The organism is Alphaproteobacteria bacterium (genome assembly GCA_041396705.1).
In the GTDB taxonomy this organism is placed as follows: Bacteria; Pseudomonadota; Alphaproteobacteria; order CALKHQ01; family CALKHQ01; genus CALKHQ01.
Map to the genome: position 1 here is coordinate 1 of JAWKYB010000003.1, position 57,671 is coordinate 57,671.

51 protein-coding genes and 2 pseudogenes (1 of these 53 running past the window's edge) are annotated in these 57,671 nt (G+C 69.8%); 23 read left to right on the forward strand and 30 right to left on the reverse strand.

All coding sequences use genetic code 11. The annotated features are described in order from the left end of the window. The coding region (locus R3F55_03335) for an SDR family oxidoreductase (GenBank protein ID MEZ5666466.1) at positions 1-273 on the forward strand (273 nt) is incomplete at its 5' end. Between the two features lie 6 nt (positions 274-279). Here R3F55_03335 and R3F55_03340 read toward each other — a convergent pair. Then, a complete protein-coding gene (locus R3F55_03340) occupies positions 280-1,803 on the reverse strand; it encodes an ABC transporter substrate-binding protein (GenBank protein ID MEZ5666467.1) in 1,524 nt (507 codons plus the stop codon). Positions 1,804-2,058: 255 nt separating this feature from the next. Between R3F55_03340 and R3F55_03345 the strand changes: the two genes are divergently transcribed. Continuing rightward, on the forward strand, positions 2,059-4,353 hold the full coding sequence (locus R3F55_03345) for a xanthine dehydrogenase family protein molybdopterin-binding subunit (GenBank protein ID MEZ5666468.1): 2,295 nt from the start codon (positions 2,059-2,061) through the stop codon (positions 4,351-4,353). Positions 4,354-4,421: 68 nt separating this feature from the next. On the opposite strand, the gene R3F55_03350 is transcribed toward R3F55_03345, so the two are convergent. Then, positions 4,422-4,955: a hypothetical protein gene (locus tag R3F55_03350; GenBank protein MEZ5666469.1), complete on the reverse strand. Its 534-nt coding sequence runs from the start codon at positions 4,953-4,955 to the stop codon at positions 4,422-4,424. Between the two features lie 83 nt (positions 4,956-5,038). Continuing rightward, a complete protein-coding gene (locus R3F55_03355; protein MEZ5666470.1) occupies positions 5,039-5,635 on the reverse strand; it encodes a TetR/AcrR family transcriptional regulator in 597 nt (198 codons plus the stop codon). Between the two features lie 62 nt (positions 5,636-5,697). Between R3F55_03355 and R3F55_03360 the strand changes: the two genes are divergently transcribed. Together R3F55_03360 and R3F55_03365 are read left to right on the forward strand one after the other, a co-directional pair. Further along, positions 5,698-6,321, forward strand: coding sequence for an NAD(P)H-binding protein (locus R3F55_03360; GenBank protein MEZ5666471.1), 624 nt, complete (start codon positions 5,698-5,700; stop codon positions 6,319-6,321). Positions 6,322-6,454: 133 nt separating this feature from the next. Next, complete coding sequence (locus tag R3F55_03365) at positions 6,455-7,753, forward strand: LCCL domain-containing protein (protein MEZ5666472.1); 1,299 nt, start codon at positions 6,455-6,457, stop codon at positions 7,751-7,753. Between the two features lie 10 nt (positions 7,754-7,763). Here R3F55_03365 and R3F55_03370 read toward each other — a convergent pair whose 3' ends face one another. From R3F55_03370 to R3F55_03400, 7 genes and pseudogenes are all read right to left on the reverse strand, one after another. Next, positions 7,764-8,651 (reverse strand): carbohydrate ABC transporter permease, encoded by an 888-nt coding sequence (locus R3F55_03370; GenBank protein ID MEZ5666473.1) that lies wholly within the window; start codon positions 8,649-8,651, stop codon positions 7,764-7,766. A gap of 111 nt (positions 8,652-8,762) precedes the next feature. Beyond that, entirely contained in the window at positions 8,763-9,674 is a 912-nt protein-coding gene (locus R3F55_03375; protein ID MEZ5666474.1) for a sugar ABC transporter permease, read from the reverse strand. A 174-nt stretch (positions 9,675-9,848) separates the two neighbouring features. After that, on the reverse strand, positions 9,849-11,225 hold the full coding sequence (locus R3F55_03380; GenBank protein ID MEZ5666475.1) for an extracellular solute-binding protein: 1,377 nt from the start codon (positions 11,223-11,225) through the stop codon (positions 9,849-9,851). A gap of 248 nt (positions 11,226-11,473) precedes the next feature. Continuing rightward, the gene (locus R3F55_03385) at positions 11,474-11,902 is read right to left on the reverse strand and encodes a GFA family protein (GenBank protein MEZ5666476.1); all 429 of its coding nucleotides are present in this window, start codon (positions 11,900-11,902) and stop codon (positions 11,474-11,476) included. A 216-nt stretch (positions 11,903-12,118) separates the two neighbouring features. After that, a pseudogene (locus R3F55_03390) lies at positions 12,119-12,731 on the reverse strand (LysE family translocator). 100 nt (positions 12,732-12,831) lie between these two features. Beyond that, positions 12,832-13,317, reverse strand: a complete 486-nt coding sequence (locus R3F55_03395) for a hypothetical protein (protein MEZ5666477.1) — start codon at positions 13,315-13,317, stop codon at positions 12,832-12,834. A gap of 611 nt (positions 13,318-13,928) precedes the next feature. After that, positions 13,929-14,981, reverse strand: a pseudogene (locus R3F55_03400) (NADH:flavin oxidoreductase/NADH oxidase). Positions 14,982-15,216: 235 nt separating this feature from the next. Between R3F55_03400 and R3F55_03405 the strand changes: the two are divergent. After that, positions 15,217-15,825, forward strand: coding sequence for a hypothetical protein (locus tag R3F55_03405; protein ID MEZ5666478.1), 609 nt, complete (start codon positions 15,217-15,219; stop codon positions 15,823-15,825). Positions 15,826-15,855: 30 nt separating this feature from the next. Here R3F55_03405 and R3F55_03410 read toward each other — a convergent pair whose 3' ends face one another. Together R3F55_03410 and R3F55_03415 are read right to left on the reverse strand one after the other, a co-directional pair. After that, positions 15,856-17,052: a mandelate racemase/muconate lactonizing enzyme family protein gene (locus R3F55_03410; GenBank protein ID MEZ5666479.1), complete on the reverse strand. Its 1,197-nt coding sequence runs from the start codon at positions 17,050-17,052 to the stop codon at positions 15,856-15,858. A 97-nt stretch (positions 17,053-17,149) separates the two neighbouring features. After that, positions 17,150-17,728 (reverse strand): phosphatase PAP2 family protein, encoded by a 579-nt coding sequence (locus tag R3F55_03415; GenBank protein ID MEZ5666480.1) that lies wholly within the window; start codon positions 17,726-17,728, stop codon positions 17,150-17,152. A 112-nt stretch (positions 17,729-17,840) separates the two neighbouring features. Here R3F55_03415 and R3F55_03420 point away from each other — a divergent pair, with 112 nt between their 5' ends. From R3F55_03420 to R3F55_03430, 3 genes are all read left to right on the forward strand, one after another. Continuing rightward, on the forward strand, positions 17,841-19,073 hold the full coding sequence (locus tag R3F55_03420) for a hypothetical protein (protein MEZ5666481.1): 1,233 nt from the start codon (positions 17,841-17,843) through the stop codon (positions 19,071-19,073). A 395-nt stretch (positions 19,074-19,468) separates the two neighbouring features. Further along, complete coding sequence (locus R3F55_03425) at positions 19,469-20,065, forward strand: filamentous hemagglutinin N-terminal domain-containing protein (GenBank protein MEZ5666482.1); 597 nt, start codon at positions 19,469-19,471, stop codon at positions 20,063-20,065. A 608-nt stretch (positions 20,066-20,673) separates the two neighbouring features. After that, a complete protein-coding gene (locus R3F55_03430) occupies positions 20,674-20,811 on the forward strand; it encodes a hypothetical protein (protein MEZ5666483.1) in 138 nt (45 codons plus the stop codon). A 196-nt stretch (positions 20,812-21,007) separates the two neighbouring features. On the opposite strand, the gene R3F55_03435 is transcribed toward R3F55_03430, so the two are convergent. Next, complete coding sequence (locus R3F55_03435; protein MEZ5666484.1) at positions 21,008-21,805, reverse strand: hypothetical protein; 798 nt, start codon at positions 21,803-21,805, stop codon at positions 21,008-21,010. 171 nt (positions 21,806-21,976) lie between these two features. Here R3F55_03435 and R3F55_03440 point away from each other — a divergent pair, with 171 nt between their 5' ends. From R3F55_03440 to R3F55_03465, 6 genes are all read left to right on the forward strand, one after another. Beyond that, positions 21,977-23,410 (forward strand): hypothetical protein, encoded by a 1,434-nt coding sequence (locus R3F55_03440; GenBank protein ID MEZ5666485.1) that lies wholly within the window; start codon positions 21,977-21,979, stop codon positions 23,408-23,410. Positions 23,411-23,451: 41 nt separating this feature from the next. After that, complete coding sequence (locus R3F55_03445; GenBank protein MEZ5666486.1) at positions 23,452-24,000, forward strand: hypothetical protein; 549 nt, start codon at positions 23,452-23,454, stop codon at positions 23,998-24,000. A 75-nt stretch (positions 24,001-24,075) separates the two neighbouring features. Next, a complete protein-coding gene (locus R3F55_03450; protein ID MEZ5666487.1) occupies positions 24,076-24,951 on the forward strand; it encodes a hypothetical protein in 876 nt (291 codons plus the stop codon). A gap of 312 nt (positions 24,952-25,263) precedes the next feature. Next, entirely contained in the window at positions 25,264-26,805 is a 1,542-nt protein-coding gene (locus tag R3F55_03455) for a hypothetical protein (protein ID MEZ5666488.1), read from the forward strand. A gap of 675 nt (positions 26,806-27,480) precedes the next feature. After that, complete coding sequence (locus R3F55_03460; protein MEZ5666489.1) at positions 27,481-27,750, forward strand: filamentous hemagglutinin N-terminal domain-containing protein; 270 nt, start codon at positions 27,481-27,483, stop codon at positions 27,748-27,750. Positions 27,751-28,130: 380 nt separating this feature from the next. Then, the gene (locus R3F55_03465; GenBank protein MEZ5666490.1) at positions 28,131-33,926 is read left to right on the forward strand and encodes a hypothetical protein; all 5,796 of its coding nucleotides are present in this window, start codon (positions 28,131-28,133) and stop codon (positions 33,924-33,926) included. Here R3F55_03465 and R3F55_03470 read toward each other — a convergent pair. From R3F55_03470 to R3F55_03505, 8 genes are all read right to left on the reverse strand, one after another. Next, on the reverse strand, positions 33,923-34,462 hold the full coding sequence (locus tag R3F55_03470) for an SRPBCC family protein (GenBank protein MEZ5666491.1): 540 nt from the start codon (positions 34,460-34,462) through the stop codon (positions 33,923-33,925). The two genes, R3F55_03465 and R3F55_03470, sit on opposite strands and share 4 nt — an antisense overlap. Further along, complete coding sequence (locus R3F55_03475; protein MEZ5666492.1) at positions 34,459-35,535, reverse strand: NAD-dependent epimerase/dehydratase family protein; 1,077 nt, start codon at positions 35,533-35,535, stop codon at positions 34,459-34,461. Before R3F55_03475 ends, R3F55_03470 begins: the two co-directional genes overlap by 4 nt. Then, complete coding sequence (locus R3F55_03480; protein ID MEZ5666493.1) at positions 35,532-37,706, reverse strand: DUF362 domain-containing protein; 2,175 nt, start codon at positions 37,704-37,706, stop codon at positions 35,532-35,534. Before R3F55_03480 ends, R3F55_03475 begins: the two co-directional genes overlap by 4 nt. Before the next feature lie 3 nt (positions 37,707-37,709). Then, positions 37,710-37,994 (reverse strand): hypothetical protein, encoded by a 285-nt coding sequence (locus tag R3F55_03485; protein ID MEZ5666494.1) that lies wholly within the window; start codon positions 37,992-37,994, stop codon positions 37,710-37,712. A gap of 76 nt (positions 37,995-38,070) precedes the next feature. Beyond that, positions 38,071-38,418 carry a RidA family protein gene (locus R3F55_03490; GenBank protein MEZ5666495.1) on the reverse strand — a complete coding sequence of 116 codons (348 nt, stop codon included), beginning with the start codon at positions 38,416-38,418 and terminating at the stop codon, positions 38,071-38,073. After that, the gene (locus R3F55_03495) at positions 38,415-39,509 is read right to left on the reverse strand and encodes an FAD-binding oxidoreductase (protein ID MEZ5666496.1); all 1,095 of its coding nucleotides are present in this window, start codon (positions 39,507-39,509) and stop codon (positions 38,415-38,417) included. The genes R3F55_03490 and R3F55_03495 overlap by 4 nt, the downstream gene beginning before the upstream one ends. Positions 39,510-39,579: 70 nt before the next feature. Beyond that, on the reverse strand, positions 39,580-40,218 hold the full coding sequence (gene dhaL / locus R3F55_03500) for a dihydroxyacetone kinase subunit DhaL (protein ID MEZ5666497.1): 639 nt from the start codon (positions 40,216-40,218) through the stop codon (positions 39,580-39,582). Positions 40,219-40,232: 14 nt separating this feature from the next. Beyond that, positions 40,233-41,222, reverse strand: a complete 990-nt coding sequence (locus R3F55_03505; GenBank protein MEZ5666498.1) for a dihydroxyacetone kinase subunit DhaK — start codon at positions 41,220-41,222, stop codon at positions 40,233-40,235. Positions 41,223-41,406: 184 nt separating this feature from the next. Between R3F55_03505 and R3F55_03510 the strand changes: the two genes are divergently transcribed. The 3 genes from R3F55_03510 to R3F55_03520 all read left to right on the forward strand — a co-directional run bounded on the left by R3F55_03510 (position 41,407) and on the right by R3F55_03520 (position 45,509). After that, positions 41,407-42,918 (forward strand): FGGY-family carbohydrate kinase, encoded by a 1,512-nt coding sequence (locus R3F55_03510; protein ID MEZ5666499.1) that lies wholly within the window; start codon positions 41,407-41,409, stop codon positions 42,916-42,918. A gap of 9 nt (positions 42,919-42,927) precedes the next feature. Further along, positions 42,928-44,658, forward strand: coding sequence for a glycerol-3-phosphate dehydrogenase/oxidase (locus tag R3F55_03515; GenBank protein MEZ5666500.1), 1,731 nt, complete (start codon positions 42,928-42,930; stop codon positions 44,656-44,658). 89 nt (positions 44,659-44,747) lie between these two features. Further along, a complete protein-coding gene (locus R3F55_03520) occupies positions 44,748-45,509 on the forward strand; it encodes a triose-phosphate isomerase (protein ID MEZ5666501.1) in 762 nt (253 codons plus the stop codon). Positions 45,510-45,544: 35 nt separating this feature from the next. Here the strand turns inward: R3F55_03520 and R3F55_03525 are convergent, their stop codons facing one another. Genes R3F55_03525 through R3F55_03545 form a run of 5 tightly spaced genes read right to left on the reverse strand, consistent with a single transcriptional unit; the run spans position 45,545 to position 49,692 of the window. Then, complete coding sequence (locus R3F55_03525; GenBank protein ID MEZ5666502.1) at positions 45,545-46,540, reverse strand: D-cysteine desulfhydrase; 996 nt, start codon at positions 46,538-46,540, stop codon at positions 45,545-45,547. A 23-nt stretch (positions 46,541-46,563) separates the two neighbouring features. Beyond that, positions 46,564-47,343, reverse strand: coding sequence for an amino acid ABC transporter ATP-binding protein (locus R3F55_03530; GenBank protein ID MEZ5666503.1), 780 nt, complete (start codon positions 47,341-47,343; stop codon positions 46,564-46,566). Positions 47,344-47,385: 42 nt separating this feature from the next. Beyond that, entirely contained in the window at positions 47,386-48,003 is a 618-nt protein-coding gene (locus tag R3F55_03535; protein ID MEZ5666504.1) for an amino acid ABC transporter permease, read from the reverse strand. A gap of 60 nt (positions 48,004-48,063) precedes the next feature. Beyond that, positions 48,064-48,729, reverse strand: coding sequence for an amino acid ABC transporter permease (locus tag R3F55_03540; GenBank protein MEZ5666505.1), 666 nt, complete (start codon positions 48,727-48,729; stop codon positions 48,064-48,066). Between the two features lie 51 nt (positions 48,730-48,780). Continuing rightward, positions 48,781-49,692, reverse strand: coding sequence for a transporter substrate-binding domain-containing protein (locus tag R3F55_03545; protein MEZ5666506.1), 912 nt, complete (start codon positions 49,690-49,692; stop codon positions 48,781-48,783). 636 nt (positions 49,693-50,328) lie between these two features. Between R3F55_03545 and R3F55_03550 the strand changes: the two genes are divergently transcribed. Next, positions 50,329-51,180, forward strand: a complete 852-nt coding sequence (locus R3F55_03550) for a response regulator transcription factor (GenBank protein MEZ5666507.1) — start codon at positions 50,329-50,331, stop codon at positions 51,178-51,180. 149 nt (positions 51,181-51,329) lie between these two features. On the opposite strand, the gene R3F55_03555 is transcribed toward R3F55_03550, so the two are convergent. Then, positions 51,330-51,839 carry a hypothetical protein gene (locus tag R3F55_03555; protein MEZ5666508.1) on the reverse strand — a complete coding sequence of 170 codons (510 nt, stop codon included), beginning with the start codon at positions 51,837-51,839 and terminating at the stop codon, positions 51,330-51,332. A 597-nt stretch (positions 51,840-52,436) separates the two neighbouring features. On the opposite strand from R3F55_03555, the gene R3F55_03560 reads away from it, so the two are divergent. The 5 genes from R3F55_03560 to R3F55_03580 all read left to right on the forward strand — a co-directional run bounded on the left by R3F55_03560 (position 52,437) and on the right by R3F55_03580 (position 55,570). Beyond that, positions 52,437-53,264 (forward strand): CsgG/HfaB family protein, encoded by an 828-nt coding sequence (locus R3F55_03560; GenBank protein ID MEZ5666509.1) that lies wholly within the window; start codon positions 52,437-52,439, stop codon positions 53,262-53,264. A gap of 4 nt (positions 53,265-53,268) precedes the next feature. Beyond that, positions 53,269-54,018 carry a hypothetical protein gene (locus R3F55_03565; protein MEZ5666510.1) on the forward strand — a complete coding sequence of 250 codons (750 nt, stop codon included), beginning with the start codon at positions 53,269-53,271 and terminating at the stop codon, positions 54,016-54,018. A gap of 125 nt (positions 54,019-54,143) precedes the next feature. Then, complete coding sequence (locus R3F55_03570) at positions 54,144-54,566, forward strand: hypothetical protein (protein MEZ5666511.1); 423 nt, start codon at positions 54,144-54,146, stop codon at positions 54,564-54,566. Positions 54,567-54,761: 195 nt separating this feature from the next. Beyond that, positions 54,762-55,157 (forward strand): hypothetical protein, encoded by a 396-nt coding sequence (locus tag R3F55_03575; protein MEZ5666512.1) that lies wholly within the window; start codon positions 54,762-54,764, stop codon positions 55,155-55,157. A 116-nt stretch (positions 55,158-55,273) separates the two neighbouring features. Beyond that, on the forward strand, positions 55,274-55,570 hold the full coding sequence (locus tag R3F55_03580; GenBank protein MEZ5666513.1) for a transposase: 297 nt from the start codon (positions 55,274-55,276) through the stop codon (positions 55,568-55,570). 28 nt (positions 55,571-55,598) lie between these two features. Here R3F55_03580 and R3F55_03585 read toward each other — a convergent pair whose 3' ends face one another. From R3F55_03585 to R3F55_03595, 3 genes are all read right to left on the reverse strand, one after another. Beyond that, positions 55,599-56,441, reverse strand: a complete 843-nt coding sequence (locus R3F55_03585; GenBank protein MEZ5666514.1) for an OmpA family protein — start codon at positions 56,439-56,441, stop codon at positions 55,599-55,601. Between the two features lie 82 nt (positions 56,442-56,523). Next, the gene (phnE, locus tag R3F55_03590) at positions 56,524-57,336 is read right to left on the reverse strand and encodes a phosphonate ABC transporter, permease protein PhnE (protein ID MEZ5666515.1); all 813 of its coding nucleotides are present in this window, start codon (positions 57,334-57,336) and stop codon (positions 56,524-56,526) included. Further along, on the reverse strand, positions 57,329-57,671 hold the end of the coding sequence (locus R3F55_03595) for an ATP-binding cassette domain-containing protein (protein ID MEZ5666516.1). Its footprint extends 470 nt past the window's final position; only the last 343 of its 813 coding nucleotides appear in the window; its start codon lies off the right edge, out of view — the gene reads right to left on this strand; the stop codon is at positions 57,329-57,331. Before R3F55_03595 ends, phnE begins: the two co-directional genes overlap by 8 nt.

Here is a 57,671-nt window from a genome sequence, read left to right on the forward strand (position 1 = left end):
GTCATCCATTTCACCCGCGCCATCGCGGCGGACTGGGCGCCGCGCGGGGTCAACGTCAACGCGATCTGCCCCGGCATCTTCATGACCGCGCCGAACCGCGCCTGGGCGGAGAAGAACCCGGCGATGATCCAGGCGATGGTCGACACCGTCCCGATGGGCCGGGCCGGCGAGCCGCCGGAGATCGGGCCGCTGGCCCTGTTCCTGGCTTCGCCGGCGTCCAGCTACGTCACCGGCGCCGCCTTCGTCATCGACGGCGGCTATACACTCTGGTAGCGGCGCTCAGTCCTTGCCGACCCGCGCCAGCAGCAGGAAGAACGACGGCTCCAGCCGCAGGCCCTGCACCCGCGCCGAGGCGACCGCGTTCTGCTGCCAGTTGGCGACGAACACCCAGGGCGCATCCTCGTGCACGATCCGCTGCACCTCGCGATACAGCGCGGCGCGGGTGTCCTGGTCGGCGGTGGTGCGGGCGCGGGCGAGCAGGCGGTCGACCTCGGGATTGGTGTAGTAGCCCGAGTTGAAGCCGCCGGCCGCGGGAAACGCCTCGGTGCGCAGGGCCAGGAACGGCAGCGTGTCCGGGTCGTTCACCATCCAGGCCATCTCGGCCATGTTGCCCTTGCCCGCCAGGCCCGGGTTGACCAGCCCCAGATAGCTGTTCCAGTCGTAGGTCTCGGTCACCACGGTGATGCCGACCGCGGCGAGGTCGCGGCCGATCGCGTCGGCCATCGCCACAGGGTCGAGCATGCCGGAGCCGCCGTCGGTGACCAGGAACCGCACCTCGACGCCGTCGCCGTGGCCGGCCTCGGCGATCAGCGCGCGCGCCTTCGCCGGGTCGTAGGCATAGGGGCCGACGGCGGGATCGTGGGCCCAGGCGAAGGCCGGCGGGATCGGGCCGTCGGCCACGGTGGCGGTGCCGCGCAGCACGTCGCTGACGATCGCCTGCTTGTCGATGGCGTAGTTGACCGCGCGGCGCATGCGCACGTCGTCGAACGGCGGCTCGCGCAGGTTCAGGATCAGGAACCACAGGTGCGGGCCGGTCTGGCGATAGACGGCGAAGGACGGATCGGCGTCGAAGGCGTCGATGCGGTCCGGCGGCACCTCGACCATCAGGTCGATGGTGCCGGCGGCCAGCGCGTCGGCGCGCGCCTGTGCATCGGCGATCGGCCGGAACAGCAGGCCGGCGAGGGCAGGCGGACCGTCCCAGTAGCCGGGGTTGGCGACCAGGGCGATCTCGCCGGTCTCGGTGCGGCGGTCGAAGCGGAACGGCCCGGTGCCGGACGGATGGCTGGCGAAATCCGCGCCATAGGCCTTCACGGCGGCCGGCGAGACGATCAGGCCGGTCGGATAGGCCAGGTTCGACAGCAGCGGCGCATAGGGCGTGCGCAGGTGGAAGGCGACCGTCAGCGGGTCGACCGCGTCCACGTCCTGCACCACGCTGAAGAAGAACGACAGCGGGAACGGGCCGGTGTCGTGATAGGGGTGGCCGGGGTCCAGCATGCGCTCGAAGGTGAAGGCGACCGCGTCGGCATCGAACGGCGTGCCGTCATGGAACGTCACGTCGGGGCGCAGGTGGAAAAGGTAGGTCATGCCGTCGTCGGCGATCTCCCAGCTCTCGGCCAGCGCCGGCTCGACCTCCAGCGTGCCGGGGCGATAGCGGACCAGGCCGTCATACATGTTGACCAGGATGCGGAAGTCGTTCAGCGACGTCACCGCGCTGGGGTCGAGCGAGCGCGGCTCGGCGATCTGGCCGACCACCAGCACGTCGTCCGGCGTGACCGCCCGCGCGGCGGTCGCCGCCGCAAGCACTGCGCCGAGGATGGCGCCGGCAATACGCAGGGCCGGAAAGGTCTTTGCCACGTCGCTGCTCCTGGCCGGTCCGGCTGCTGCCGGCCGCGGCCGGCATTCGGCCGAACCGGGCGGTGCAAGTCAACGCAATATCGCGGCGCGCCGCCGGCCGGCGCTTGGCCGGCGGGGGCGCGGCGGCGGGATTTTTCGGTCGACCCGCGGCGCGAATTGTCCTGTGCTGGACCGACCCCGCCCAACCGCCGCGAGTCCATGCCCGTGCCAGACGTGACGCCCGGAAACGCCGAGCTGCCCGCCGACCGCCAGGGCGACGACGTCCGCTTCCTCACCGGCCGCGGGCGCTATCTCGGCGACCTGACCATGCCGGGCCTGGGCCATGCCGTCGTCCTGCGCAGCCCGGTCGCGCACGGCCGCATCGTCCGGCTCGATGCCGGTGCGGCCCGCGCGATGCCCGGCGTGCGCGACGTGATCGCCGGGGCCGAGATCCGGGCCGCCGGGCTCGGCGCGATGCCGTGCCTGGGCGAGCCGGCCGGCTTCCTGCCCTACCGCCTGCAGGTACCGGCCAAGACCGTGCTGGCCGTCGACCGGGTGCGCCATGTCGGCGAGGCGGTGGCGATGGTGGTGGCGGACACGGTCGAGCAGGCGCGCGACGGCGCGGCGGCGATCGCGCTGGACATCGAGCCGCTCGGCGTGGCGGCGACGCCGGCCGACGCCGTCGCCCCCGGCGCGCCGCTGCTGTGGCCGGACATCGCGGACAACGTTGCGCTCGACTGGCGGGCGGGCGACGCCGAGGCAGTCGCCGCCGCCTTTGCCGGCGCGGCGCACGTCACCCGGCTGCGGCTGGTCAACAACCGCGTCGCAATGGTGCCGATGGAGGCGCGCGGCGCCCTCGGCGCCTATGACAGCGGCAGCGGCCGCTATGCGCTGCACGCGCCGACCCAGGGCGTGCACCGCATCCGCCGCATCGCCGCGGGCATCCTCGGCGTGCCGGCGGAGGCGGTCCGCGTGATCACCGACGATGTCGGCGGCGCCTTCGGGCTGAAGGGCATGGGCTTCCCGGAACACGCGCTGGTGCTGCTGGCCGCCGCCCGCACCGGGCGCCCGGTGCGCTGGCTGGCCGAGCGCACCGAGGGATTCGTCTGCGACACCGCCGGCCGCGACCATGTCACCGAGGTCGCGCTGGCCTTGGACGAGGCCGGGCGCATGCTGGCCCTGTCGGTCGATTCGCTGGCCAACATGGGCGCCTATCTGTCGACGATGGCACCGAATATCGCCACCAAGGTCTTCGGCCGGGTGATGGGCGGCGTCTATCGCATCCCGGCGCTGCACCTGCGGGTGCGCTGCGTGCTGACCAACACGCCGCCGGTGGACGCCTACCGCGGCGCCGGGGTGCCGGAGGCGATCTACGCCGTCGAGCGCGCGGTCGATGTCGCCGCGCAAGAGACCGGCGTCGATCCGCTCGACCTGCGGCGCCGCAACATGCTGGCGCCGGCCGATTTTCCTTGGCGGCTACCGACCGGCTACGCCATCGATTCCGGCGATTTCCGCGGCGCGCTCGACCGCGCGCTGGAGGTGGCCGACTGGGCGGGCTTCGACGGCCGCCGGCGTGAGTCGGCGGCGCGGGGCCTGCGTCGCGGGCGCGGGCTCGCAGTCTACATCCACGGCACAGGCGGCGGCACCAACGAGCTCTCGCGCGTCACCGTGCGGGCCGACGGCCGCATCACGGTCGCCACCGGCGTGCAGTCGGGCGGGCAGGGCCACGCCGCCATGCTGGCCGAGATCGTGGCGGAGGCGCTGGATGTGGATGCGGCGCGCATCGCCGTGCTGCAGGGCGATTCCGACCTGCTGCCGCAGGGCGGCGGCACCGGCGGTTCCGGCAGCCTGATCGTCGCCGGGCGTGCCGCCGCGGCCGCCGCCGGCGTGCTGATCGAGACGGCGCGGGCACTGGCGGCCGACCGGCTCGAGGTCGCGGCCGCCGACGTCGCCTATGCCGCCGGCCGTTTCCGCGTCGCCGGCACCGATCTGTCTTTGCGGCTGGAGGAGGTTGCGGCCGGTGCGCCGGAGGAAAGCTGCAGCGGCGAAGCCGGTTTTGCCGGCGACCACCGCACCTTCCCCAACGGCGTCTATGTCTGCGAGGTCGAGGTCGACCCGGACACCGGCCATGTCGCCATTGACCGTTTCACCTGCGTCGACGACATCGGCCGCATCCTCGACCCGGCCCGCGCCGACGGCCAGGTGCACGGCGCCGTCGCCCAGGGCATCGGTCAGGCGCTGATGGAGCACGAGCGCTACGATCCCGTCTCAGGCCAGCCGCAGACCGGCAGCCTGCTCGACTATGCGCTGCCGCGCGCCGCAGACCTGCCGTCGTTCGCGCTGGCCAAACGGCCCACGCCCGCCCCGTCCAACCCGCAGGGCTTCAAGGGCGTCGGCGAGACCGGCACCGCCGGCGCGCCGCCGGCCGTCGTCGCCGCTGTCTGCGACGCCATCGGCGTTGCCCATATCGACATGCCGGTGACGGCGGAGAAGGTGTGGCGGGCGCTGAACGGCGGGTAACTGACTTATACTAGCTAAGCAATATCAATGCACTAAACGGAAATTCTCTTTTGAATTCGCAAGAACAGTCAGTAGGGCCTTTCGACATTTGCCACGATCGTGCCGGTGGCGGGATCGAACGTCAGCATCCGGCTCTCGATGGTCTGCACCACCAGCAGGCCGGCCGGGTCGAAGCCGCGGATGTAGCCCCAGAGATAGTGCGAGACCGTGCCCTGCAGGTTGTCGAGATCGGCGACGATCTCCGACAACGTGACGTCGCGGACCGGCGCGCCCTGGTGCCAGAACGACAGCATCACCGTCTCGGGCCGCTTGTCGGTGTCGACCAGCAGGTCCAGCCCGTCGTAGCCGATCACCAGATCGGCGCCGTCGGCGGACAGGTGGATGTCGCGGTGCCAGCCGGGGACCGTCCACAGCACCGTGTCGCCGGCCATCACCCGCGTCTCCTCGGCGATCACGTCGGCGACCGCGCAATAGGCGCCGCCGGCGGCGCAGACGCTGTGGGTTTCCGGCATCGGCAGCGGTTCGTCGGCGGCAGCCGGCAGGGCCGCGGCGCAGGACAGCGCGGCGGCGGTCAGCAGTTCGGCCATGCGCAAGCCACGCATCGGTTTGTCTCGCACTCGTTGATCCCGGCGCGCAGCGTCGCACGGCGTCGTGGCGAAAACATGGGCGCTGCGGTCGCGCCCCGTCATCGCGCGCCGGCCTCGGCCACCAGCACGCGGCGCGCGATCGCGGTGACGTTGCGGATGTAGGCCTGCTGCGGCCAGCCGCACACCGCCGTCCACTGCCGCCAGTTCTGTACCGACAGCAGCGTCCACAGGATGTCGGTGGCCTGGGTCGGCGTGAAGCCGGGGGCCAGGGTGCCGTCGCGGGCCAGCGCGTCGACCGCCGCCTTGCAGCCCTGGCGCACGGCCTGCAGCCGGTCGTGCCACGCCGCCGCCGCCGCGCCGTCGCTGTCCTGCATTGCGATCAGCGCCCTGGCGACGCCGAAAATCACCGGGATGTAGTTGCCCCACGCCTCGATGAAGGCGTCGAGCCGCTCGCTGCCGGTGCGGGCGCTGCGGCTGGCCGCCAGCCGCGCATCCACGTCGTTGATCGCGTCGATGTGACGGGTGGTGGCGACCAGCAGGTCGGCCCGGCTGGGGAAGTGCAGGTAGACCGCCTGCCGGCTGACCCCGGCACGCCGGGCGATGTCGGCCATGCGCACACCGTTGTCGCCGGACTCCAGCAGCGCCCGGCAGGCTTCGAGGATGCGGGTGCGGGTGTCGGACTCGCCACTTGACATCGTGTAAACGCGCTCCTACTTGTCATGATGTAAATTTACACGGTGACAAGCAGGAGGTCATCATGAAACTGATCGTGTTCGGCGCAACCGGAACCATCGGCAGGCTGATCGTCGCCAAGGCGCTGGAACAGGGACACAGCGTCACCGCCTACGCCCGCCGGCCCGAGGCGCTGGCGCAGCGCCATCCGGCGCTCAGCCTCGTCGCCGGCGACGCGCGCGACGCGGCAGCGGTCGATGCCGCCGTCCGCGGCCACGACGCCGTGCTGGTCACGCTCGGGGCCGGCCGCAAGGGTGGCGTGCGCGCCGCCGGCACCCGCAACATCGTCGCGGCGATGGAGCGGCAGGGCGTGCGCCGGCTGATCTGCCAGTCGACCCTGGGCGCGGGCGACAGCCGCGGCAACCTGAACTTCCTGTGGCGCACGCTGATGTTCGGGCTGCTGCTGCGCAAGGCGCTGGCCGATCACGAGGCGCAGGAGGCGCATGTGCGCGCCAGCCGGCTGGACTGGACCATCGTGCGGCCCAGCGCCTTTACCGACGCGCCGGCCGACGGCCGCTACCGCCACGGTTTCGCGCCCGACGTGCAGGGACTGAGCTTGAAGATCCCGCGTGCCGACGTGGCCGGATTCATGCTGCGCCAGCTGGCCGACCGGACCTATCTGCATCGCGCGGCTGCCCTGTCCTGCTGACCGCTCCGCCGGGTTGTGCCCCTGGCGCCACCGTGCCACGGTGCGCGCCGGACATCAGGGCGAGAGCGATAAGGGGAGGCGGCCGATGCGGTTGCGGATGCGGTCCGCGTGGGCGGGCATGGCATGGCTGGCGTTGGCGCTGCTAGCTGCACCGGCCACGGCGCAACAGCCGGTGCAGCTCGCCCAGGTGCAGGCCTGCCCGGACACGTTCAGCGGCCTCGGCGCCGGCGACAGCCTCCGCTGCACCTGCCCGACGACACCGGCGGCGGGCGACGTGTGGGGTACCGCGACCTACACCGACGATTCCGCGATCTGCGCCGCGGCCGCCCATGCCGGCGCGATCGGCCCCGACAGCGACATGCTGCTGTTCGGCCAGGCGGCGGTTACGGTTTCCGGCACGGCCGGATGCGAGTCCTATGCGGGCAGCAGCCGCAACGGTGTGACGACGCGGGACTACGGCCCGTGGAGCGGCAGCTTCTACTTCCCCGACATCTCCGGGCCCGGCTGTGCACAGAGCTTCGCGGCGGCGTTGCGGGACTGCCCGGCAAGTCTCAGCGGCATGAGCGCGGGAACGGTGCTCGACTGCCAGTGTCCGGCCGATGCCGCCGGCTCGGTGTGGGGGACGTGGACCTATACCGACGATTCCGCGCTGTGCGCCGCCGCGCGCCACGCCGGCGCGGTCGGGGCCGGCGGCGGGCCGGTGCGGGTGGCCACGTTCGACGGCTGCGACGGCTATGTCGGCAGCGACAACAACGGGATGGTCAGCGCCGACTATGGCGCCTGGAGCGGCAGCATCTACTTCCCCGCCGTGTCGGGGCCGGGCTGCGTGGCGCCGGCCGCACCCGAGTTGCGCAACTACGCGATCCACTTCGTCGGCATGCAGTGCGTGCAGCGGGCGCAGCCGTTCTTCCTGGAACAGGAGGATGCGGTACTCGCGGTCGCCTTCGTGGTCGAGGCCGACGGCACCATTCGTGAGCCGCACACGCTGCCGCGCGACGACGACTACTACCAGGGCATGGTCGCCGGTGCGTACAGGCAGGCCGACGTTGTCGTCTGGCAGGGGCTGACCCAGGACGTCGACCTGCATGCGCTGCTCTACAAGTACGACCCGGTGCTGCCCGAGATCGTCGGCGGCCTGATCCGGGCGACGTCGGCGGTCGGCGGCGCGCTGATCGCGATCGGCACCGGCGGCGCCGGCGCGGTTGCCGGCGCCGGTGCGGCGCTGGCCGGCGACGCCGCGGCCAGCGCGGTACAGGAGCGGATGCGCGAGGTGGCGACTCCGCTGGGGCACAGCGCGACCGATGTCGACCTGACCCGGGTCGGGGATCCGGCCGCCCAGCCGATGCAGCGTTCGGGCCCGATCAGCTATCACTTCAAGACCACGCACACCGACCGCGGCGGCGTGTACGAGCTCTACTGGGTGGTGCGGTAACGGCGGCGGCTCAGCCCTTGACCACGCCTTCGGCCAGGCCCTTGAAGAACAGCTTCTGGGCGAAGATGAAGGCGATGATGCCCGGCAGAACCACGATGACATAGACCGCGGCCAGCCGCGGCCACGCCCACTGGCCCAGCCCGCCGGCGGCCTGGGCGATGACCACCGGCATGGTGCGGGCCGCCTGGTCGTTGGTCAGCGTCAGGCAGAGCAGGAACTCGCCCCAGGCGGTGACGAAGTTGACGATGAACACCACCACCAGGCCGTTGCGCACCATCGGCAGGCCGACCATCCACAGGCTCTTCCACGGGCCGGCGCCGTCGATCTTGGCCGCCTCGAACATCTCGTGCGGGATCAGCTGGAACACCGAGCGCATGATCAGAACGCTGATTGCCAGGTTCAGCGTGATGTAGGGCAGGATCAGGCCGGCGGTGCTGTTGATCAGGTCGAGGAAGTTCTGGATCTCGTAGACCGAGATGATCGAGACGACGCGGGTCGGGAAGTACAGCGACATCAGCAGCGTCATCACGATGATGGTCTTGCCGCGCGACCTGAGGTGGACCAGCGCATAGCCGGCCATCACCGCGAACAGCGTGGTGAACACCACCGTGCCGGCGGTGACGTAGATCGAGTTCCACATGTTGTGCGGCAGCGTGTCGATCTTCTCGAACACGTAGGCGTAGTGGCCGAAGTCGAAGCTGTCGGGCCAGATCTGCGGCCGCATCGACGCCGGCAGCGACTTCACCGACATCAGCAGCACCCAGGCCAGCGGCAGCAGGATGATCAGGCAGAAGAAGATGATCACGCCATGGCGCAGCAGCGCGCCCTTGTTGCGGTTCAGCCAGGAATCGCGCGGGACGACGATGGTCCGGGGCTGGGAGAGTGCCTGCGTGCTCATGCGCGTGCCGCCCCGACCGGCGCCGGCCGTACGCACGCGCACGGTTTGCCGCGCCGCCGGCCGGCGGCGCGCGATGACGGCGAGGAAGAGGCAGTCCGCATGATCATCGCCCTATCCCTTCGGCCTGAACACCCAGAGCAGGCCGGAGACGACGATCATCATCCCGACCGCGCCGATCATGCCGATGGCCGCGGCGAAGCCCTGGCGCCATTCGCCGAGCTGGAACGCCTGGTGGTACATGAACATGGTCCAGGTATAGGTCGGGTGCGCGGTGTTGAAGCCGCCGAAGATCAGATACTCGTCGATCACCGCCATCGCTGTGCCGAAGCGGAGCACGACCAGGATCATCATGATCGGCTGCAGCCGGGGCAGGGTGACGTGCCAGAAGATCTTCCACTCGTTGGCGCCGTCCAGCCGGGCCGCCTCCGGCAGCTCCTTCGGGATCGCCGCCAGCCCGGCCAGGAAGAAGATGGTGTGATAGCCGAGCCCCCACCAGACCTCCATGATCGCGATCGCCGGCAGCGTCAGCGGCGTGCCGCCCATCCACATCTGCGGCGTGCCGCCGAAGGTCTCGACGATCAGGTTGATGGGCCCGACCTGGTAGTTGTACATCCACTTCCACAGCACGAAGATCAGCGTGGACGGGATCACCGCCGGGATCAGCAGGATCACGCGATAGAGCGTGGCCAGCCGGTTCTGCCGCACGCGGTCGACCAGGATCGCCAGCAGCAGCGGGAAGATGATCGTGCCCGGCAGGAACATGATGGTGAACCAGGCGGCGCGCCACAGGCTCTCCCACATCAAGGGATCGCCCAGCGCCTCGCCGTAGTTGTCGACGCCGACCCAGTCGCCGGGCTCGCCGGACAGGAACTCGAAGTCGGTGAAGCTGATCCAGACCACCCGGATGATCGGATAGACCTGGTACCAGACGAAGAAGATCAGCGCCGGCGCCAGGAACACCCAGGTGTTGCCGGTGAGGCCGAACAGACCGCGCGGTCGCGCGACGCCTTGCCCATGCGTCATCGCCACCATCAGTCCACCTCGGAGCCGCGCGGGCCGTCAGGCCTGGTTTTGTGGGAAGGCGTCATGTCCCGTGCAGTGCAAGACAGGGGCCAGACACGCGCCGGTCGGCGTGCCGCGGAAAGTTCTGGTAGGCCGGGGCGGGCCGTGGCCGGCCCGCCCCGCTGAGCGAACGGATCAGCCGCGGTTGACCTCGGCCATGACCGCGTCCTGCGCGGCCTGCAGCGCGACCTTGGGATCGTCGACCTCGCCGGTCAGGTAGGTCTCCCAATGCGGCTGGCCGATGACGAACTGCTGCAGCCCGAACTTGTGGTTGACGATCGCCTTGGCGACGTCGAGCTGGCCGCGGACCAGGCCGACGAACGGCAGCATCCACTCCGGCGGGTTCGCGTCCCACTCGGCGTAGATCGACTTGTACGGCGGCAGCTGGCCGGGGTGGCCGGTCTCGGTGCCGGCGATCGAGTCCTGCCAGATCTGCCGGTCGTAGGTCAGCGCCTTGATGTACTCGGCGACCTTTTCCTTGTTCTTGCCGTGCTTGAACAGTGCGCAGCCGGTGGTCCAGAACACCGTCGAGCCCTCGCCGTTGGCGAACTTGGGCAGCGCGCCCATGTGCAGGGCGGTCGGATCGTCCCAGTACTGGGCCATGCGCAGCGGCGCGTTGAAGTACTTGGTGTAGTAGCCGACGCGCTGGGCCGCGAAGGCGACCTCGTCCGGCGTGCCGTTGACGCCGCCGTCGGAGGCGCCGGCCAGCAGGATGTCCGGGTGCGACAGCGCCATCATCTCCTTCATCAGCTTCAGCGCCTCGACGGCGGCGTCGCTGGTGAACTCGAACAGGCCGGCCTCGTTGTAGACCGCGGTGCTCATGCTGTGCGTGTAGGGCGCCAGCGAACGCCAGCCATGGGCGTCGAAGGTGCAGCCGAACGGCGCGGCGCCGGACTCGACCACAGCCTTGGAATTGGCGAGATACTCGTCCCAGGTCGCCGGCGGGGCGTCGGCCAGGCCGGCCTCGGTGGTCAGGCCGGAATGCCAGCCCATGCCGATGACGTCGAGCAGGAACGGCCAGCCATAGAGCTTGCCGTCGATGGTGCACTCCTCACGGATCGACGGGATGATGTCGTCAAGCACGTCCTGCGGGATGTAGTCGTCCCACGGCTCGATCACGCCGGCGTCCTTCATCGCCGTCATCTCGACGAACGGGGTCTGGCCGACATAGACGTCCCAGGTGCTCTCGCCGGCCTGCGCCTCGGCGACAAAGCGCTCGATGCCGAAACCCTCGACCGGGGCGATCTGGTAGTTGATGCCCGGGAACTGGGCGTTGACCTGCGGAATCGACGGATGCAGGTCCTCGATCCACTGGTAGAACGTCGGGGTCAGCGGGCGATCCTGCGCGCGGGCGGCATTGATGCCGAATTTGGAGGCGACGCCGATGCCGGCCATGCCAAGACCGGTGGTGAGCGTGCGGCTCAGGAACTGGCGCCGGTCGATCTGTCCCAGCAGCAATTGCTTGCGTGCTACCTGCTGCAGCAGGAGTTCCTGCTCCTTGCGTAAGGTCATCGGTGTGCCCTCCTCCAGGCTCGTTCGTTTCGTTCCGCCGGAAGCCGCCGCGGACCCGCGTCCTCACGGTTCATGCGGCCCTCCCCGATCGGCATGCATTTGCGTGCTGGCGTCCGCGCTGTTCTCGGGTCCGCGTCACGCAATGGTCGAAATCTTCTCAGCAACTTCGCTGCGCCGCAACCAGAAAGCTGGACGTGCAGCTACGGCGCCGCGGCCAAGGCCGATCCCCGACCGCGGTGCCGCGCGGGTCAGTCGGGCAGGGTTTCGCCCGAACCGCCGAATTCGGCCGGGAAGTCCTTGAACTTCGGCAGGCCGTCCTTCACCGACACCATCTTGCTGGCGTAGTTGACGTGCACAGCAGGGCGGTGCTCGAAGCCCTGCAGGATATTGGCATAGACGTCGACCAGCCCCATGCCCGGATGATCGGTCAGCAGGTGACCGCCGCAGGTCGTGCAGAACTTGCGATAGGACCTGTCGGTCTTGTTGTAGGTACCGACGCTGCCCTTGCCGCGCGTGATACGCACGTCCGTCGGCGACCACAGGCTGAACGCGTTGATCGGCGCCGCCGACCACGCCTGGCAGTCGGCGCAGTGGCAGTATCCGGTCGCCTTCGGCGCGCCGCGCACCTCGACCTCGACCGCCCCACAGAAGCAGGTGCCCTTGTAGACGTCGCTCATTTTCTCGGATTCCCTGGCGCGCGAACGCTCGGTCCTGCCGCGCCGCAAAAGCTCGCCAGGCTCCAGAGCCCCCCAATGAGCCGGTCGCCCGGGCGAGGCGCCGAGACTTCGTCCGCCCGGCCTCGACTGTCCAATCACGAAGCCTGGATCGACCGCGCGCGCTGTGACGGCCGACACGCGCCGTGACGGCCGTCGGTCCGGCGCTGGGCGCGGCGGCTAGCGGTCGGTCAGCGCCAGCTTGGCGCCGAGCCCGACGAAGGCGGCGGCAAAGGCGCGGCGCATCCAGGCCATCACCGCGGGGCGCGAGATCACGTGGCTGCGGATCGCCGCGGCACACAGGCCGTAGCCGACGAACACCACGAAGGTCAGCGCCATGAACACCGCGCTCATCGCCAGCATCAGCGACAGCGGCGCCGCCCTCGTCGGCGCGGATGAACTGCGGCAGGAAGGCGAGGAAGAAGATCGACAGCTTCGGGTTCAGGCTGTTCAGCAGGATCGCCTGGCCGATCACCCGCAGCGGCGGGCGGCGCGGCATGTTCTCCTCCACCCGCAGCGCGCCGTGCTGCCGGATCGTCATCCAGGCCATGTAGAGCAGATAGGCGACGCCGAGGTACTTCAGCGTCTCGAAGGCGAGGGCGGAGGCGTGGAGCACGGCGGCGAGGCCGGTGATCGCCGCGGCCATGTGCGGCACGATGCCCAGCGTGCAGCCGAAAGCGGCGACGACGCTGGCCCTGGCGCCCTGCGACAGTCCGGCCGCGAGCGTGTAGAGCACGCCGACGCCGGGCGAGACCACGACGATCAGCGAGGGGATGAAAAAATCGAGGCTCATGGCCGCCGGCGCTCCGTGCAGGGCTGGTACCCCGCCACGCTAGCGCATCGGCCCGCGCGCGGCATGCAGCATTTCGCGCGGGGCCGGCCGCGGCCTGCGTTCAGCGCGACAGTGCGATGTCGTGGGTCCACTGGCATTCGAACCCCTCGGGGTGGACATAGCCCGAGGCGACGCGGCCGGCGCCGGCCGTCGGCGACGTGAAGAACAGCTGCATGGCGTTGCTGGCCGAACCGCCTTCGTCGTCGACAACCGCCGTGTTGGAGACGACGACGGCCCCCTGCTCGATCCGGCCTTCATAGACGCACATCGAGGCCGGGCTGCAGGTGGCGCCGGAGTCCACCACCACGGTGATTGCGCCGTCGACCACGGCGATCGACAGCGTGCCGGCCATCGGCGTGCCGAGCGGGCACATGCCGCTGACGGCATGGTTGGAGGTGGCGTAGGTCCACTGGCCGGCGATGTCGATCGTCGCCGGGTCGACCGGGATCGCGACCGGCGCCACGTCATCGGCCCAAGCGGGCAGGGCGAGACCGGCGGGCAGGACCAGACAGGCGGCGAGCAGGGCAGGGGCGGTCCGCATCGGCATGGTCGGCCTCCTCGTAGCGCGGGCGGCGCCCGGCGGCGCCATGGGCCGGCGATCATCGCCGTCCCGCCGCGGTGCGCCTTGACCCGGGTCAAGGCGGGTGCCGTGCGCGACCGGTCGCCGCGCCCGCGCTGCGCCGTTGCGGCTTGACCGGCATCAATGCGCGACTTCCGCCGGCGCGAACGCTGGCCCGGCAGAGATCGACATCCGGGAGGAACGCGATGCGGACGAAGGTGACGGGGTTGGTGGCGGCAGGCCTGGTGCTGGCCGCGACGACGGCGGCGGCGCAGGAAGGCGACCCGGCGGCGGGATTCGAGCTGTCGCAGCAGCTGTGCGCGGTCGTGCCACACCATCGGGCCGGAGCTGGTGTTCAAGCAGGAGCCGCCGAGCTTCGCCGCCATCGCGCTCTACCGCACCGACCGCGGCATCCGCAACCGCATCATGCGCCGCACATGAGCATGCCGACTTTGGGCCCGGTGCTGCACAGCGACAGGGTCGAGGACATCATCGCCTATATCCGTTCGCTGGACACCGAGGAGCGATAGAGCGGCGCGCCGCCGCCGCGGCCAGCGCCGCGGCGGCGCCTTGCCGACAACGGCGGGGTGGGCGCGGGCGTATTGCGGCGGCAGCGCCGGCTCCTCGCCCAGGGCGACCGCGGCCTTCCACGGCCAGCGCGGGTCCCACAGCATGCCGCGCGCCAGGGCGACGAGGTCGGCCTGGCCGGATGCGAGGACGGTCTCGGCCTGGGCCGGCTCGGTGATCAGGCCGACCGCCACGGTCGGCAGGCCGACCCGGCGCCGCAGCTCGGCGGCGAGGCCGGTCTGGTAGCCGGGGCCGACGGGGATCTTCTGGTCCTGCGACAGGCCGCCCGACGAGACGTGGATCAAGTCGCAGCCAAGCGCGCGCAGATGGGTGCAGAACGCGACCGTCTGCTCCAGGTCCCAGCCGCCTTCGACCCAGTCGGTCGCCGACACCCGCACCGCGACCGGGCGGTCGTCCGGCACGGCCGCGCGCACCGCCTCGAACACCTCCAGCGGGAAGCGCATGCGGCCGTCGAGGCCGCCGCCGTAGCCGTCGTCGCGACGGTTGGACAGCGGCGACAGGAACTGGTGCAGCAGATAGCCGTGGGCGGCATGGACCTCGACCAGGTCGAGGCCCAGCCGTACCGCCCGGCGCGCGGCATCGGCAAAGGCTTCGCGCACGCGCGCGAGGCCGGCGGCATCGAGGGCGGCCGGGGTCTCCCATGTCGGCGCGAACGGGATCGGCGACGGCGCGGACGGGGTCCAGCCGCCGCGGTCGCGCGGCACCGGCTGTGCGCCCAGCCACGGCGCATCGGTCGACCCCTTGCGGCCGGCATGGCCAAGCTGGATGCCGATCTTCGCCGGCGACACCGAGCGGCAGAACCCGATAACGCGGGCGAAGGCCGCCTCGCAGGCGTCGCTGTAGAGGCCGGTGCAGAACGGCGAGATCCGGCCCGCGGGCTCGACGCCGGTCGCCTCGACGATCAGCAGGCCGGGGGCGGAGAGCGCGAGGTGGCCGAGGTGCATCAGGTGCCAGTCGCCGACCACGCCGTCGGTGGCCGAGTACTGGCACATCGGCGCGATCACGATGCGGTTGTCGAGCGTGGTTCCGCGCAGCGTGAGCGGGGAGAACAGGCGGCTGGTCATGATGGCTCCGGGGTGGATCGGCGGCGGCGGCACTGTCGGCCAAGCCGGCGGGCGCCGCAAGCCCGGCCGGGGCCGGCGCCCACGTTGACGGCCCGCTCACGCGGACCGCACGGCCGCTCAAGCCCGATCACCTGTACGTTGCGTAATGTTTTCCGCTTGCCTTCGTGGCGCGTCGAGTGGAAGCATCCGCGCCGTCTTTGGCAATCGCCGCATACAAACAGACAAGTGGGGATACATGTCGATTCCGCGCGGGGCGATCGAGATCGGATCGCATTTCTACCTGTTCAAATCGAGCACCAACAAGGAAGACTGCCTGATCTCGGCCCACGGCGGCTATGACCGCAACGTGACGATGTTCGAGCCGAAGGGCTGCACGCTGTTCTTCTATGGCGAGCACGGCAACGTGCTGTCGGACCCCGGCCTGGCGCTGATGGCGCTGAAAGGCCTGAAGGTGGTCGAGCAGATCCCCGACGCCAAGAACAAGAAGGCGCTCAACTACATTCTCAGCAAGTACCAGGGGCGCCACAGCAAGGCGAACGAGACCTACGAGAAGATCATCGGCCGGATCGAGAGCGAGGACACGCAGATCGCCAAGCTGCTCGACCGCATCGCCAACGCCGCCAGCGAATTCCAGCGCAGCAACGCGCAGACCCAGCTCGCCTACTACAAGTCGATGAACGTGCTGACCATCCGCAATCGCTGGTGGCGGTCCGACCTGAGCCTGGAATCGGCGGTGACCGCGGCGAAGAAGGCGCTGCCGTCGCTGACCCGGTTCCACTGCTCGTTCTGCCGCAGCTTCGTCGAGGACGACAATCCCGCCGTCTCCCACGTCCAGTTCGCCTGACCGGCGGCCCGGATCCGGCGCGCGGCGCGATCAGTCGAAGAACGCCTTGTCGTCTTCCGACAGGTAGCGCCGCGCCTTTTCCGGCACCAGGCTGACGCCCAGTCCCGGGCGGTCCCACACCTCGATCATGCCGTCGCGGACCAGCGGGTCGGGCAGGCCCTCGACGATGTCGGCCCACCAGGCCGGGTTGGCGTTGGGCAGCTCGAACGCGATCAGGTTGTGCGGCAGGGTCGCCGCCACGTTGACCAGCGCGCCGAGCCCGAGCAGGCCGTTGGCGGTGCCGTGCGGCGCGATCAGGATGCCGTGCAGGTCGGCATATTCGGCGATCCACTTCAGCTCGGCGAGCCCGCCGACGTCGCAGGGATCGGGCCCGACGATGTTGACCGCGTGGCGCTCGATCAGCTCCTTGAAGTTCTGGCGCAGGTAGATCTGCTCGCCGGTGTGGATTGGCGTCGCCGTGGCGCGGGTGACCTCGCGATAGACGTCGGCGTTGACGAACGGCACGTAGTCGCCGGTGATCAGGTCCTCCAGCCACATCAGGTTGAGCGGCTCGACCGCGCGGGCGAAGCGGATGGCGTCCGGTACGGTCCAGCCCGGCCCGCAGTCGAGCGCGAGGCCGACGGCGTCGCCGAGCACGTCCTTCATCGCCTCGACGCAGGCGACGACGTGCTTCAGCCCGCGCTCGGTCAACAGGCCGCGGTCGAGGCTGCCGTGCACCGGCGTGGTCTGGGTGTCGCCATAGTGGAACCAGGGCAGGGCGCGCTTCATCGGACTGTGGAAGCCGATCGGCTGCTTGATGATGGTGAAGCCCTCGGGCAGCGCCATCATCTTCGCGCAGTCGGCGGCGAAGTCCTCCGGCGCATAGCCGGCGAAGGGGAAGCGGATGCCGCCGTTGTAGACGCGGACCCTGTCGCGGACCTTGCCGCCGAGCAGCTTGTAGACCGGCAGGCCGTGGGCGCGCCCGGCGGTGTCCCACAGCGCCATCTCGATGGTGCCGACCGCGGCGCCCCACGGCTTGAAGCCGCCGCGCTGGCGGATCTTCAACATCACGCGCTCGACGTCGGTCGGATCCTCGCCGATCAGCGCATCGCGGAAGCTGAGGATGTGCGGCTTCAGGTAGGGCTTCCAGAATTCGGCCTGGGCATAGCCGTCGATGCCTTCGTCGGTGACGATGCGCACCACCGGGTGCTCGCCCAGCAGCGCGCATTTGACGTCGACGATCTTCATGGCTGGCGGCCTCGCGGGAAGGCGGCCCGGTCGGGCCGGCAGACGTGCTTGATAGGGCCGGCACCGCCCCGGCGCAACGGCGATCGCCGAGGCGCGCTCAGGCCAGCAGCATGCCCATCGGCAGGCCGACGGCGGCGCCGAGCGCAAAGCCGGCGACGAGGTCGCTCGGATAGTGGTGGGCGGCGACCAGGCGCGCCCAGGCGATGGCGGCGCCGAGCAGTGCCGCCGGCAGCGCCAGCCCGGGATAGGCGGCGCACAGCGGGATCAGCACGGCAACCACGGTCATGCAGTGGCCGCTGGGAAAGGCGAAGGCGTCCAGCGTCGGCAGCAGCGGGGTCAGCGCGGGGTCGGCCTCGAACGGCCGCGGCCGCTGCACCTGGCGCTTGATCCAGGGATAGACCGCGTGCGCCAGCAGCGCCGCCGCGGTGGCGGCGCCGGCGACGGCGGGGAAGCGGCCCGGGTCGGCGAGCAGCAGGCCGGCCGCCAGCGCGACATAGAGCCAGCCGTTGCCGAGGCGGTTCAGCAGCAGGGCGAGCGGGCGCAACGGCGCCGTGCGGCCCCAGCGGGCGGCGATCCGCACCACCGCCAGTTCGCCGCGGCCCAGCCCCGCGGCCAGCGCCGGCGCGCCGCCCTGCCGCCGTGCGTCCGCCGCGATGTTGGCTCTGCGAGATCGCACGTGCACTCCTTCCGGCCTGGGCCGCCCTGGGACGTTGCCGTATCGTCGCGCCGCCGAGTATAGCGGTATGTGGCCGTTGGCACAAAGCGTCCGACCGGGCCAGGAGCGCAGGATGACGACCGGGGTCAAGGGCTATCCCCTTGCCTTTCACATCGCCCTCGACGGCAACGGCATCAACGGCCTGGAGGGCCTGGCCGGGGTGTGCCTGTTCCTCTACGACCCGGCGACCGGCAACCACGCCTACAAGGTGCGCTATTACGACGGCATCGCCGCCGGCCACGCGGTGGCGGTGAACCCGGCGGCGACGGTCGGCTTCCTCGGCAACGCCGGCCAGCACCTGCTGTTCTACGACGCGGGCACGCTCGACGAGATCGCCCGCATCTCGACGCTGCGGTTCGAGCCGACGCCGACCTCGCTGCAGGGCAGCACCCATGTCGTCTGGCTGTCGGACACCGCGTTCGTCACCGCCATCGGCGCCCATCTCTACCGCTTCGAACTCGACCGGCTGGAGAGTCCCGAGCGACTGGGCCCGCACGGGGTCAAGCTGCCGCACGCGATGAAGCGCAGCGCGTCCGGCCGCTACCTCTGCTACGGCTCGATGGACAGCCCGGCCGAGGGCGCGGCCGGCGAGGCCCGCCATGTCGGCATCTTCGACCTGGAAACCGGTGCGGTGCGGGTGGTGCCGCTGCCGGCGACCTGCTGGCACCTGGCCGTGCACGAGAGCGCGGACCTGTTCTATTGCATCTCGTTCCGGGTCGCGCCGCAGGACGGCGTCGACTGGCACGAATGGGGCATGGCTTTCCTGAAGGAATATGCCTTCGAGATTGACGCGGCGACCGGCCAGGTGCTGCGCCACTGGGCGGCCGGCCGCGAGGTTCCGGCGCACATCAACTCCGACGTCGCGTTGTCGTCCGGCGAGCTGATCTTCTGCAACGGCGCCAGCCAGTCGGTGGTGCTGCTGGACCGGGCGAGTTTCGCCCGCTTCCGCATCATCGACGAGCGGCCGGACTTCGCCGGCCAGCTCGCCCACCCGCGCGAGGTGGCGACCCAGCTCTACGACGTGTTCGCCCGCGGCAACTTCTTCACCAACAGCCGCCATTTCCTCGGCGCGCTCAGGGTCAGCCGCTTCACGCTGCTCGATTCGATCTATGCCTGTCAGCTCAACCGTGCGCAGGACCTGCTGTTCACCGCCAACCGCGGGCTGAACCACATCACGCTGTACGACTATCCCTCGACCGAGCGCCGGCTGCGGGTGCCGATGCCGCCGATCCAGGAGTTCGTGCCCTGGATCGGCCCGCAGGCCGACCCGCGGCTGGGCTTCCACCACAGCGTCGTCGTCGGCTGACGCAAGGTTTCACGTATCTGTGATGGGGCTCACTGTCGCCCCGGCACTGCGGTTCTATGCAACCGTCCGCAAGGGCAAAGCGGACGGGCAAGGCTCTCTGGCGCGCGATCCGACCGGCCAGTTTCACAGGCGAGGCAGTGCCCGTTTACAAAAAAGTCCGCAGAGAAATTGGTAAAATTTGGTATAAAACCCGACCATTCCTTAACCGCTCGGCAATGAATCGCCGTACCGGACAGCAAGATTCCGGACGGCCCAGCCTGGAGGCTGCCATGTCTGTTACGCGTCCCTTCCGGACCTTTGCGGCGACCGACCGACAAGGTCGCGATCTTGCGGCCCGCGTCAGCGGCCGCTCTCGCCGTCGCCACGGCTACTGGTCAACCTCTGCGTTGACCGCCGTGTCGATCGCCGGAGCGGTGCTGGCGAGCCCGGCGCTGGCCGGTCCCGAGGGCGGGGTGGTGGTCGAGGGCGAGGCCACGATCACCTACGGCGAGAACTCGATCGTTATCCAGCAGAACTCCGACCGGGTGATCATCGAGTGGCAGTCGTTCGACGTCGGTGCGAACGAGAGCGTGAACTTCATCCAGCCGTCGGAGCTGGCGGCGGCGCTGAACCGGGTGCTGTCGGGCGAGGCCTCGGTGATCCTGGGTTCGCTGACGGCGAACGGCCAGATCACGCTGGTCAACCCGGCCGGCACGTTCGGGGCTTTCATGAACATCGACGTGGCGGCGATCACGGCGACGACGCTGGACATCATCAACACCAACTTCATGGCCGGCGACCTGGTGTTCGACCAGTATGACGACCGGTTTGCCGATGCCAGCGTGACCAACGACGGCACGATCACGGTGGGCGACCGGGGTCTGGCGCCTTGGTGGCGCCGGGGGTGGCGAACAACGGCATCATCCAGGCGCGTACCGTGCGGTGGTGCTGGCGTCGGGCACGGCGGCGACGATCGACTTCTACGGCGACGGTCTGGTCAACTCTCGCGGTGACGGCGCCGACGCAGGCCGCGCCAGTGGACGCGAACGGCAAACCGCTGGACGCGCTGGTCAAAGGTTCGGGGCCAGATCTATGCCGACGGCGGCACGGTGATCCTGACCGCGGAGGCGGTGGCGGACTGGTCGACGAACGCGATCACCATGGACGGCGTGATCCAGGCGCGCTGATCCAGGCTGCAGATCGCGCCGGTCGGCGGCGACGGCGCCGGCGGCAGGTGTGGCGGGCACGCTCGACGCCTCCGGTGCGCAGGCCGGCACCGCCGGCGGCACGGTGCACGTGCTGGGCGACGCGGTGGCGCTGAACGCCGGCGCCGACATCGACGTCTCCTGGCCTGGCTGGCGGCGGCACCGCGCTGGTCGGCGGGGCGGCGCGCGGCGCCGCCCTCGACCCGCTCGACGCGATCGCCGGGCTGGACGCGGGACGCTACGACCGAGCAGCGAACCACTCACGATGCAGATGCATCGGCCGACAGCTCTCCGATCCGCGGCGAGGGCGACCGGTCATCGTCTTCCAGGCGCACTGACGCGTCCGGCCCATGGCGTTATCGACGACGACCTGGCGGCGGCTTTGAAGGCTCGCTGAGGTTCCCACCGACGCACCGGTGGTCATGGATACCGGCGCCGCGACTGGCTATATGCTCGCCGATCCCGGCGACGGTTCGCGTGTCCACACCGCAAGCACCGCCGCTGCACCGCGGGTGCGTCTGGAGATCGACGATGCCGTGATCGAGGCGTGCTGAACGGCGGCGGCACCTTCGAGCTGAATACGGACGCCTATGCGGAACCACCGCACCGGCCGCGTGGAATTCGGCGGCGGCGGCAATGTCACCATCACCAACAAATACCGGCACCATGGGGACGTTCATCATCCATGCTGCCGACACGATCGATACCATACAGGTCGGCTTCCTGACCAACGGCAGCACCGGCACTCAATTATGAAATTCGGCTTGCCGGCAGTATGTCGATTGCCAGCCCCGCCTCGGCAATCGTCAGATCACCGGCCAGGTCTTCAACACCGGCGGCGGCCACGTCATCTTCGATGCCGCCGACGACATCCGCATCGGCGATCCACTGGCATCGAAGCGGCGGCGATGTGACCGATCGCCCGCGGCGGCGACGGCGGCGGGCGGGTGATCTTCCGCACCGCCGACGGCTGGATCGATCTCCGCCGGCGGCACCGTCACCATCCAGACCGACACCCTGTGCAGATCGACCGCCAGCGCCACCTTCGATCCGCTGATCGATGCCGGCACCGGCACGGTGGCGTTGCTGCCGTTCACCACCGGCCGGGCGATCGACCTGGGGACGTTGGACGCGAACAGCCTGAGCCTGATCGAGTCCGACATCGACCGCATCGCCGCCGACGTGCTGCGCTTCGGCGACACAAACAGCGGCGACGATCAACATCAGCGCCGCCCTCAGCTCCGGCGCAGGCGGACCAACTGTCGCTGGCCAGCGGCGGCGCCGCCGTGGATGGCAACCCTCCGGCGCCGACGTGACCGCCACCGGCCTGGTCGGTGCAGGCGGCGACCAGCGACGGGCTTGAGACGGGCGGTCGGCAATCTGGCGTTCGATATCGGCGGCGTGGTCGCTCGCTGTCGACAACACGGGGTTGACCATTGCAACGGTGGACGGCATCTCGTTCTCGACCGCCAGCGGTGCCGTCACGTTGACCACCGCCAGCCCGACTCCTGCCAGCTCCGTGGTCGCCGGCGGCAGCATTTCTGCCACCGCGGGTTTAATCCGGGGCCATCGATACCGACAACCTCACGGTGAACGGGTTCGTGATTGTGCAGTCGACCGGCGGCGACGTGACGCTGCAGGCCGGCGACGACGTGGTTCTGGGCACCGCCGCCACCGTCAGCGCGAACGGCGCGCTGACCCTGACCGCCGGCCACGCCGATGGACGGCGACGGCGGGCTGTCCATCGCGTCATCGGCCCTGCTGGTCGGCAACCCGGTCAACCTGAACGCCGTCAACGACATCGCGCTGAGCCGGTTCCTTGCAGCCGGCAGCACCGTCAACGTCACCTCGACCGGCGGCGGCGTCTCGCTGGTCGATGCGTCGGGGACCTATTCGTTCGGCGCCCTGTCGGTGACCGCCGCTAATGGCATCAGCCTGGGTGCGATGGTCTCCACCACCGGCGCGCAGACATATGACAGCCCGGTGACCTTGACCGCCGACACGGTGCTGACCAGCACCGGCGCAGGCGACATCTCGTTCAACTCCACGATCAACGGCCTGTTCGGGCTGACGGTCAACACCGGCGGCACCACCGCGTTCAACGACGTGATCGGCGGCTCCGCCGGCGGCGACCGCCTCGGCAGTCTGACGACGGATGCCGGCGGCACCTCCGTGTTCAGCATCAACGGGACGACGCAGGTCAGCATTCAGAACGACGCGTTGTTCGGCGACGACGTCTCCATTTCCGGGAACAGCCAGATCTGGGAGTTCTTCGGCGACACCACCTTCGACGGCACCGTCGGCGGCAACGTGCAGATGCTCATGCGGGCGCACAATCCGCTGACCCTCGACGCCGCCGTGGAATTCCTGGCCTATCAGGTCGTCAGCGGCGGTCTGGTCACCGTCAACGGCGGCTCGGTCACGACCACCGGCAACGCTTTCCCGCTGGACATCCAGAACAATCTCGTCCTCGGGGCCGACACGGTGTTTTCCTCCCAGGGCCCCCTCATTTTCCGCGGTACGGTGGACGGCGCGTTTGCGATGACGCTGAACTCGCCGCGACGGACTGTGTTCCGAGGTGTCGTGGGCGGAACCACGCCGCTGACCAGCATCACCACGGATGCGCCCGGTACGACGGAGTTGGAGGGCGGGTCGATCACCTCGTCGGGCAACTCGCTGACCATCAACGATGCCACCATCCTGGGCGCAGACACGGTGATCACCGACGCCGGCGCCGTCACGTTCAACAACACGGTCGACGGCGCCTTCGCCCTGACGATCGATGCCGGGGGCGACGTGACGTTCGGCGGCGCAGTCGGCGGGACCGATCCGCTCACCAGCCTCACCGTCGGGACCGATGCCGCGATCAACGTCAATGGCACAATCACGACGGACAACGGCAATGTGACCTTCGATGCCGACGTCATGGCGATCGCGGCCACACTGAATGCCGGCGCCGGAATCGTCGCTCTGCGGCCGCGCACGGCGGGCGAGACCATCAGCCTGGGGACGGAGACGGCCGGCAGCCTGGCTCGACCGACGCCGAACTGGACCTTATCGCGGCGAGCATCCTGCGCATCGGCAGCGCGAGTGCCGGCAGCATCGATTTCACCGCCGCAATCAGCCCGGCGGGCACCGACACCCTGTCGCTGATCACCGGCGACGAAATCCTGAACACCAATGCCGGCATCGACGTGCAGGTCGCCAACCTGGCCCTGCAGGCGGTCAACGGCATCGGCAACGACTCGCAGATCGACATGGACGTCGACACGGTCGCCGCCCTGGAACACGACCGAGGGCGGCATTGCCCTGATCGAGAGCTTCACCGGCGGCGACCTGATGTCGGCACCGTCGACGGCGTCGTCGGCATCCGCAACACGGCGTCGGCCGGCTTCAGCCCGATCCTCGCCATCCAGTTGGAGACCAACAACGGCGACCCGACCGTCAACAGCGACATCTTCACGTCGCGCCGCAACATCTTCCTCGTCGCGCAGTTCGGCAACGGGCGGACGGCGTGCAGACCTTCACCAACAACGCCAACATCACCAGCGCGGACAGCGGCGCCAACGCCACAACGGCAAGATCGACATCCGCGCCGGCAACATGACGCTGTCGGCCGGCAGCACCATCACGGCCGTGAACCGCGTGATCCTGGAGGACGACCCGGCCTCGAACACCTACACGGTCGCGATCGATCTCGGCGGCAGCGACGGCGTCGCCACGCTGGGCCTGACCCAGGATGAGCTCGACACCGTCACCACCGCCGGCGTGCTGCAGATCGGCAACAGCGGCTCGGGCAACATCACCGTCGAGCCCGATTGCGCTCGATCCCGCCAAGGTCACCACCCTGGATTCTGGAGACGGGCGGATCGCTGTCGGCCTCAACCGGCAGCAGTCCGCACATCACGGTCGAGAGCCTGGCGCTGCGCACCGGCGCCGGCATCGGGATCGCCACCGCCGTCGACAACCTGGCCTCAAACACCGGCGGCACCTTCGTCGTGCTCAACAATCAGGGCGACCTGACAATCACCGCGGTAGACGGGCTGACGGCGTCGACGAATGGCAGCAGCTTAGGCAGCGGAATCAGCGCTCTGGGCGTGCTGACATTCGCCGCCGACACCAGCAGCACCGCAAGCGGCAGCTACCTGGCCACAACCAGCATCGACGTTGCCAACGGCGTCACGGTCAGCTCTGGCATCCTGCTCGCCTTCGAGGCACCGACAGTAAACCTGGACGGCGACCTGATTGGCACCAACGGGATCTCCGGCTCGGCAACGACCGTCAACGTTCTGAGCGACACCGGCGGCGCCGAGGTCCAGGACGCGATCTACGTGGCGCGGGCGGGCGCCCTGGCCGGCGACAACGTGACCATCGACATCGCCGCCGGCACCTATGCCAGCTTCGTGGTGCCGTTCTCGCACCCCAACCCGACCATCATCGGCGCCGGCAACGACGCCGGTTCGATCACCACGATCGAGACCGGCTCACCCGCGATCACCATCGCCGCCAACGGCACGACGATCCAGGACATGTTGCTGACCTCCGGCGCCGGCATCGACATCGGCATCCTGCTGGACGGCGCCACGACGCCGTTCCTGACCGGCATCAATATCGTCAACGTCGATTTCACAGCCTCAGCTTCGGGGTCCTCAGCACGGGCAATATCGGCAACGGCGGCGGCGGCATCGACGTGACCATCCATGGCAACGCCAACGACGACCGCGCCGTTTTCGAGGATATGACGCAGGCCGCCATCGCCGCGGGCGACGTGGACAATGACGCGGTCTATCTGATCAAGGATCTGATCATCCAGGACGGCAGCGACGCCGACGACCTGTCGGCCGGCATCGACGGCATCGCGCTGGGCAGTCTCGGGGCGGCGACGATCCAGGGCGTGAACATGACCCACAACGCCGGCTTCGACGGCATCTTCGTCGGGCCGACGCTGACCGACGCGACCATCCTGATCGCGTCCCGATGCCGACGACGCCAACACGCTCCGGGGCTTGAGCGACGGCATCGATATCAGCACACTCAGCGGCGGCAGTTTCACCGTGCAGGGCAACGACCTGATTCGGCGACGACGACGGCTTCGACGTCAACGGCTCGATCACCAGCGGTGCAAATGTCAGCGTGATCGACAACACCAGCATCGCTGGCAACGAGGATGGCCTGGACTTCGGATCGATCCTGGTGGTGTCGTCACCGTTTCGGGCAATCAGTCGATCACGGGCGCCGCCAGCGACGCCATCGAGTTCGAAGGCGTGATCGGCCTGGGTTCGACCGTCAGCGTCACCAACAACGTCAACCTCATCGGCTACGAAGACGGCATCGATGTCTTCGATCTGACCAGCGGCACTTTCGCGGTCGCCAACAACGCCAAGATCCAGGGCCAGACCCTGAACGGTATCGGGTTCAACGGGTTCATCTTCGGCACGGCGCAGGTCTCGGTGCACGACAATACCGACATCCTGGGCGACATCTTCGGGATCGCGTTCAGCGAGGAGATTCTTGGGGACACATCCGTCAGCATCGATCGCAACGGCACGGCAACGCAGGGCGGCACGGCCTACGATGGAACCGCCCAGGTCAGCCTGGCGACGTTCTTACCGACGGGGCGGATCGAGGGCGGCATCGCATTCTCCGCCATCTCCGGGAATGCGGCGCTGACCGTCAGCCGCAACATCATCAGCGGCGGCAACGACGATGGCATCGGGTTCGCCGGTGCGATCAATTCGACGAATGCGACGGCCGTGCACAACAACTTCGTCCTCGACAACGGCGGCAACGGCGTCTCGTTCACCAGCACCGTCGGCAGCGCGGTCGAAGTGTTTCAAAACTTCATCGCCGGCAACGGCGGCAACGGGGTCAACGTCGGGCGGGGCGATATCGGCACCGGTCTGCTGCTGGTGCAGCAGAACTTCCTGCCCGGCTCCGGCTTCGCGCAAGGCAACGGCGGCTTCGGCTACAGCCAGCTTCGGCACCGGCACGCCGGATATCGAGGGCAACTGGTGGGGCACCGCGCTGGCGGCGCTGGTGCCGGGCACGATCAACGGCGCGGCGACACCGGCGCAGGTTCTGTCCACCGGGCTCGATTCCAATGTCGAGGGTCCGCTCGGCGTGACCGCATTCGACCCGCTGTCTGCCTTCCAGAACGACGGCCTGGTCGCGCCGATCGTGCCGCCGGCCGGCAACGATGTGGTCTTCCTCGCCGATGCGTTGCTGGTCGATATCCTGCGCCAGACCAACGACGAGGCGGCGCTGGCGACCCGCTGGCCGGGCGCGCGGGTGCGGATTCCGGCAACGTGTTCGACAACGTCTTCGCCGATCCGTACAGCTTCCTGGCCGAGGGCAGCCTGAACGACCTTGCCCCGGCGGCGGGCGGCGCGAACTGCCAGCTGCTGCCGACCGATGGCGGCGTCGCCCTGGCGTGCAATGCCGGCGGCGGCGGGAGCAGGGCGGCGAGGGCGGTCTGCCCGACCTGGAGCCGGCGGCCGGCGTGGCGCGCCGGCGCTGGATCCGGGGCTGACCCTTGCAGGACCTGCTGAATATGTGGCTGTTCAACTTCGGCACCGCGCTGGACAGCCCGGTCGCCGACCTGCCGGCGGCTGCAAGCCCGACGCCGCCTGAGCCGAGGCGTCACCGAGACCGGCCGCGGGGCGCGTCGCGTTCCGCGGACCGGCGGGCCGTGCGGGCGTTCACTGGCGCCAGTCGCCGTTTACAATTCTCCCGGCGACAATAACTTAAATTCTCAGTTAAATACGCTCCGTACATAGCCAGGAGCGAAGTTTCGCACGTTGAGCGGACTTGCGGCGACCGAGGCTGATTCAAGGGGGATTGGTCGATGCGTCGTTCGCATGCAGATTCACTTGTGCAATTCCAGGTTGATCGCCGGACCGGGCCGGCACATGTCGGCCGCCCCGCGAAATGGGTGATCGCGCCGTCGTCGCGCGCTGCGCTCCACCAGCGCACTGACCCTGGCGGCCTTCGCGGCCGTGCCGCTGCTGGCACCCACCGCCTCCCTGCCCTGCCGCAGAACGGCACGGTTGTGGAGGGCGATGCGACCATCGTCTACGGCGACAACTCGATCGTCATCCAGCAGGCGTCGGACCGGGTGATCATCGAGTGGGACCGTTCGACATCGCGGCGCACGAGAGCGTGCATTTCGACCAGACCGCGTTCATGGCGGCGCTTTAACCGGGTGCTGTCGGGCGAGGCCCTCGGTGATCCTGGGCTCGCTGAGCGGCGCCGGCTCGATCACGCTGGTCAACCCGGCCGGCATCAGCTTCGGCGCCAGCGCGACTGTGGACGTCGGCGCGATCACGGCGACGACGCTGGACATCCTGAACAGCCGGTTCATGGCCGACGAGCTGGTGTTCGACGGCTATAACGACCGTTTCGCGACCGCCAGCGTGATCAACGACGGCACGATCACGTGGCGGACCAGGGCTTGGCGGCGCTGGCTGTGCCTGGCGTGGCAAACAACGGCGTGATCCAGGCACGGGCCGGCGCGTGGTGCTGGCTTCCGGCACGGCGGCGACGGTGGACTTCTACGGCGACGGGTTGATCAACTTCGCGCTGACTGCGCCGACCCAGGCCGGCCCGGTGGACGCCAACGGCAACCCGCTGGACGCGCTGGTTGCGAACTCGGGCCAGATCTATGCCGACGGCGGCACGGTGATCCTGGCGGCGGGCGCGGTGGCCGGCATCGTCGACAGCGCGATCAACATGGATGGGGTGATCCAGGCGCGGTCGGTGCAGTGGGCCGCGACGGCCAGATCGCGCTGGTGGCAGAGGAAGGCGCCGGCGCCGTGCAGGTGGCCGGCGTGCTCGACGCCTCGGCGGTGCGGAGGCCGGCGTTGCCGGCGGCACGGTGCATGTGCTGGGCGACTCGGTGGCGCTGAACGCGGGCGCGGACGTCGACGTCTCCGGCCCGGCCGGCGGCGGCGAGGCGCTCATCGGCGGCGGCTTCGCCAGCGGCGCGGCGGCGCCGGGCGCCGGACTGCAATATGTGCGCGACGGGGAAGTCACCACGATCGTGGCCGACCCCGGCTTCGCCGCCGGCGGCTACCTGCCGTCGGCCAGCATCGCCTATGTCGACGCCGGCGCCAGCGTGCATGCCGACGCGACCGACAGCGGCGACGGCGGCGCGGTTGCGGTATGGGCGCGCGACGAGGTCCGGTTCCATGGCCTGCTTAGCGTGCAGGGCGGCGCGAGCGGCGGCAACGGCGGCCTGGTCGAGGTGTCGACCGCCGGCGGCGGCGTCATCGATGGCACGGCGCTGGCCGGGGCGGCTGCCGGCAACGGCGGGCAGTTCCTGATCGACCCGCAGAACGTCTGCGTCGCGGCGGCCGGCAACTGCGGCTTCGGCGCCGGCTTCCTGCTGATCACGCCGACCACGATCCAGAATTTCTTCGCCGGCACGCCTGGCGGGACGTTCGAGGTCCGCACCGACCTGGCCAACCCGGCGGGCAACGAGGGCGACATCATCATCGCCAACAGTCTGAACATCGTGGCCACCGGCAGCGGCAGCCTGCTGCGCTTCCTTGCCCACGACGACATCTCCCTGAACGGCGCCGTCAACATCTTCAACAGCGGCGCAGCGCTGAACATCGAGATGATCGCCGAGGCGTTCGGCGGCACGCCCGACGTCCAGCAGATCTTCATCGACGGCGACATCACCACCAACGGCGGCACCTTCCTCGCCAGTGCCGAGACCTTCATCACCGACAACGACGACGACACCATCTCGACGGGCGGCGGCGACGTCACCATCCTGGCCAACGTGCTCACCTTCGCGCAGAGCAACACGCTCAACCCCGGCGAGATCGTGATCAATGCCGGCAGCGGCAAGGTGCAGTTCGACCGGGTCGACCCGGGCGAGTTCAGCCTGGGCGACGACAACGGCGGCACCCATCTGAGCCAGGCGGAGATCCGCGCGATCCGCGCCGGTGTGCTGGTGGTCGGCGAGGGCGGCGGCGACCAGATCGCCAACCACGACGTGCAGGTCAACCTGATCAACGTCGCCAACGTCAACACGAACCTTAGTAGTGCCATCAGCGGCCAGGTCCGTCTGTACGCGCTGGAGGGCAACAACGGCGACGTCGAGTTCAGCGGCGCCAACACTTTCGTTTCGCTGGCGGCGTTTGCCGACGACAACGTGCTGCTGCTTGACGATGGCATTATCAGCATCACCGGCGGCGTCGGCGCGATCGCCGCACTGGCGGCCGGCGACAACATCGAACTGCGCGCACGCACCTTGGTCACCACGAATGGCGGGGCGGTATCGCTGGGCGCCGGCACCAACGAGTCGACCGACACGGTGCTGCTCGACGGCGACGTCACCACCAACGGCGGCCGGTTCTCGTCTGTGAGCAGGGACTTCATCATCGACGACGACGGCGACACGCTCTCGACCGCCGGTGGCAAGGTCGAGATCCAGACCGACAGTATCGACATCGACAGCAACAACGCCGCGGTGGCGGCGATCGACGCCGGCAACGGCTCGGTCTACTTCTATCGTACCACGCCGGGCACGGTCGGCCTGGGCCAGGCGGCCGGCCAGTTCCAGCTGACCCAGGGCGAGATCGACCAGATCAACGCCCACGACCTGACCATCGGCGACCCGGACAACGGCATCGTCGGCGACGACCTCAACGGCCACAGCAACCAGATCACCGACATCGCGCTGCTGAACGTCGACTTCACCGACAACGGTGCCAACGACCAGGGCATCTCGACGCTGGTGCGGCTGTTCGCGCTGCGCGCGCCGGAGAGCGCCGACATCACGATGACGGGCAACATCATCGTGCCGCAGCTGCGCGCCCAGGCGAACGATCAGGTCATCGTCAACGCCTCGGGCAACCTCAATCCGGCCCTGCTCAGCGAACTGGGCACGATCCACCTGATCGCCCAGGCCGGCGCCACCCAGCCGGGGCTGACGATCAACGGCGCGATCACGGCGGCGACCAACTTCCACGCCGACTCGCAGCAGGTCAGCCTCGACGCCAACATTATCGCCCCGGGCGGCATCACCGGCAGCGCCCAGCTGGTCACCGTGGTCGGCGCGACCAACGGCGCGCAGATCAACGACGCGCTCGGCATGATCACGACCAGCGCGACACCGGGCTCGCCGGCGCATGTCAACGTCGGCGACGGCATCTACAACGAAGCCGTGGTGGTGACCAAGAACAACGTGGTCCTGACCGGCGGCCTCGGCGCGATCGTGCAGCCGGCCAGCCCCGGCTTCACCATCAACGCCACCGGCGTCACCATCGACGGCTTCAGCTATTCCGGCACCGGCGGCGATTCAGCCATTCTGCTCACCGGAGCGGCGGACGACGTGATCATCCGCAACGGTGCCATCACCGGGACCTCCGGCGCGGCCGCCGCCGGGATCGAAGTCGACGTCACGGTGACAGCAGCGCTCGACCTGACTGTCGACAACGTGACGATGACCGGCGTTAGCGGTTTCGGGATCAGGATCGACCCGGCGCTGAATGGCGCCAACATTGCGATCACCGGCAGCACGGTCGCCGGGGCGGCCGACGGCATCCGCTTCGCCAACATCACCGACTCGACGGTGTCGATCGGCGGCCTGCTGCTCGGCGACGGCAACAGCATCACTGGCGGCGGCACCGGCATCGCCACCGGCAGCATCAGTGGCGGCAGCTTCGTCGTCGCCGGCAACAGCTTGGTGCGCGGCTCCTCGGGCTTTGTCTTCGGCGCGCTGTCGAACAACGCGCTGGTGGCCATCGTGAACAACAACGAGATCCGCGGGACGGTCGTCGATGGCATTGGCATTCTGCAGGTCACCGACAGCACGGTGGCCATCGCCGGCAACGCCGGCATCTTCGGCAACGACGACGGCATCTTCGTCAGCAACGCGATCGCCAACTCCAGCTTCACCGTTGGCAGCACGAATGTGACGATCGGCGGCACGCCGACGGCCTTCGTCGGCAATGGCACCATCCAGGGCCAGAACGACGGCTTCGACATCGACAGGATCGACAACAGCGTATTCAGGGTGGCCGACAACACCCTGATCCGCGGCGTCAACGGTGATGGCTTCGAGTTCGACAACCTGATCCAGAACGGCGCGAGCATCGAGATCGTCGGCAACGACGAGGTTCGCGGCGGCACGCGTGCCATCCATTTCGAGCAGGCGATCACCGACAGCAGCGTCACCATTGCCGGCAACACCACGATGCTGGGCGACGCCAACGATGGCATCCGCTTCAGCGGCACGCTGACCGGCGACACCGTGCTGATCGGCGGCTTGGCGGGGTCCGACGCCAACAGCATCCGCGGCGCCCAGGGCGGCATCTTCGCCGGCAACATCGCCGGCGGCAGCTTCCTCGTCATCGGTAACACCCTGGTCCGCGGCGACACCCAGGAGGGCATCCTGACCGGCGTGCTCTCCGCCGGCCTGACGTTCGGCATCGCCGGCAATTCCGAGATTCGCGGCGGAATCGACGCCATCGGCATCGGTCAGGTGGTCGGCAGCAGCACGGTGGCGATCGCGGACAACTTCCTGATCGAGGGCGAAAGCGGCGACGGCGTGTTCGTCTCGACCGACATCACGGATTCCGTGTTCCGGGTCGGGTCCGCCACCCTCACGGTCGGGGGCATTCCGACACTGTTCGGCGGCAACGGGACGATCCGCGGACACGAGAACGCCTTCGACATCGACCAGATCGTCAACAGCACGTTCGCGATTACCAACAACGCGCTGGTCCAGGGCGTGACGCAGGAAGCGATCCAGTTCGACAACACGATCGGCGGCGGCGCGAACATCGAGGTCCGGTCGAACACCACGGTCCACGGCGCCACCGACGGCATCGCCTTCCAGCAGACGGTGACCGACAGCACCGTCACGATTGCCGGCAACGTGATCGCCGGCGACAGCGAGAACGGCATCCGCTTTGCCGCAGCGCTGACCGGCGACACCGTGCTGATCGGCGGCCTCGGCGCGGGCGATGCCAATAACATCGCTGGCGGCAAGGTCGGCCTCGTCACGGGCAACATCGACGGGGGCAGCTTCGTCGTCGCCGGCAACGCGCTGATCAAGGGCACGCTGTTCTCCGGCATCCAGATCGGGGCGCTCAGCAACGGCCTGCTCTTCGGCATCGTCGGCAACACCGAGATCCGCGGCGTCGGCCTCGACGGCATCGACGTGCTGCAGGTCAACGGCAGCACGGTCGCCATCGCCGGCAACGACGGGATCTTCGGCGACGCCGACGACGGCATCTTCATCGGCAATGGAGTCTTCGACTCCACATTCATCGTCGGCACCGCGACGGTGGACGTCGCCGGAACGCCAACCGTCTTCGGCGGCAACGGCCAGATCGTCGCCAGGAACGACGGCATGGACATCGATCGGATCGACAACAGCACGTTCCGCATCGCCGACAACACGCTGATCCGCGGCACGGCCGGCGAGGGTCTGGAATTCGACAACACGATCCAGAACGGCGCGGTCGTCGAGGTAGCGGGCAATGTCGACATCCTTGGCGCGACGAGCGGCATCGCGTTCCAGGCCAGCATCACCGGTGGCAGCGTGCTGATCGACCGGAACGGGACGGCCGACCAGAACGGGGCGCCCTATGACGGCACCGCACCGGTGGACCTGGCAACCTTCGTGCCGACCGGCTCGATTGCCGGCGCCAGCGGCGCGGCCGTGTCGTTCTCCGACATCGCCGGCGATGCGGCGGTGACGGTTTCGCGCAACATCCTGACCGGCAGCCAGATCGGGGTCCTGTTCGGCACCGTAAGCTCAACCGGTACCACCGCGGTGCACAACAACTTCGTGCTGAACAACCTGTTCGACGGCCTGCGCTTCGAAGGCAACGTGACCGGACGGGTCGAGGTGTTCCAGAACTTCATCGCCGACAACATCGATGACGGTATTGAGATCTCCGTCGGCGCCGATGTCGGCGCCGGCAACCTCGTGATCCAGCAGAACTTCCTGCCCGGCGCCGGTTTCCTCAACGGCAACGGCGGCTTTGCGGTCAAGCACGGCGGCACCGGCACCATCGACATCGAAGGCAACTGGTGGGGCTCGATCGCGGCCGCCGACATCGCCACCGTGCTGGACAACGTGCCGCTGCCGGCGCTGGTGGTGGCGACCGGTGACGATACCAACGTGCCGGGCGTGCTCGGCGTGACCGGGCTGGACCCGTTCGCTTTCCAGAACGCGGTGCTGGTCGGGCCGTTCGTGCCTGGCGGCGGCGAAGTGCTGGGCTTCCTGGCCCAGGCGCTGCTGGTCGGTGTCCTGGAGCAGTCGTCAGGCGAGGCGACCCCGGGCGACCGCGTCGCCGGCCGGGCCGGTCCGGATGCCGGCAACGTCTTCACCAACGTGTTCGGCGAGGCCTACAGCCTGTTCGGTGAGGGCAGCCTGGCCGACCTGGCGCCGGCGGCGGGCGGCGAGGCCTGCACGCTGAGCCCGGTCGAGGGCGGCGTGTCGCTGGGTTGCGGCGCCGGCGGCGGTGGCGGCGGCACCGGCGAGGGCGGCCTGCCGAACCTGGAGCCGGCCGCGGGCGGTGCGCCGGCAATCGACCCGGGCCTGAACCTGCAGGACCTGCTGAACATGTGGCTGTTCAACTTCGGCACGCCGCTTGACGGCCCGGTCGCCGGGCTGGACGGGGCGGCGGCGGAGGAGGGCGCCTAAGCCGGGTCGCCGGCGATCAGCTTCGCGGCGGCGTCCATCATCCGGCGCAGGTTGCGCGGCACGATCACCGTGACCACGCTCTCGACGAAGCCGGCGACCTGACGCTCGAGCGGGCCGGCAACGGCCCGCAGGGCGCCGGGCGCCAGCTCGAACCGGCCGGCGAAGGTGACGCGCGTGCCGCGTCCGCCCATCGCCGGCTCGAACGCCGTGCTGCCATCGCAGCGGATCTTGTCGGGCAGCACCGACGGTTCGATCTGCCAGCGGCAGATTCGCGCCGCCTCGTCCCAGCTGTTGCGATCGATCCAGCTGACCGCGTCCGCGCCCAGCGGCTTGTGCAGGAAACCGGGGATACGCTGGCCGGAACGCCAGCGGTTGACCAGGCGGACGCATGCCGGGTCTGCATCGTCGCGTTCGACCACCTCGATGCTGTCGATGTCGTCGATCATCGCCGCCAGCTCCGGCAGGCGGTCGCGCACGGTGCGCCACAAGGCGTCGGGCGGCTGCTTGACCACGACGGTGTCGCGGAATTCCTTCATGCCGCACCCGCAGCAGGCAGGGCCGCGGCAGCCCCGCGATGGCGCACGGCATAGACGTCGTCGTGCAGGCGCAGGCCGGCGCGGACCTCGCGGGAAACATGCGGGCTCGCCGCCAGCCAGGAGATCGCCTCGGCCAGTGCGGCGCGGGCTGGGTGCGGCCGGTAGCCGAGCGCCCGGGCGCGGGCGTCGTCGTACCAGTACCAGCGGCCAACCATGGCGGCCTGGTCGCGGGTGGTCAGCGGCCGGCGCCGGCGCGCCCGGGCGACCGCCTCCTCGGTCGCGGCGGCGAGATAGGCGGCGCCGTGGGTGAGGGAAAGCCGGGGCGGCGCCACGCCGGCCAGCTCGGCGACGAGGCCATGGAGCTGCGGCCATGCCAGGTTCTCGCCGCCGAGGAGATAGGCGGCACCGGGCGTCCCGCGCAGTGCCAGCAGCCGGTGGCCGGCCGCGACATCGGCCGCCGCGGCGATATTGCAGCCGCCCGGCCAGGTCAGCCGCAGCGGGTCGGCCAGATAGGCGACGACCAGGCCGTTGCTGGGGCCGAGCGCGGTGCCGTGCGGCCCCACCGTCACGGTCGGGCAGGCCGCGACCAGATCGAGGCCGAGCGCCTCGGCCTGAGCGAAGGCCCGGGCGTGCTGGCGCACCTTGGCGCGGACATAGGCGTTGGCGTCGCTGTCCTGGGCAAGCGCCGCGGTCTCGTCGCGTGCCGCCAGCCGGTCGCTGTGGCCGTAGACCACGGACGACGAGGTCAGCACCACGCGGCCGACGCCAGCCCGGCGCGCGGCCGCCAGCACGCTGTCGGTGGCGGCCAGCGCTTCGTCGAGCTCGCGTTCGCGGCGACGGTCGTAGGTGAAGTGCATCGCGGTGTGGAACAACACGTCGACGCCGGCGAGGGTGGCGGCGAGGGCGTCCGCGTCCGCCAGCGCCAGCCGGCGGATGTCGACGTCGACGCCGCCAAGCGCGGCAAGGTCGCTGCTCGGTCGGGCAATGGCCAGCACATCGTCGCCGGCGGCCAGCAGGCAGCGCACCAGGTTGGCGCCGATCAGCCCGCCGGCGCCGGTGACCGCCGCCTTCATGTCAACGCCTCCGCCAGCCGGGCCGGCGCCGCGATGCCGTCGCGGGCGACAGCGGCGGCAAGGTCGCTGATGAACGCACCGAACGCCGCGACGGCAGCCTGCCATTGCGCCGCTGCGCCGGCCGTGTCCGCCTCCGCGTTCGCCCCGGCGGGACCGACGAAATGGCGGAATCCATCGTCGTCGATGCGGTCGGGCTCGCCGGCACCGCCCGGCATCGCCAACCCGCCGCGCCGGGCCAGCACGCCCTCCAGCTTTTCGCCGAGCGCGACCGCGAGCCGTTCGATCGCCTCGGCCGGCAGCGCCTCGGTGTCGCGCGGATGCGCCGGTTCGTGCCAGTCGCGGCCGATGTGCACCGCGCGGCCTTCGACCAGCGCCTCGAAATTGGCCAGCGTGCGATCGAAGAAGGTCTTGTAGGCGTGGGTGACCAGCGCCGCCTTCAACGCCGGGGCGAGGTCCAGGTTCACCGCCTGCCAGAACGGCGGCAGCGTGAACAGCTGCCGGCCGGCGATGCGGACGGCGGTGCCGCGGGCGCTGCGGGTGAAGGTGACCACGCCGTCGTCGTGGACGGCGGAGCCGTTCGCACTGGCGATGGTCTTCCAGTACATGCGATGGCGATCGGCGCCATAGTCGCAGATCTCGATCTTGCCGACGTCGATCGGCTTGCCCTGGTACAGGACCAGGTCGTTGGGCTGCGGCAGGTAGAGATTGCGTTCGACCTGGCGCAGCACGCGCCCCTGGCGGTCGCGCGCGGTCGGCACCACCACGCCGCCGACATAGTCGTTCATGAACTGGATGGTGCGGGCGACGTCGACCCGGGCGACGAACAGGTCGAACGGAATCGGCAGGTCGCGCGCGTAGCTGAAAACGGTGGCACCGTCGACCTCGCGCCAGGTCAGGTCCTCCGCCGCCGGCGCGACGCCGTCGAGCAGGGCGGCCAACCGGTCCAGCTCCGGCCGGATCGCGGCATAGTCGGCGGCGCGGTAGACGGCAGGATCGAAGCCGAGCGGCACGACCCGGCGGCGGATCGCATCCTTGTCGAACAGCACCCGCCAGCCGTCGAGCCACTGGCCGGCGGCGCTGATGGCGGCATTGGCCAGCACCAGCAGCGACAGCGCCAGCGGGTCGTCGTCGGTGCCGGCGAAGAACCGGCTGACATGCGGGTTGACCCGGGCGTCGACCACGTTCTTCAAGGGAAACAGCCCGGTATCGAGGGTCTGCAGCCAGGGCGCGACCAGCCGGTCGCCGACCGGCAGCGCGGCGCGGGCGCGGGCCGCGGCCGTCAGCGCCGGCGGCACGTTGCGCCAGCCCGGCCATGGCGCCAGGCTGCCGTCGACGGTGTAGGGCTCCGGCAGGCCGATGCCGGCGAACACGCGGTCGGCAAGCGGCGAGCCGTGCGGGTCGAGGCCCATCTTCAGCGCGCCGGCATAGTCGGCGAGGGGCGCGCTGGTGCTGGCGATCACACAACCGGCGGCGATCGGCTGCGGCGCGCGGGCGCCGCCGCTGCCGTGGGCGGCGGTCACCGCATCGATCACGGCGAAGTGCACCGGCGTCGCGCGCAGCAGGTCGCAGACCGCGTCACCCGCGTCCATCCGGCGCCGGTAGTAGTGGTCCTTGTCGGCCAACGGTAGCGCGCCGAGCAGGGCGTCGAGGCACAGTGCATAGGTCTCGCGCTCGTCGGTGCGGGCGCCGGCGACGACGATGCGGAAGCCGGCGTCCAGCCAGCGCCGGGCAAGCGGGCTGCCCCGCAGCACGCCGCCGGAAGGGAACGGCGCATCGATCAGGTCCTCGGCCAGGTCGACGACGTCGTAGGCGCGGCCCTGCGGCGTGACATAGCGATAGCCGAGCAGGTCGGCGCGCACCGCGACGTCGCGGTTCTCGGCCCAGCCGTCGGCGGAATCGGCGGTGCCGCAGAGGGCGACGTCGGTGTAGCCCCGATCGTGCAGCAGGTCGACCAGGCCCTCGACCAGCGCCGGGTCGGCCGCTGCCGGCGATCCTGCCGCGAAGCCGCCCATGTCGGCGAGGATGAGCACCGGCAAGGCCGCCGGTTCGACGGTGCCGTTGCCGCAAACGTCGGCCAGCGCCCGCCACAGTCCCGCCCGCGCGACCGCATCGGCCAGCAGGTCGGACCCCGCCCGGGCCGGGTCCGCGACGACGGCGACGGTGGCCGTCACCGTTCAGTCCTTGGCGGCCTTCTCGGCCGGCTTGTCGTCGAGGCCGAAGGCGGAGGCGGCCCAGCGCGCATAGTCGACCCAGGCCTGCAGCAGGCCCGCTGTCGCCGCCACCGAGCCGCGCACGCCCAGCGCATAGATGTCGCGGGCCAGCGCCTCGGGCGAGGTCTCGCCACGGCCGAACGCCTGCAACGCGCGGGCATAGGCCTCCAGCGCCTCGCCGCCACGCACGCTGTACGTGCGCAGGCCGTCGCGGCCCACCGTCTTCAGGTCGTCCCAGGATGCTGCCATCGCCCCACCTCCATGTGCCGGTTGCGGGTGCAGGACGGCAAGGTAGCGGGCCGCGGCCGGCTTTCCAACCGGCGCGTCAGCGCGCCGCGACCACCATCACCTCGACCAGCAGCGTGTCGACCGCCAGCTTCGCCTCGGTGCAGGCCCGCGCCGGCGTGTTGCCGGGTGACACCCAGGCGTCCCACACCGAGTTCATCGCCGCGAAATCGGCGATGTTGCGCAGCCAGACCTGGGCGCTGAGCAGCTTGGTCTTGTCGGTGCCGGCGGCGGCCAGCAGCCGGTCGACCTTGGCCAGCACCTGGCGGGTCTGGGTGACCACGTCGGCATTCTGGTCGTCGGCGACCTGGCCGGCGAGATAGACGGTGTCGCCGTGGACGACGCACTGGCTCATGCGCGGGCCGACGTCGGATCGCTGGATGGTCATGGGTGTTCCTTCCCTTTGGTGGCGGTGATAGTGCGTGTCGCGGCGACCGTCGCGGGGTCGAGCGCCGGGATCGGATTCGGCCGGCCGGCAAGCAGCGCGGCGACGTAGTCGGCCATGCCGGGCGCCGACTGGATGCCGTAGCCGCCCTGGCCGGCGAGCCAGAAGAAGCCGTCGACCGCGCCGTCCCAGCCGACCACCGGGTTGCCGTCGCCGACGAAGCTGCGCAGGCCGGCCCACTTGTGCAGCACGCGCCGGACGGCGATGTCGAGCGCATGCTCCAGCCGGTCGACCGCGACCGCCACGTCGATCTCGTCGGGCTGGGCGTCGCAGGGCTCGACCGGGGTCTGGTCGGCGGGCGAGACCAGCAGGTCGCCGACCTCGGCCCGGAAGTAGTAGGTTTCGGCCACGTCCGAGACCAGCGGCCAACGGCGCACGTCGTGGCCCGCGGGCGCCGGCACGATGACGGCGGTGCGGCGCTTCGGCTGCAGGCCGCGCGGGCGGGCGCCGGCCAGTGCGGCGACCCGGTCGGCCCAGGCGCCGGCGGCGTCGACCACGATGTCGGCGGCGAAATCGCCGGCGGGCGTCTCGATCCGCCAGCCATCGGCCCGCCGCGTCAGCGCGCGCACCCGGGCATCGGTGACGATCCGGCCGCCGAGGGCGCGGAAGCCGCGCAGATAGCCCTGGTGGATCGCCGCCACGTCCATCGCCATGGCGTCGTTCTCCATCGCCGCGCGGGTCAGCGCGGCGGGGCGCAGCAGCGGCACCATGGCGCGCGCCGCCGCGACGCCGATCGCGCTGAGCATCGGATGGCGCGAAAGCTCGGCCTCCAGCAGCGCCTCGTCGCCGGGGGCGGCGACCAGCATCACCGGCCGCGGCGTCAGCAGCGGCACCTCGGCGAAGCCCGGCGGCGGCGCCATGAAGAAGGCGCGGCTGGCGCCGGTCAGGGCATTGATCGGCTGCGGCCCGTAGGACTCCAGGTACATCGCCGCCGACCGACCGGTGGAGTGGTAGCCCGGCTGTGCTTCCGCCTCGACGATCGTGATCGCCGCCGTCGCCGCGGTCGGCCGCGATGCGCCACGCCGCGGACGCACCGGCGATGCCGCCGCCGACGACGGCGATCCGGGGGTCAGCCATGACGGGCGCCCGCGCCGCGATACACGTTCAATCGCCGAGCCCCCTGGCCATCGCCTCGATCACGGTGACGGCCGAGGCGGCGCCGGGATCGACATGGCCGCGCGCCCGGTCGCCGAGCCGCATCGCGCGACCCTTGGTGGCAACCATTGCCTTGGTCGCTTCCGCGCCGCCGCGGGCGGCCTCCAGTGCGGCGGACAGGCCGGCGGCGAAGTCGCGGCCCGCCGCCTGGGCCTCGGCCATTGCCGCGGCCGCAGGCACCCAGGCGTCGATCATGGTCTTCTCGCCGACCTCGGCCTTGCCGCGGTCCTGGATGCCCTTGGCCATGGCCTGGAAGGCGGCCGCCATGTCGGCATCGTCGAGCGCCGGCTTGCCCTTGACCGCGGCACCGGCCCGCATGAACGCCGTGGCATAGAGCGGGCCGGAGGACGCGCCGACGGCGTTGAGGAACGACTTGGCGGCGGCATTGAGCACCGCGGTCGGCTCGCTGCCGGCCTCGAGCTTGCCCAGCGCCTCGCGCACCGCACCGAAACCGAGTGCCATGGCGATGCCATGGTCGGCGTCGCCGATCACGCCGTCGAGCTGGCACAGGCGCTCCTTGTCCGCCTCGATGGCGGTGGCGATCGCGTCGAACATCGCGATCAGGCGGGCGGAGTCGTAGGTTGCCATCCGGTCCCCCGCGGTCAGTTGGCGCGGAACATGGCGCAGTCGCAGGGATGGTCCAGCATCTGCTGCAGCTCGCCGTCAAGGTGGTGCAGCGTGATCGAGGCGCCGGCCATTTCCAGCGAGGTGCAGTAGGGCCCGACCCAGGTGGCGTAGACCTCGACGCCGATGTCGTCGAGCCGCTGCTTCACCCGCCGGTTCATGATGTAGAGCTCCATCAGCGAGGTGGAGCCGAGCGAGTTGACCAGCACCGCCACCCGGTCGCCGCGCGACGGGCTCATCTCGCCGAGGATGGCGTCGAGCATGGTGTCGCTGATCGAATCGGCGCTGGTCAGCTTGCCGCGGGCGATGCCCGGCTCGCCGTGGATGCCCATGCCGATCTCCATCTCGTCCGGGCCGATCTCGAAATTCGGCTTGCGGGTCTGCGGCAGCGAGCAGGGGCCGAGCGCGACGCCCATGGTGTAGGTCTGCGCATTGGCCTTGCGGGCGACGCGCTCGCATTCGTCGAAGTCCATCATCATGTCGCAGGCCGCACCGGCGGCCTTGAAGATGAAGAAGTTGCCGGCGACGCCGCGCCGGTCGGCGATGCGGTCGCGCGGGGCGGAGGCGACGTCGTCGGTCGACAGCACCGTGCGCACCGCGATGTCGTCCATCGCCGCCATCTCGGCGGCCATGTCGAAGTTCATCACGTCGCCGGCGTAGTTGCCGTACATGAACAGCACGCCCGCACCGCCGCTGACCGCCTTGGCGCATTCGAGGATCGGGTCGGGCGGCGGCGACGCGAACACGTTGCCGATGGCGGCCGCATCGGCGAGACCGCGGCCGACATAGCCGAGGAAGGTCGGCTCGTGGCCGGACCCGCCGCCGATGACCAGGCCGACCTTGCCCGGCCGCGGCCCGTCGACCGCGATCACCGAGCGCGGGCTGCCGTCGACCTGGCGCAGGTGGCGCGGATGGGCGGCGACGATGCCCTCCAGCATCTCCTCGATGACCCGGTCCGGGCCGTTCATGATTTTCTTGGTTTCAGCCAAATGGTCCTCCCCCCGCCGCCGTGCGGCAGCCTTCGATCCGCGCTTGCGCCGGATGCGAAACATCGCCGATGCGCGCACGGATGTCATGCCCCAGTTCGCCAATCCGCGCGCGAATGCTAAACACACCGGGCGGCACCGGGCCGCGGCGCGAGGGCAAGGGGACATGGCGGACTATCTGCTGGGCATCGACAGCGGGCTGACCGTCACCAAGGCGGTGCTGTTCGACTCGGGCGGACGGGTCGTCGCCGTCGGCCGGCGCGCGGTGCCGCGCATCCAGCCACGTGCGCGCCATGTCGAGCGCGACATGGCCGCACTGTGGCGCGAATCCGCGGCGGCGATCCGCGATGCGATCGCCCAGGCCGGCGTGGCGCCGGGCGCGGTCGCCGCGATCGGCGTCACCGGCCATGGCGACGGCCTCTATCTGCTCGGCGACGATCTGGCGCCGCTGGGCAATGCCATCGTCTCGCTCGACACCCGCGCGGCCGAGGTGCTGGACGGCTGGCGGGCCGACGGCACCATGGCGGCGGCGCTGCGGGCGACCGGGCAGCAGCCCTATGCGGCGGCGCCGGCGGCGCTGCTGGCCTGGCTGCGGCGGCACGAGCCGGAGCGCTACGGCCGCATCCGCTGGGTGCTGTCGTGCAAGGATTGGCTGCGCTTCTGCCTGGCCGGTGCGATCGCGACCGACCTGACCGAAGCCAGCGTCTCGTTCACCGACTATCGCAGCCAGACTTACAGCGACGAGGCCTTCGCCCTGTACGGGCTGCCGGCGATGGCACGTGCGACGCCTGAGATGCTGGCGCCGGCGGCGGTCGCCGGGCAGGTGACGGCGGCCGCGGCGGCAATGACGGGCCTTGCCGCAGGCACGCCGGTGGTCGCCGGCTTGCACGACGTCACCGCGTCGGCGATCGGCTCCGGTGTCGCCGAGACCGGCCGGCTGTCGATCGTCGCCGGCACCTTCAGCATCAACCAGGTCTTCTCCGACCGGCCGCAGCCGTCGACGGAATGGTACTGCCGCAGCGGCTTTGCCCGCAGCCTGTGGCTGAACATGGCGATCTCGCCGGCCTCCAGCGCCAACATCGACTGGATGGTGCGGACGCTGTGCCCCGACGCGGTCGCGCGCGCCGCGGCGGAGGGCGGCACTGCCTTCGACCACCTGGAGCCGGAGATCGCGGCGGCATTCGCCGGCGACAGCACCGTCGTCTACCACCCGTTCCTCTATGGCTCGCCGCACGGCGACGACGCCACCGCCGGCTTTCTCGGCGTGCAGGGCTGGCACGACCGCGGCCACCTGATCCGGGCCCTGTACGAGGGCGTGGTGTTCAACCATCGCACCCATGTGGATGCGCTGCGCAGCGCCTTTCCGATGACCTCGGCCCGGCTTTGCGGCGGCGGCGCGCGCAGCTCGCGGCTGTGCCAGCTGTTCGCCGACACGCTGGGACTCGACATCGAGGTGGTGGATGCGGAGGAGACCGGCGCGCTCGGCGCCGCGCTGTGCGCCGCCGTGGGCGTCGGGCGTTACGGGTCGCTGGCCGAGGCATCCGCGGCCGCGGTGAAGCTGCAGCGCCGCTACCGCAGCGACCCGGCGCGCGCGGCCGATCTGGACGCCCGCTATGCCCGCTATCGCGGCTCGATCGACGCCGTGGCGCCGATCTGGAAAAGCCTGCGCGGGCAATAGGCGGTGGCCATGCCGGAGACAGGCGAGACGGGCGCGGCCCGGCGGGCGCGGTTGCTGGCGGCGGCGCGGGCGCGCGGCCGCTTTCCTGTGGTGATCGTCGGCGCCGGCATCAATGGCCTCGGCACCTTTCGCGACCTCTGCCTGCAGGGAGTCGACTGCCTGATCGTCGACCGCGGCGACTATTGCTCCGGCACCAGCGCGGCGCCGTCGCGGATGATCCATGGCGGCCTGAAGTACCTGGAGACCGGCGAGTTCCGGCTGGTGGCGGAATCGGTGCGCGAGCGCAATCGGCTGCTGCGCAACGCCCCGCACCTGGTCCGGCCGCTGGAGATGGTGATCCCGCTGCCGCGTCGGTTCGGCGGCGAGCTGGCCTCGGCGCTGCGCTTCCTGGGGTTGAAGACGAAGATGCGCCGGCGCGGCAAGCTGATCATCGAGGCCGGGCTGACCGCCTACGACTTCTTCGGCCGCAAGACCCGGGTGATGCCGCCGCATCGCAGCATCTCGCGCGCCGAGCTCTATGCCACGCTGCCGGATCTGGCCGAGGGCATGATCGGCGGCAGCTCGTATTTCGATGCCCAGATCGCGATTCCGGAGCGGCTGGGGGTGGAACTGGCGCTGGACGGGATGGCGGCCAATCCGGCCAGCGTCGCGCTGAACCACGTTGCAGTGGAGGGCCGCGACGGTACCGCATTGCGGCTGGTCGACCGGATCGGCGGCGACGCCTTCACCGTCCAACCCGACCTCGTGATCAACGCGGCCGGGCCGTGGATCGACCGCACCAACCGGGCGATGGCGGCCGAAAGCACCCTGATCGGCGGCACCAAGGGCTCGCACCTGCTGCTCGACCTGCCGGCGCTGCGCGACGAACTCGGCGACCGCATGGTCTATTTCGATCCCGGCGACGGCCGGCTGCTGCTGGTCGCGCAGCTCGAGGGCCGGGTGCTGCTGGGGTCGACCGACATCCCGGCCGACGACCCGGACGCCGCGGTCTGCGGCGACGACGAAATCGACTACATGCTGGACGGGCTGCGCGCCGTGTTCCCGCGAATCGGCGCCACCCGTCGGCACATCGTCTTCACCTATTGCGGGGTGCGCCCGCTGCCGCGCGGCGACAGCAGCGACCCCGGCGCGATCAGCCGCGACCATTCGATCGCGGTGGCCGAGCCAGCAGGCGACCGCAGCTTCCCGATCCTGTCGCTGGTCGGCGGCAAGTGGACCACGTTCCGCGCCTTCGCAGAACAGACCGCCGACATGGTCCTCGCGCGGCTCGGCGCCCCGCGGCGCACGGGCACCCTGGAGCTGGCCATCGGCGGCGGTCACGGGCTTTCCAACCGCGCCGAGGACTGGTCGCGGCTGCACGCCGAGGTCGCGGAGCGGCTGGGCGGAGACGGCACGCGCGCCTGGGCGCTGGTCCGGCGCTTCGGCGCGCGGTCGCTTGAGGCCGTGCCCTATTGCCGTGGAAGCGCCGACCCGTTGACCACGCTGCCCGGGATCGGCCGCGGCGAGATCGCGTTCATGGCGGAAACGGAGCAGGTCGAGCACATCGCCGACCTGGCGCTGCGGCGGACGTCGATCGCGCTCGCCGGGCACTTGACAAGCGCGGCGGTGCGGGAACTCGCCGAAGTCGTCGGCGAGCTGCGCGGCTGGGACGCGGCGCGGCGGGACGCCGAGGCCGAGGGCCTGGCCGAGGCGATGCTGCGGCGTCACCGCATCGACATCGCGACCGGTCGGCTGGTATAGCGCGGCACACGAGCGCGGCCGGCCGCGCGAAACTTGGCGAGTGGCGCAGGCGGCTGCGTCGCTCCGACATCCCAGGCAGGGAGGGCGAGGTGGACGGACGCTTCTGGGTCGGCACCAGCTGGAAGATGAACAAGACGCTGGCCGAGGCCGAGGCCTTCGCCGATGCGCTGCTGCGCGCGCCGCGACCCGACGATCCGTCGCTGGTCCGCTTCGTGATCCCGCCGTTCACCGCGGTGCGCGAGGTCAAGCGCCGGCTGGCCGGCAGCGACGTGCTGGTCGGAGCCCAGACCATGCACTGGGACGACTCCGGTGCGTGGACCGGCGAGATCTCGCCGGTGATGCTGCGCGACTGCGGCGCCGACCTGGTCGAACTCGGCCACAGCGAACGGCGCACCCACTTCGGCGAGACCGACGAAGCCATCGGGCGCAAGGTGGCCGCGGCCCTGCGCCACGGCCTGGTGCCGCTGGTCTGCATCGGCGAGACCGCGGCCGAGAAGGACCGGGGCGCGACGGCGTCCGTGCTGGAGCGCCAGGTGCACGGCGCGCTGGCCGGCGTGGACGCCCTGGCAGCAGGGACGGTGCTGCTGGCCTATGAACCGGTGTGGGCGATCGGCGCCGGCGGCGTGCCGGCGTCGCCCGACTACGCGCAGGCCCAGCACGCGCTGATCAGGCGGATCGCCGCCGAGGCGTGCGGTGCCGCGCTGCCGGTCCTCTACGGCGGCAGCGTCACCCTGGAGAATTGCGCCGCGCTGGCGGCACGGCCGGCGATCGACGGCCTGTTCGTCGGCCGCGCGGCCTGGGACGCGGAAGGCTATCTGGCGATCGTCGACCGGGCGGCCGCCGCGCGCTGAACGCCGGGCTGATGCGTCGGGCTGATGCGTCGGGCTCAGGCGGCGCCGAAGGCGGCGTGATAGACGAACAGCGCCGGCGTGCCGCCGGTGTGGACGAAGACGACGTTCTGGCCGCGGACGAATTCGCCGGCCCTGATCGCGGCGATCAGCCCGGCCATCGCCTTGCCGGTGTAGACCGGATCGATGATCAGGCCTTCCAGCCGGGCGCACAGGCCCACCGCCTCGACCATTCCCTCGGTCGGCTGGCCGTAGGCGGGGCCGACGAAGCCGTCGCGCAGGTCGAGCAGGCCGTCGGCGATCGCCGCGCCGCGGCCGAGCCGGGCCGCGGCCTCGCGGGCGATCCGCATGACCTCCGGGCCAAGCTTGGCGGAGGGATCGCCGACGCAGATTCCGACGACCGGCACCTCTCCGCCGATGCCGGCGAGCAGCCCGCCCTGGGTGCCGCCGCTGCCGGAGGCGTGGAACACCGCGTCGACCTTCACGCCGCGGGCCTGGGCCTGATCCAGCAGCTCGCGCCCGGCCGCGGCATAGCCCAGCGCGCCGACCGCGTTCGAGCCGCCGATGGGAATGGCGTAGGGCCGTCCGCCGGCGTTGCGCAGTTCCACCGCCACCCGCGCGATCTGGGCGTCGGCATCGGTGTCGCCGGCGACCATGTGGACACGCGCGCCGGTCAGCCGGTCGAGCAGGATGTTGCCGGAGTGCATGTAGAGGTCGCGGTCGGCATAGGCGACCTTGTCCTGCAGCACCAGGTGGCAGGCGAGCCCGTGGCGGGCGGCCGCGGCCGCGGTCTGCCGGCAGTGGTTCGACTGCGGCGCGCCGGCGGTGATCAGCGCGTCGGCCCCTTCCGCCTGCGCCGCGCCGACCAGGAACTCCAGCTTGCGCGCCTTGTTGCCGCCGAGCGCCAGACCGGTGGCATCGTCGCGCTTGACCCAGATCGACGGCCCGCCGAGATGGGCGCTGAGCCGCGGCAGCGGCTCCAGCGGGGTCGGCAGGTGGCAGAAGCGGCTGCGGGGAAACTGGTCGAAGTTCATGGCGGGCTCCCGTGGGATGGCCGTCAGGCGAAGACGCCGTGGAAACGGCCGAGGAAGGTGGCGAGGCGCTCGGAACCGGGGTTGGCGAACAGGGTCTTGGGCGGACCGTCGGCGGCGATGCGGCCGGCGTCCATGAACACCACCCGGCTGGCCACCTCGCGCACGAACAGCATCTCGTGGCTGACCACCAGCATGGTCATCCCGAGCCGGGCCAGGTCCTGCATGACGGCCAGCACCTCCTGCACCAGTTCGGGGTCGAGGGCGGAGGTGACCTCGTCGAACAGCAGCAGCTTCGGCTCCATCGCCACGGCGCGGGCGATGGCCACGCGCTGCTGCTGGCCGCCGGACAGCTGGAACGGATAGTTCTGCCGCTTGTCGGCCAGCCCGACCCGGGCCAGCCACTTTTCCGCGATGTCGCGCGCCTCGGCCACCGGCTTGCCCTGCACCTTGGTCAGGCCGAGCATGACGTTCTGCTCCGCGGTCATGTGCGGGAACAGGTTGAAGCTCTGGAACACCATGCCGATCTTGGCGCGCTGGCGGGCGATCTCGCGCTCGCTGAGGCGCAGGCGCGCTTCGCCCCGCTTGCGATAGCCGATCGATTCGCCGTCGACGTGGATCTCGCCGGCCTGGAACGTCTCCAGCATGTTGATGCAGCGCAGCAGCGTGGTCTTGCCGGAGCCGCTGGAGCCGATCAGGGCCACCACCTCGCCCTGGACGACATCGAGGTCGATGCCTTTCAGCACCTCCAGCGCGTCATAGCGCTTGTGCAGGTCGACGATGTGCAGCAGCGACTCGGACGTCATGTCGGCAAGCTCAATGTTTTCTGTCTTTACAGGATGTTACGGTCAGTACTTGAGATACGCATAGCGCCGCTCCAGCCGTCCGCCCAGCCACGACACGGCATAGCAGATCGCGAAATAGACCACGGCGGCGATCAGATAGAACGGGATCGGCTTGTAGGTGCGGCCGATGATCTGCTGGGTGGCGAGCAGCAGCTCGACCACGCCGATCACCGACAGCAGCGACGACGCCTTGATGATCTCGACCGCCGTGTTGACCCAGGGCGGCAGGATGCGGCGGGCGGCCTGGGGCAGCACGACGTACCAGACCCGCTGCCAGAAGCCGAGGCCGATCGACTTGGCCGCCTCGGTCTGGCCGACGGGGATCGAGGCGATGGCCCCGCGCGCCAGCTCGGCGATGTGCGCGGTGCAGAAGCCGGCGAGGGCGACCGCACCGGCCTCGAACGCGGCGATGTCGAGGCCGACCAGGCCGAGGCCGTAGAAGCTGAAGAACACCAGCACCAGCACCGGGATGCCGCGCATCACGTCGACATAGGCCCGCGCCGGTATCCGGACCGCCAGGTTGCCGTAAGCCAGCGCTAGGCCCAGCAGCAGGCCCAGCACCGTACCGATCGCGATCGCGATGGCAGAGACCAGCGCCGTGTTGGCCAGCCCGTCCAGCATGGCGAACCGCGCCACCCACAGCTGCTCCCAGAAGCCCGGTTGTCCGCCCACCGCCGGCCCCTAGCGGATGCTTGCATAGCGCCGCTCGACCTGGCGCAGCATGAGGGCGATGGCGTAGCAGACGGCGAGATACAGCGCGCTCGCCACCGTCCAGGTCTCGATCACGCGAAAGGTGTTCACGTTGATCTGGCGCGCCTCGAAGGTCAGCTCCGGCACCGCGATCGCGGCGGCCAGCGAGGTGTCCTTGAACAGCGAGATGAAGTTCGACGACAGCGCCGGCAGTGTGATGCGGAACATCACCGGCAGCACGACATAGCGCTGGCGCTGCAGCGGCATCAGGCCGATCGCCTTGCCGGCCTCGACATATTGCGTCGGGATCGAACCGAGGCCGGCACGGAACACCTCGGTCAGATAGGCGCCGGCATAGAGCGCCAGCGTCAGCATGAACGAATCGTACTTGTCGAGAAAACGGATGCCGATCTCCGGCAGGCCGAAATAGACGAAGAAGATCAGCAGCAGGATCGGCACGTTGCGGATCGCCTCGACATAGGCGGCGACCGCCCAGCGCAACGGCGCGATCTGCGAGGTGCGGCCATAGGCGCAGGCCAGCCCGATGACCGCACCGACCAGCAGCGAGATCACCGCCATCAGCAGGCCGAGGCCGAGGCCGCCCAGCAGATTGTCGAATTCCCGCCAGACGGGATCGAAGTTGAAGTGATAGTCCACGCCGTGCGCAGGCGGCGGCCGGGCGCGCGGACCGCCCGGCCGCGCAGCTCGTCAGGCGTACTCGACCGGGAAGCCGGTCCGCGGCGGCGGCACGTCGGCGCCGAACCACTTCTTGAACGAAGCCTGGTAGCTGAGGAAATCGACTCCGGTCATCGCCTCGTGCAGCACCGAGTTGACGAAGTTCAGCCAGACCTGATCGCCGGGTTTGACCGCGGCGGCGTAGGAGTTCGGCATCCAGCCATAGCCCGAATCGACATAGCGGTCCGGGAACTGGGCAAGCAGCCAGCCGATGGTCGACTGGTCCAGCGCCGCCGCGTGGGCGCGGCCGGAGTTGAGCGCCTGGATTTCGGCGTCGACGCTCTCATACTGGTCGACCTTGGCATCGGGCAGCGCCAGACGGATCCAGTCCTCGATGAACACGTTCTGCAGCGCGGAGACGGTGATGTCGGCGCCGCCGGCCTTGAGCTGGTCGTAGGTCTGGATGTCCTCGCCCTTCATGAGCATGAGGCCGACGCCTTCGCGGTAGTACGGAATGGTGAACTCGACCTGCTGGGCGCGCCCCGCCGTCACCGTCATGAACTGGAAGATCACGTCGACCTTGTCGGTGGCCAGGTTCGGGATGCGGGCGTCGGAGGCGCCGATCACGAACTCCACTTTCTGGTCGTCGTCGAACAGGCCCTTGGCCAGCAGCCGGGCCATGTCGATGTCCATGCCCTGCAGGCCGCCCGCCGCGTCCTCGAAATGCCAGGGCGGGTTGGTGCTGCCGGTGCCGACGATCACGTGGCCGCGCTCGAGCACCGCCTGCAGCCGGCCGCCGGCCGTCTGGGCCGCTGCCTTGCGGGCGCTGACCCCGAGCCCGGCCGCACCGGCGATCGCGGCGGCGCCCGCCACGCCCAGCGACGACAAGGTCAGCATGTCGCGCCTGTTGACGCCGTCTCGGTCACGCTCTGGCTTTTCGGTCATGGCTGAACCTCCCCTGTCATGCCATTCGCCGCCATGGCCGGCGGCCATCGCCGACAATGCACCGGGCCGCAGCACGCGGCAAGCGCTGCCCGAGCGGGCCGCACCGGCCGCCGCAGCGCATCGGCCGGAACCCGGTCGCAATGCAGCACTGCGCGCGCGGGACCGCGTCGAGGAAAACCGCGCAATGCTCAAAATGGATGACCGGCGCGAATACTACCCGATCGGGTAGTTTATCGGTTAACTACGTTGCGGCGTCAGATTGCGCGTGTGGAATGCCACATTTTCACTGCTCACATTCGTGTGACATTCGCCTAAAGAAACTGTCATTACGATCTGATAAGGTGTAACACAGCGACGGGGGATTTCGGTTAGCATCCTGACCGCTGGCACGGTGTCCCGCCCGCGCAAACCGTTGAAATGACGGTATATGCGGGGCGCGGACGCATGATGCACGGTAGCGGAGACGAGCCGGATACCGGGGCAGGGTTCGCACATTTCGCGCCCTGCCGAGCCACTGCGAAAGGAGGTGCCATCGCGAGGGCAGTCACGTTCATAAGTACGCCTAAATTGGTCGGTACCGCTGTCGGCGGTGCCAATTGGCATTGATCGTTCGTTCCCTGGGGGGGGGTACACGCAATGCGACAGTTAGTCGTTCTGGAGCCGAGCAGGCTCGTCCGCGAGGGTATCTCGCATCTGTTGGCCGAACACGGCTATGCGGTCGTCGAACAGACCGCCGTCAACGATCCGGACCAGGATCCGGTATCCGACGACAGCATCGATCTCGTCCTGAGCGAGCTGCCCGGTCCGCGCTACGACATGACCGAGTGGCTGAAGCGAATCGCGGCCTTCTATCCGAAGGCCAGGATCGTGCTGTTGACCGGGCGCTGCGACGATCCGGACACGTTGCGCGAGGCGCTGGCTTGCGGCGCCTTCGGCTATATCGACAAGGATCTGTCTGCCGACGCGGTATGCGCCACCATCGACGCGGTGCTGCACGGGCAGATCGTGTATCCGCGCGAGCTGCGCGACTGCCTGGTCGGCGACGGCCGGGCACGGGCAGGGCGGGCGGCGCCTGCGGTCCGCGTTGCGGTCGGCGAATCGGTGCCGGCCGTGCGCATCGCGGCGGTCGGCAACGTCGTCGACCTGCGCCAGCCGAACGGCACGGCCGTGCATGCCGGTCCTGTGGCAGCCGAGGCGGCGGCACCGCGGGTGCCGGCGCCGTCGAAACCCGCGTTGGCAGGCGCGGGCAGGTTGCAGCAGTTCGGGCTGTCGCACCGCGAGGACGAGATCCTGCGTCATGTGGCGCGCGGCCACGCCAACAAGATCATCGCAAACGAGCTGAACATCAGCGAAGCGACGGTGAAGTCCCATCTGAAGAGCCTGCTGCGTAAGCTCAACTTCACCAACCGCACCCAGGCCGCGATCTGGGCGGTGAGCCAATATGGCAGCGCCGCCGGCGGCATGGATCCCGGTGCGCGCACCGCGTGAACCGGTCCGGGCCCAGCACCCGGGCGCACGAATCCGAACCGGCCGGACGGGGCCCTTACTGGTTGCCGTCCGGCCGGCGGAGGACGCGGGACATGCAGCGATCCCGCGTGTGGCGTCGGCCGGCGCCGTGCGCCGGCCTGCGGTCCGGGCTAGCGCGACTCGTCGGCCGGGCCGATCTGCAGCACCGCGGCCTGCTGCACCCAGGCGTTGACCGGCGAGGGCTGGTGGCCGCGCAGGATCCAGCCCTGTGCCGGCACCGGCAGGCCGGAGGCCATCGCGGTCCATGCGTCGATCGAGGCGGCCGGGTTGGGAATCATGCCGACGCCGATCGAGCCGGTTTCCGCCAGCGCATGGTAGTTCCAGCCGCGCAGGCTGCGGCCGCCGGCGCCGAGAATGGTCGAGGTGCGCGAGCGGACCACGGCCAGGCCGTTGGCGCCGCGCTGCACGTCGACCAGCGCGCCGCTGGAATCGCGCAGGAAGAACTCCGGCCGGTTGCCGGTCAGCTGCTCGTCGATGATGGCCTCGCGGTAGCCCGCGCTCATCCCGACCGACCCGCCGCCGCGGCTGAAGTTGAACGGCTCGTTGAACAGCTGGGCCTGCGCGGGCGCGACCAGCGCGCCGGCCGCCAATGCGATGCCGGCGACAAGGACCTTGAGCATGGGGGTACTCCTTTGGTGTGCAATCAGCTCCGGGCTTTGCCGGTTCCCCCATAGGTATTCAACCAAAGGGGGAGGTTCAAGGAAAATGCAGATCGCAGACCGGCAGGTAATGCGTTCAAAGTGTTAGTGTTTTTATTCTACCGCGCCACCGGCGAATCCGCGAAGCGCTGAGGAATCAAGGCCCGCCGCCTGATGTGGACGCGCTGCGGCCGAGCGGATTCTCTCACATGAAAAATTCTTACCGCGGCCGCGGCCCTGCAGCCGGGCGCACCGCGACGGACCCGGATTCGCCGGCCGCGGTGCCCGACCGGCTCCTCGGCCCGTCGGAGGGAGTCATCCCTTGGCATGAATGCGGCGATCAGCCTTGAGGGCTAGTCAGCAGCGAGGTCATCTTTTGTAGTACAGATCCGGGTGCATGCCGGATCATCCCTTGCGATTAGTACGTTATCGAAATTGTACAAACTGTCATGATTGCTATGATAGAAAACGAACACAAGAAAACGGCGAATTTTCCTGGTGTTCCCTGGGTCTTGGTGGGAATTCGCTCTCACACTGCATGTCGAATATCACGCGACTCAATGCGTGAGGAGAGGTCCGATGCGATTTGGATTGAAGATTGTTGGTCTCGTTGGCCTGGGCCTGGTCGTTGCCGGCTGCGCGCCGCGGGCGATCTATGGCGATAACGGCGTTCAGCCGCAGTACAGCTTTCCGGTGACCAACAACGACACGCCCTACAGCGCCTGCCTGCGCAACCTGGCGGCGCTGCCCGGCAACAACCTGCCGGTCATCGCGGTCGGCGAGGTCTCCGACAAGACCGGCCAGATCAACTACGAGGAAAACGGCAATGCGCTGAGCCAGGGCGCGGCCGAGATGATGACCAGCGCGCTGTTCCTGAGCGGCAAGGCCAATCTGGTCGAGCGCTTCGACCTGCGCGTGCCGCTGGCCGAGGTGTCGATGGCGGAGCAGGGCCTGCTCAATCGCGGCATCGACAGCTATCGCGGCCAGATCCCGGGCAGCGACTTCATCATCCTGGGGGCGCTGACCGAGCTCAACTACAACATCACCAGTGACGGTGCCGGCCTGTGGATCATGGGCATGGGCGCCGGTGCAAGGACAGTCGTAATCAACGTGGCGTTGGATGCGCGGGTGGTCAACTCGCGCAACTTCACCGTTGTTTACGCGAAGTCACTTCAGAAGCAGGTATATGGCTTCGAAGTGGAGGCCAATGTGTTCCGTTTCTTTGGCAACACCTTGGTCGAGTTTGACGCCGGTTCGGTGCGGAACGAACCGCTCCAGATCGCCGTCCGCTCCGTCGTCGAGATGTTCGTGTACGGCATGATGACGGAGGCGTTCGGGCTGCCCACCACGCCTGAGTGCGAGCTGGTGTCGCTCGAATATCCGTACACGTTGCAAACGGAGGACTAAGTCAATGCAGCGTAAGCATCTGTTGGCCGCGGCGAGCGTGATCACGCTCGCCACGGGCCTGGCGGCGCCGTCCGCCCAGGCTTTCGATAGGGTCTGGTGGGACTGGAACCTCGATGTCGACACGAAGGTCGACGTCAGGGTCGACGTCGACATCAACGTCGATCCCAAGGGCGCGGTGATCTCCGAGACCGACCAGTACTTCAAGGGCTCGCAGGAAGCGACCGCGAAGATCGGCGACGTCTATGTCGATCCGAAGGGCTATCACCTGGACGGTGCCACCGACCTCGGCGAGGTCAACAACGTGGCGGCCGCGCTCGGCAACTCGAACGCGATCACCTCGGACTTCTCCGTGCAGTCCGACGTCGACCAGGATGCCATCGGCACCGCCTGGTACGGCGCCGACTTCGAGGCGACCGCGAAAGTCTATGACATCGACAATGCGTCGGTCAGCAACGTCGCACAGGCGATCGCGAACTCGAACTCGATCACCGTCGACCCGCTGCGCGAGCATGGCTGGTACCACAGCAGCTCCGACGACGCGCTGATCATCAGCAATGTCGAGCAGTCGGCCTATGCCAACGGCAGCGCCTACGCCTCGGTCTACGACGTCACCATCCGTGGCTTCGGCGACCTCGGCTCCGGTGACAACGAGCTGAACCGGGCTCTGGTCACCAACTCGGCGATCGCCGCCGGCAACGTGAACAACATCACCCTGGTGAACGGCGCCATCGCCTTCCCCGATCAGGACAACTGATCGCAGGGCTGTTGCTCGCAACGCAAGGGCAGGGGCGGCGTTCGCGCCGCCCCCGTCCGCCAAGACAGGGAATCGCGCTCCCGACCGCGCCGACGGCGCAGGGAGCGAACGCAATGGGGGTAATGATGACTGCACATGCGAAGACGCGGGGCCTGACCGCCGTGACGGCGGTTGCCGTTCTCGCCGCGAGCGCCCTGTGGGCCGCGCCGGCCTCGGCCCAGATGTTCCGCGAGCCGTTCTCGTTCGGCGCGCGCAGCTCGGCCAGCCTGGCGATCTTCATGCGTCAGCGCGACGACGCGCTCAGCGCGTCCTCGTCCGGCGTCGGGATCGGCAGCGGCACCTCGCAGGCGCTGGTCTGCGGCAGCAGCGGCGGCACCACCGCGTCGACTGCGGCCGGCAACATCACCTGCGTGCTCGCCGGCAACAACACCAACGTCGTGGTGAACAGCCACCAGGACTCGACCGGCGACCAGAATGCCGATGCCAACACGCACCAGACGGCGGCGGAGACCATCGGCGACATCCTGAACGGCGAGCCGAACGGCTAGCGGTCGTACGCTCGCGGCCCGCGGCTCGGCGCCGCAGGCAGCATTCGGGTCAGTCCGGCGTCGCGCACGGCACCGCAGGGTGCGGGGGCAGATGGGCGGCAGCGCGGCAATCGGCGCTGCCGGCGACGACCGGCCGGGCCCGGTACGCAAAGCCGAACCGGGATCGCATGCCCGGAGCACCGGAGGAGGAACCAGATGCGCCAGATCGTCATCCTGTCCATGCTGCCGCTGCTGGCGGGCTGCGGCCTGCCGCCGGCGGTCGCCATCGCGTCCTATGCGGTCGACGGCGTGCTGCTGGCCGCAACCGGCAAGACCACCAAGGACCATGCGCTGTCGGTCGCCATGCAGCAGGACTGCAACATGCTTCACGTCATCGCCGGCGAGTCGATCTGCCAGGACTACGAGCCGACCCAGCGTGCGGCGATGGCGATGGCGTCGAGCGGGCCGGGCGAAGAGGCGCTGACCACCACGTCCGACGGGCGGATCATCCGGGTGGCGGCGCAGCCGACGCCGTCGCTCGACGGCGGCCTGATCGCGGCGGCGCCGCGTGCCGGCCAGGCTGCCGCCGGCGATGCGGCCGCCGCGCACTAGGCGCAGGCAAAGCGAACCGAGCTGGCCGGGCGGCAAGTATGGAACACAACACGAGAGCGCGGCCGGGACCGTCGGGCGAGGAGCCCCGCCGGTCGCCGGCGCCGGAGAGAGGGGCAATGGGCGCGGGCGAGGGATCCCGGGCCGAGACGGGGCGCCACCGGCGCTTCACGCCGGAAGAGATCGTCAAGATGCTGCGCGAGGCCGATGTCCGGATCAGCCACGGCGAGAGGGTCGGCGCCATCTGCGCCGACTTCGGCGTCTCGGAGCAGAGCTACTACCGCTGGCGCCGTCGCTATGGCGGCCTGCGCATCGACCAGGCCCGCCGGATGCGGCAGCTGGAGCGGGAGAATACGAGGCTGCGCAAGCTCGTCGCGCTGCTGACTGCCGACCGCGAGCAGCACGGCGGCGCCTGACGCCAAGGGCAGCCGGCCCGGCTCGGCATCAGGACAGGGTGATGACCACCCGCCTGTTCGCCGCGTTGCGCACGCCATCGCCGGTGGCCTCGGCCGGCTCGCGCTCGCCGACGGCATCCATCTGGATCCGGCCGGCGTCGACGCCACGGGCGACCATCAGGTCGCGCACCGCCTCGGCCCGAGCCCGCGACAGCAGCTGGTTGTATTCCGGCGCGCCGGCGGTGTCGGTATAGCCGACCACCGCGATCGGCAGCGTCGGGTCGGCCAGCGCGGCGACGACGGCCTGCTCGACCACGGCGCGGCCGGCGGTGGTCAGCGCGGCGCTGTCGAAATCGAACAGGATCACGAAATTCTGCGCGTCCGCCGCGCCCGGGCCGGTCTGCGGCCGGCCGCCTGCCGCCATCAGGCATTCGTAGAAGCCGTCGCGGCAGACCATGATACGGGAATCGTCCTGGTCCTCTTCGGCTTCGGCGATCCAGCAGTCGTAAAGCGCCTGGCAATGCGCCACCAGCTCGGGCTGGAAGTCGCGGCCGCCGCTGTACAGGATCGCGACCAACTGGGCCCGCGCCTCGATCAGTTCCTGGACGACCGACTCCGGGACGGCACGCGCGGCGACCTCGTCGGGCAGCACCTGCTGTCCGTAAGACGCCGCCAGGCCCTTCAGCGCGAAATAGTCGGCGTCGGTCCAGTCGCCGCGGCCGGCCTCGAACACCGCCAGGTCCTGATACTCGTCCATCAGCGCCACGTTGTGGCGATGGCCGACTCGCGGGGTCTCCTGCAGCGTCTCGATATTCCAGGCGGTGGTGCAGCCCGAAGCCAGCAACACCGCCGCGATGGCAAGCACCAGCGGTTGCCACGATCGGATGGACATGGCGCCTCTCCCCCTCTGCGACTGCCGATCCTAGCCTGCCTCTTTTGTTGCCGTCGGATCAACTCGCAAGGCGTGGCGGGCGCTATTGCACGCGGGCGCGCAGCCGGTCGGTCAGGTACTCCATTGCCAGCACGACGACGAAGATCGCCAGCATGATCGTCGCGGCGTTGGGGTATTGGAACAGATCGAAGGCGACCTTCAGCTCCTGGCCGATTCCGCCGGCGCCGACCAGCCCCAGCACCACCGACGATCGCACCGCCTTCTCAAGCGCGAACAGCCCGGTGTTGATCATCGACGGCGCCGCATCGGGCAGGATGGCACCCGTCAGGATCGACAGGCGGTTGGCGCCGATCGCCGACAGCGCCAGCTGCGAATCCTTGTCGGCATCCTCCATCGCCTCGGCGAAGAACCGGCCGCAGAAGCCGATGGTGTCGACCACGATGGTCATCGTGCCCGCCGTCGGACCCAGCCCGACCGCGACCACGAACAGCAGCGCCCAGACCAGGTCCGGCACCGTGCGGAACAGCGAGACCAGTGCCTTGCCCAGATAGGCGAATGGACCGACCGGCGAGACGGCGCGCGCCGACAGCCAAGCGACGGGGACGCTGGCGGCGACGCCGATCGCCGTGCCGACCACGGCGATCTGGAAGGTCTCGACCAGCCGGTCGAGGATGCGCAGCAGAAACCCCTCGTCCAGGTTGGGCGGCAGCATCCGGTCGAGCAGCCGCCCCAGGCTGGGCAGGCCGTCGGCCAGTCGCTGTGGCGACGGCGCGACATCGCCAAGCGACGCGATCACCACGGCGACCGCAGCCAGCAACAGGGTGAAGGCGACCGGCGACGGCGCGCGCAGCCGCGGCGGCGCGCCTGGCGTCCGGCCGCGCGGAACCTCAGCCATTGAAGGTGCCCGCGATCATGCGGTCGGTTACGGCCATGGTCGGGCTGTCGAAGTGCAGTCGGCCGCCCCGCAACGCCAGCACGCGGTCGGAAAAGGCGAGCGCGTGTTCGATGTCGTGGGTGGTGAACAGCAGCGTGATGCCGTGCGTCCGCGCCAGGGCCGCGAACAGGTCCATGACCTCGCGGCCGGCCGCCGGGTCGAGGCTCGCGGACGGCTCGTCGGCGATCAGCAGTCGCGGCTGGCGCACGATCGCCCGAGCGATCGCCACGCGCTGCTGCTGTCCGCCGGACAGGGTGTCGGCCCGGTGACCCGCCCTGTCGGCAAGGCTGACCGCC

Excerpts from the sequence above, each read along its gene's own strand:
- R3F55_03505 (MEZ5666498.1), bottom strand. The coding sequence starts at position 41,222 with ATGAACGGCCCGGACCGGGTCATCGAGGAGATGCTGGAGGGCATCGTC.
- R3F55_03525 (MEZ5666502.1), bottom strand. The coding sequence starts at position 46,540 with ATGAACTTCGACCAGTTTCCCCGCAGCCGCTTCTGCCACCTGCCGACC.
- R3F55_03475 (MEZ5666492.1), bottom strand. The coding sequence starts at position 35,535 with ATGAAGGCGGCGGTCACCGGCGCCGGCGGGCTGATCGGCGCCAACCTG.
- R3F55_03515 (MEZ5666500.1), top strand. The coding sequence starts at position 42,928 with ATGCCGGAGACAGGCGAGACGGGCGCGGCCCGGCGGGCGCGGTTGCTG.
- R3F55_03410 (MEZ5666479.1), bottom strand. The coding sequence starts at position 17,052 with ATGAAGATCGTCGACGTCAAATGCGCGCTGCTGGGCGAGCACCCGGTG.
- R3F55_03585 (MEZ5666514.1), bottom strand. The coding sequence starts at position 56,441 with ATGTCCATCCGATCGTGGCAACCGCTGGTGCTTGCCATCGCGGCGGTG.
- R3F55_03530 (MEZ5666503.1), bottom strand. The coding sequence starts at position 47,343 with ATGACGTCCGAGTCGCTGCTGCACATCGTCGACCTGCACAAGCGCTAT.
- R3F55_03510 (MEZ5666499.1), top strand. The coding sequence starts at position 41,407 with ATGGCGGACTATCTGCTGGGCATCGACAGCGGGCTGACCGTCACCAAG.
- R3F55_03560 (MEZ5666509.1), top strand. The coding sequence starts at position 52,437 with ATGCGATTTGGATTGAAGATTGTTGGTCTCGTTGGCCTGGGCCTGGTC.
- R3F55_03575 (MEZ5666512.1), top strand. The coding sequence starts at position 54,762 with ATGCGCCAGATCGTCATCCTGTCCATGCTGCCGCTGCTGGCGGGCTGC.
- R3F55_03470 (MEZ5666491.1), bottom strand. The coding sequence starts at position 34,462 with ATGAAGGAATTCCGCGACACCGTCGTGGTCAAGCAGCCGCCCGACGCC.
- R3F55_03360 (MEZ5666471.1), top strand. The coding sequence starts at position 5,698 with ATGAAACTGATCGTGTTCGGCGCAACCGGAACCATCGGCAGGCTGATC.
- R3F55_03420 (MEZ5666481.1), top strand. The coding sequence starts at position 17,841 with ATGACGACCGGGGTCAAGGGCTATCCCCTTGCCTTTCACATCGCCCTC.
- phnE (MEZ5666515.1), bottom strand. The coding sequence starts at position 57,336 with ATGGCTGAGGTTCCGCGCGGCCGGACGCCAGGCGCGCCGCCGCGGCTG.
- R3F55_03565 (MEZ5666510.1), top strand. The coding sequence starts at position 53,269 with ATGCAGCGTAAGCATCTGTTGGCCGCGGCGAGCGTGATCACGCTCGCC.
- R3F55_03545 (MEZ5666506.1), bottom strand. The coding sequence starts at position 49,692 with ATGACCGAAAAGCCAGAGCGTGACCGAGACGGCGTCAACAGGCGCGAC.
- R3F55_03570 (MEZ5666511.1), top strand. The coding sequence starts at position 54,144 with ATGACTGCACATGCGAAGACGCGGGGCCTGACCGCCGTGACGGCGGTT.
- R3F55_03380 (MEZ5666475.1), bottom strand. The coding sequence starts at position 11,225 with ATGACCTTACGCAAGGAGCAGGAACTCCTGCTGCAGCAGGTAGCACGC.
- R3F55_03555 (MEZ5666508.1), bottom strand. The coding sequence starts at position 51,839 with ATGCTCAAGGTCCTTGTCGCCGGCATCGCATTGGCGGCCGGCGCGCTG.
- R3F55_03350 (MEZ5666469.1), bottom strand. The coding sequence starts at position 4,955 with ATGCGTGGCTTGCGCATGGCCGAACTGCTGACCGCCGCCGCGCTGTCC.
- R3F55_03550 (MEZ5666507.1), top strand. The coding sequence starts at position 50,329 with ATGCGACAGTTAGTCGTTCTGGAGCCGAGCAGGCTCGTCCGCGAGGGT.
- dhaL (MEZ5666497.1), bottom strand. The coding sequence starts at position 40,218 with ATGGCAACCTACGACTCCGCCCGCCTGATCGCGATGTTCGACGCGATC.
- R3F55_03485 (MEZ5666494.1), bottom strand. The coding sequence starts at position 37,994 with ATGGCAGCATCCTGGGACGACCTGAAGACGGTGGGCCGCGACGGCCTG.
- R3F55_03355 (MEZ5666470.1), bottom strand. The coding sequence starts at position 5,635 with ATGTCAAGTGGCGAGTCCGACACCCGCACCCGCATCCTCGAAGCCTGC.
- R3F55_03490 (MEZ5666495.1), bottom strand. The coding sequence starts at position 38,418 with ATGACCATCCAGCGATCCGACGTCGGCCCGCGCATGAGCCAGTGCGTC.
- R3F55_03535 (MEZ5666504.1), bottom strand. The coding sequence starts at position 48,003 with ATGCTGGACGGGCTGGCCAACACGGCGCTGGTCTCTGCCATCGCGATC.
- R3F55_03375 (MEZ5666474.1), bottom strand. The coding sequence starts at position 9,674 with ATGACGCATGGGCAAGGCGTCGCGCGACCGCGCGGTCTGTTCGGCCTC.
- R3F55_03370 (MEZ5666473.1), bottom strand. The coding sequence starts at position 8,651 with ATGAGCACGCAGGCACTCTCCCAGCCCCGGACCATCGTCGTCCCGCGC.
- R3F55_03440 (MEZ5666485.1), top strand. The coding sequence starts at position 21,977 with ATGGACGGCGACGGCGGGCTGTCCATCGCGTCATCGGCCCTGCTGGTC.
- R3F55_03405 (MEZ5666478.1), top strand. The coding sequence starts at position 15,217 with ATGTCGATTCCGCGCGGGGCGATCGAGATCGGATCGCATTTCTACCTG.
- R3F55_03580 (MEZ5666513.1), top strand. The coding sequence starts at position 55,274 with ATGGGCGCGGGCGAGGGATCCCGGGCCGAGACGGGGCGCCACCGGCGC.
- R3F55_03385 (MEZ5666476.1), bottom strand. The coding sequence starts at position 11,902 with ATGAGCGACGTCTACAAGGGCACCTGCTTCTGTGGGGCGGTCGAGGTC.
- R3F55_03395 (MEZ5666477.1), bottom strand. The coding sequence starts at position 13,317 with ATGCCGATGCGGACCGCCCCTGCCCTGCTCGCCGCCTGTCTGGTCCTG.